This window comes from Nodularia sp. LEGE 04288 (genome assembly GCF_963896525.1).
Taxonomy (GTDB): Bacteria; Cyanobacteriota; Cyanobacteriia; order Cyanobacteriales; family Nostocaceae; genus Nodularia.
In genome coordinates this window covers 1-50,066 of the sequence record NZ_CAWQOY010000117.1, presented here as the reverse complement: position 1 = coordinate 50,066, position 50,066 = coordinate 1, and the positions used below count along the sequence as shown (strand labels likewise).

Here is a 50,066-nt window from a genome sequence, read left to right as displayed (position 1 = left end):
TCACCCGTCCGCCACTATCTCCGAAGAGACCGTTCGACTTGCATGTGTTAAGCATACCGCCAGCGTTCATCCTGAGCCAGGATCAAACTCTCCGTTTTGGTTTGTTTGTTTTAGCTCTTTCTTGACTGCTCTTTTTTAACTTCAGTCTAGTTATTTTATTGACTTGACGCGCAATATTTGCTGTATAATTGCTTTCAAACTATAATATTTTCAAGGTTCGGTGTTCCTTTGAACGTCGCTCTTTGGCGCTCGTCTGTCAGGCACTTATCTAATATAACGAGCGCTCCTATCTTTGTCAACTCTTTTTTCAATTTATTTTGAATTCATTTTTTCATAGGTCTGAAAGCCTTATGGGGTAGGGATTTTAGGATATAGTATTCTTGGAAATTAAAAAGATAGTAATTAAATCGTGAGCAAATTTGGTGTTTTGCCGCCTTGGGTAGTTCTAGATCCTTTACTGCGTGGCTGGTTGCTGGAAGATATTGGTCGGGGCGATCGCACTACAAATAGCCTATTATCGGAAGATGCCACGCCAGGAACAGCTAAATGGGTGGCTAAAGCACCAGGGATAATTGCTGGCTTACCTGTTGCAGCTAGGGTGTTTGAGCTTTTAAATGAGAAAGTTAGTTTTAAGGCTGTGGTGGCTGACGGTGCAAGATGTGAGCCGGGACAGGTAATTGCAGAAATTCATGGTTCCCTCGATGCGTTGCTGATGGGGGAACGGGTGGCGCTGAATTTGGCTATGGGTTTGAGTGGAATTTCTACGCTCACACATATATATGTAGAGCAAATAGCGGATTTACCTGCTCAGTTGGTGGATACGCGCAAGACTACGCCAGGGCTGAGACTGTTGGAAAAGTACGCGACGGCTGTAGGTGGGGCGATGAATCACCGGATGGGTTTGGATGATGCGGTGATGATTAAGGATAATCATATTGCTGCGGCTGGGGGTATTGCAGAAGCTATTACCCGGATTCGTTCTCGGATTCCTTTTCCTATGACTATTGAGGTGGAGACGGAAAGTTTGGAGCAGGTGAAAGTAGCTTTAGAGCATAAAGCGGATATTATTATGTTGGATAATATGCCTGTGGATATGATGCGTCAGGCTGTGGAGTTGATTCGTCAGCAGGATAGTAGGGTGAAGATTGAGGCTTCGGGAAATGTGACTTTGGAGACGATTCGCGCTGTGGCTGAGACCGGGGTTGACTATATATCTAGTAGTGCGCCGATTACTCAGTCAAAATGGTTGGATTTGAGTATGAGGATAGATTAAAAAGATATATGATGGTTATCGGTCTAATTCTCCTTGCAACGCCAAAAATATACTTGACATTTTTTTCTAAAATCTTTGAAGATATTTGAGTTCATAATAAATGGAACGCCTGTATCGCAACAAGCTCGCAGACGTGAAAAGCTCAGGGCTTGGAAAGCTACAGTTAGACAAGAAGTAGAAAAATATTGGCCTTTAGAAGAACAACCCGCTACTGGGCTAGTTATGCTGAAGGTGACATATTTTTATGATTCTATTGCTATGGATGTAGATAATATAGTTAAGCCTATTCAAGACGCAATCATTGGTCTAGTCTATGTTGATGATGACCAAATAACTGATGTCCTGGTAAGAAAGAGGAATTTATCAGGCAATTTTAGAATAGATAATATAACTCCCATACTGGCAGAAGGCTTGGCACGAGGCAATGAGTTCTTACATATTGTTGTCACAGATGCTCCCGATCAAGAGGTAATTGTCTGATGAATACTCAAACTGAACAACTGGAAAGGGAACGATTACTCGATTTAGCACAGGAGTATCGTCAAAAAGGTTATCAGGTGATACTTTCACCCAACTCTGAAGAAATCCCTGCTTTTTTAAGGGACTACGGATATCGTCCCGACATGATAGTACGTAGAGGTGACGATGCGGTTGTGGTTGAGGTAAAGTCACGTCGTTCTATTATGGGAGGGGGACAATATCTACAAAGATTAGCTCAGGTAATTGAAGAGCATCCTGGTTGGAGATTGGAATTAGTGATGACTAATCCAGAGGATGCATTATATTCTGCTAAAGCAGGAGATTCTTTTCCAGCAGATGAGATCAAGTCAAAATTGCAGGTAGCTAGAGAACTGACATCTCATCATCCAGAATCAGCTATCCTTTATACTTGGTCATTGGCTGAAGCAACTCTGAGACTTCTTGCTGAACACGAAGGACTTAGTTTACAGAAACTTGAACCACCTCTTCGTTTGTTGAAGCAATTAACAACCGAGGGAGTAATTTCTCAAACTGACTACCAATTACTCATGGATGCTTTACCGTTACGTCATGCGATCGCTCATGGTTTCAAAACTAGCGAAATTAACCCAAGTTCTGTACTTGAGCTTATTGAAGTCACAGAACAGTTATTAAATTCACTTAATACTACTGAAAATTTGCTCTAAAGCTATAGCCTCTCACAAACAGATAACATTTATATATGAACGCTACACAAGAACAACTAAAATTTAAACTTGAGCAGGCTTTGGTGGCTGCTTTTGGCGATGAGTACGCTGGAGTAGATCCGATTTTGGTGACTGCGAGTAATCCTAAATTTGGTGATTATCAGGCGAATGTGGCTTTATCACTGAGTAAAAGGTTGGGACAGCAACCAAGGGCGATCGCCTCTGCTATTGTTGAGAAATTAGATGTATCTGATTTTTGCGAAACACCAGAGATAGCTGGGCCTGGTTTTATCAATCTTAAGCTCAAAGTTGCATACTTAGAAGCACAACTCAACGCTATTCAGGCAGATTCTAGACTAGGAGTTCCCAAGACGGAAACGCCAAAACGAGAAATTGTGGATTTCTCTAGTCCGAATATTGCTAAGGAAATGCACGTGGGACATTTGCGTTCTACGATTATCGGTGATTCCATTGCGCGGATTTTAGAATTTCAGGGACATGATGTTTTACGGTTAAATCATGTCGGTGATTGGGGTACGCAGTTTGGGATGTTAATTACTCATCTTCGAGAAGTTTATCCCTCCCTTTTAAATAGTACGTACATTGATACTCCTCTAGGGAAATCTTTACTTGATCCTAACTCTATAAATCTAGGAGACTTAGTTCAGTTCTATAGAGAAGCTAAGAAAAAATTTGATGAGGATGCTGATTTTAGAGAAATATCCCGTAAAGCAGTAGTAGAACTACAATCTGGTGACTTGCTAGCAGAACACGCTTGGACTGTTCTTTGTGAAGCTTCTCGACAAGAATTTAAAAAAATTTATGACTTGCTAAATGTAAGTGTAAAAGAACGCGGAGAATCTTGGTATAATGCCCAACTTCCTTCAGTGGTGGAAGATTTGGCAAAATCTGGGTTACTGGTGGAGAATCAAGGGGCTAAGGTGGTTTTCCTGGAAGGTTTTACCAACCGGGAAGGTGAACCGATGCCTTTGATTGTGCAAAAATCTGATGGTGGTTATAACTACGCGACTACAGATTTAGCAGCTTTGCGTTACCGGATTCAGCAAGATCAAGCTAAACGCATAATTTATGTGACGGATTCTGGACAAAGTAATCATTTTGCTCAATTTTTCCAAGTCGCACGCAAGGCGGGATGGATTCCTGATGATGTGGAACTTGTTCACGTTCCCTTTGGTTTGGTATTAGGGGAAGATGGGAAAAAATTTAAAACTCGTTCTGGTGATACTGTCAGGTTACGGGATTTATTAAATGAAGCGGTGATTCGCGCCCGTGCAGATTTAGAAGGTAGATTAAAAGAGGAAGAACGAGAAGAGTCTGAAGAATTTATTAGTGAAGTTGCTGAGATAGTTGGTATCAGTGCCGTTAAATATGCTGATTTAAGCCAAAACCGTGCCAATGACTATATTTTTAGCTACGATAAAATGCTGGATCTTAAGGGTAATACTGCGCCCTATATGCTTTACGCTTATGCACGGATTCAGGGGATTAGCCGCAAGGGTGGAATTAATTTTGCTGAGTTGGGTGAGAATGTTAAAGTGCTTTTGCAGCATGAGACTGAGTTAGCGTTGGCTAAGTATTTACTGCAATTCGACGAAGTTATTCTTTGTGTAGAGGAAGAATTACGACCTAATCGCTTATGTGAATACTTGTATGAATTGAGTAAAAAGTTTAATCAGTTTTATGACCGTAATCAGGGGGTGCGGGTGCTTGAGGCTGAGGAACCTTTGCGGACTTCTCGTTTGGTTTTGTGTGATTTAACTGCTAAAACTTTGCGGTTGGGTTTGGATTTGCTGGGGATTCGGGTTTTGGAGAGGATGTAGGAGGGGAGAATTTTTAACGCAGAGGTACGCGGAGGATTTTTGGCTGTGTCTCAATGGTGGTGACGTTTCCTTTTATTATGGGTAGTAATACTAATCTCTATGTGCGATCGCTATGACTGATAAGGAAATTAAACAGTTAATGGAGAGTAATGCTAAAACGGCTCAGGCTATGTTAGATGAAATGGCTGATGCTCGTCAGGAACGACAAGAATTGCGGGAAGGTATGGTACAACTGCAAAATGCTGTGGCGCGGTTGAGTAATATACAGGAGTCGATCGCTAATTTATTGGTTTCTTTGGATGGCGATCGCCCCACTATTTTGAAGAAACTCTCGGCTATTGAGTATAAGTTGGATCAGTTATTGCCAGAAGAAGTCAAGGATGAGGCTGAATAAACTAGCCTCACTAACCTGCGTGAGGCTATCTGCTTAATTTTCAATCAAAACTGTGACGGATGCGACGGCTATCAACATTTCGTCATTTTTGTCGTTGAGTGAGGCGATCGCTTTTCCTTGTACTACCATTCCTCCAGATTCTACGGTTAAGGTTTTCCGCCCAAAGGGTAGTACAGCTAGTACTTCTTCTTCTCTGACTTGTTCGGGATAGGGAACTGCTACCTGAACTTCTACAATCATTTCATTTGGATCGTTCAAACCGGCGACTTCCCAAACACCAGGTAAGGCGTTGTGAGCGATCGCATTACGCACTGCTCTTGCGGCTGCTACGGTGGGTTCTTGTCCGTGCTGATCTATTCCCATACCCATCTCAATAATCAAGCGTTTACGCGCCACAGCTACCTCCTGAAGATATTTCACTTCTCACTGTATCGCTCAAAAGGGCTGCAAGTGCTAATTTAGTTTCATTACATTTGTTCTTCTTCTTCGTAGAACCAAATTTCTGCCAATAAACTTAAGCCAATGAGCCAAAGAAAACAGCAAACCGAAAACCAAAATATTCCCATCATTGCTTTCACCTCCAATTAGGCTGATGACTTCCATCCACTTATTAGCTAAATATTTACTAATCAAGAAAATGTTAGTCATGACACAAGGGTTATGATCATAAATGACTATATGATGAATAAATTATTACTCTAAATCTGCCAAATCGGTAATATATTTTATAAAGATTTATTTTGATAAGTTTGCTACTGGAATTTTGTAAATTGAATTATAGTAGCTTTTGAAATAATTCTCACTGCTGAGAGACTGATTTTATCTAATTGGCAGTGATTCCTATGACAAGAATATAAATCATACTTAATTTTTGGGCAAACCATCCACGGTAAAGGCTCTGCGCTAAAATGGAAGCATTGGGGTAAAAATCTCTGCGAATAGTTTCAAGAAATGAACAATTTTTACCCAATTCATTCACAATGTCTCAAGAGCATAACGAATCAATCCAAATTCAGCAGATAGCTAGTCTGAAACCAAAACATTTTGCTGATTTAATTAGAGCCGCCCAGTTAATTTTCGATCCGGCTGCGGGACTTACAGTTAGACAGGTAGAAGTTAACTGGCAAGATTTTGGTATTCCTAAAGATGTAGAACACAATCTCAAAGACTTGGGTTTGCACTATCAATATGCTTCTCCTCACATTCCTGGTGATGTTATTTGGAGTCAATTAACTCCTGAAACTAGAATCTGGTTTCTTAATAATAAAGATAACTTGTGGCGGTTTGAGGAGGCTTTCCCAGCGCTGGATGAAGACTAGCACCGCTACGCGGAAGTCAAAAGTCAAAAGTCAAAAGTTAAGAGACAGTTTAACTACTGTGGTGGCGTGATCGAGTTCAAATAGTGCATTAATTTGGATGGAATTAAACGCTGATAAACGCCGATAAACGCCGATAAATGTTTTTTATTGATGCACTATGTTAGCCTGATCACGCCAAGAATCAATTTAAACTCCGCAGTTCAATTCGCCAGCTTTTTGGCTAAAGCGGTGATTTTCGCGGTAGTCTACGGGACAATCTATGACAGCAGGTACATCTTGGGCGAGGGCTTCTTTAAGTATGGGGATTAAGTCAGTAGCAGATTCAACTCTGTAGCCTTTTAAACCCATGCTTTCGGCGAATTTGACAAAATCAGGATTACCAAAATGAACAAAGGATGAGTTACCTTTGCCAAATTGATTTTCTTGCTTCCACTCAATTAAGCCATAGCCACCATCATTAAATATTAAGGTGACAAAGGGAGTACCGACACGCAAGGCTGTTTCTAATTCTTGGCAATTCATCATAAAGCCACCGTCGCCAGTCACAGCTACAACTTTGCGGTTAGGAGAAACCAGTTTTGCTGCTAAAGCACCTGGAATCGCAATACCCATTGCGGCAAAACCATTGGAAATCAAGCAAGTATTGGGACTATGGCTGTGATAATGTCGGGCAATCCACATTTTATGTGCGCCAACATCAGAAATGACAATATCGTCTGGCCCCATTACCTGCCTTAAGTCATAAATTAATTTTTGCGGTTTAATAGGAAAACCATCATCATGAGCGTACTGTTCGTAATCAGCCCGAATATTTTCCCGCAAGCTGATGGCATAGGGATTGGGTTTACTCTGTCTATCTGCCAATTTTAAGATTTCATTCAGGGAATCGGAAATATCCCCTATTACTTCGACGTTAGGAATATAACTGCTATCAATTTCCGCAGAATTTGCGGCAATATGAATAATGGGAATATTGGCTTCAGGATTCCATTTTTTCGGGGAAAATTCGATTAAATCATAGCCAATAGCAATTACTAAATCTGTGTTATCAAAGCCACAGTTAATAAAATCCTTTTGTTGTAATCCCACTGACCATAAAGCTAAGGGATGAGTATAAGGAATGACACCTTTACCCATGAATGTATTAACAACGGGCATATTCATTTGGGTGGCAAATTGCGTAACCGCATCACTAGCTTGAGCGCGAATTGCTCCATTGCCGACTAAAATAATGGGGTTAACTGCTTGAGAAATGGCTGCCGCAGCTGCGCGAATACAAGCAAAGGAAGCATAGGATTTTTCGATATTATCCTTTCGCAATGGCTTACCTTCTACAGGCATAGCAGCAATATTTTCTGGTAAATCGATGTGGACTGCACCGGGTTTTTCAGTTTGCGATCGCTTGAAGGCTTTGCGGACTACTTCTGGTGTAATACTGGGGCGGACAATCTGTTTATTCCACTTGGTTACAGGGGCAAACATCGCCACCAAATCCAAATATTGATGGGATTCGATGTGCATTCTATCTGTTCCTACTTGACCTGTAATTGCTACTAAAGGCGCACCATCCAGGTTAGCATCTGCGACTCCAGTCATTAAGTTTGTCGCCCCAGGCCCCAGAGTAGAAAGACATACTCCAGCTTTTCCTGTCAAACGTCCGTAGACATCCGCCATGAATGCTGCACCCTGTTCATGACGAGTAGTAATAAATTGAATAGAAGAATGTTTTAGCGCTTCTAAAACGTGCAAGTTCTCTTCACCAGGAAGACCAAAAACATATTGCACTCCTTCATTCTCCAGACACTGCACCAACAATTCAGCTGTATTCATTTGATTTCCTCACTGGTTATAAATTAAGACGGGAGTGGGGGACTAGCCGCAGGGCGGAAGTCAAAAGTCAAAAAATTGACTGGGAATGGTTGCTTTATTTAGTCCCTGCTGTACCAGAGAAAAATAACTGCCAATACCCAATGACTAATAACTATGGACTAATCAGTTAACCCAGACTGTCTTAAGATTGACGAATTCATGTATACCTTGAATACTCAACTCTCTGCCGTATCCAGAACGCTTAATACCACCAAAGGGTAAGCGGGGGTCAGATTTAACCATGCTGTTGATAAATACGGCACCGGCTTCAATTTCCTGAATTAGGCGATCGCGTTCTTGGTCGTTAGTTGTCCAGGCACTTGCACCCAAGCCAAAAGGTGTAGCATTAGCTAATTGAATCGCTGCATCAATATCAGGTACACGGAATAATAATGCGACTGGGCCAAAAAATTCTTCCTGTGCGATCGCACTATCTAGGGGAATATCTGTAATAATCGTCGGCGGGTAAAAGTTACCGGGACGATCTGCTAAAGGTTGTCCACCAGTGAGGACTTTACCGCCACTTTTAACGGCTGCTTGCACTTGTTGGTGTAAATCTTCGAGAAGATCCGGGGTGGCGAGTGGACCTAAATCAGTATCTGGTTGCATGGGATCGCCCACTTTCAGCGCTTGAAATTTATCTAAAAGTAGCTTTTCAAATTCAGGTGCGATCGCTTCGGCAATAATAAACCGTTTCGCCGCTATACATGACTGCCCATTATTCAACATCCGGGCGGAAGTGGCTGTAGCAACTGCTGTCTCTAAATCAGCACTTTCTAAAACAATAAACGGGTCACTACCTCCCAATTCCAGAACAGTTTTTTTAATTTGTTTACCGGCGACGGCGGCGAGAGATGCACCCGCTGGTTCGCTTCCGGTCAAGGTAGCAGCTTTTACCCGGTGATCAGCCATAATATCGGCAACTTTGGCAGCACCGATTAACAGTGTTTGAAAAGCGCCTGGGGGAAAACCTGCCCGGTGGATAATATCTTCAATTGCCAAGGCGCACTGCGGCACGTTGGAAGCGTGTTTCAGTAAGCCGACATTGCCCGCCATCAGCGTTGGTGCGGCAAAACGAAAGACTTGCCAGAAGGGGAAATTCCACGGCATCACAGCGAGAATTACGCCCATAGGGTGATAGCGCACAAAACTATGGCTGGCATCGGTTTTGATTGGCACATCAGCCAGAAAACTCGGTGCGTGTTCGGCGTAATAGTTACAAACGAGGGCGCATTTTTCAACTTCTGCGATCGCTGCTTTATAAGTTTTACCCATTTCCAGGGTCATTATTTTAGCAAAGTCGGCTTTTTCTTGCTGTAAAATTATTGCAGCCTTTTCTAGCCATTGTGATCGCTCAGAAAAACTAGTCTGGCGGTACTGTTCAAAAGACTGACCAGCCAAATCTAGTTTAGACGCAATCTCTGCATCGTTGAGCGGCTCAAAAGTTGTGATCGTCTCCCCAGTGGCGGGATTGATGGTGGCGATAGCCATTGCCTGACCTCCCGTTAAAAAATAGCTTGAGGTAGCTTCCTAGTGTTACACACATTAATTGCGGAAGCTATACCCAAATTTTATTCTTTTGCTGAGGTTGAATTTTTGATCACTTAATAACTGCAACTATTTTTATATTTAATTATACTTACTTAATAAGTAAATTTTGTGAGATTAGATACACAATAAAACTCCGCCTGAATCTCTCTAGCTTCTCTGGAAAAAGAATAAAACCGGAAATGCCCTTTTTTCCAGAAATCATCTCTATCAAACCCTGAGAACTGGTGAGATTGGAGAAAATATTTTTTGACCAAAAGTCGCCCTAGAAGGGCGTTAGCGTAGCGTCTCGCAGAGAGGCTTGAATCCGATTCTTTTGGTCATAATTTAACTACTTAATTCGATCTCGTTTGTCAACAACGTCCACATCTGGGTCGGTAGTTGTTCTTTCTGTGTATCTGTCTGTAGTAGTAGCTACATTGGTAGCTGAACTAGGACTATCAGAAATTTCGTGTACTCTCCACTCACGAATACCCTGACTCATCAAAAGAGCAGCAGCACGGTTAATTTCGTCCTCTGGGCCGTCTAGGATCACCAAGTAGTCTCCTTGTGATACTCGTTCGCTATAAGCCTTAGCTTCTTCTTCGGGAATACCCAAACCAGTCAGCGCCCCCACAATACCACCTGCGGCTGCACCCAGACCAGCACCGGCTAAAGTAGTTGCGATCGCACCACCTGCAAGAAAAGGCCCTACTCCGGGAATAATTAAAGCTTCCAGACCTACAAGTAAGCCCCCAAGACCTCCTAACACAGTACCAGTTGTCGCACCAATACCAGCACCTTCTTGAGCCTCAGTTTCACCTCTATCTGTGACATCAGTTCCAGCAATTTGGTCACCCGCACCTGTATCTTTCGCCAAGACAGAAACCCTATCCATTGAGAAACCTGAGTCTCTGAGTTCATTCAGTGCTGCTTCAGCTTGTTGTCGATTCGGAAATGTCCCAATTGCCCGCTTATATCTTCGAGATGCCATTTTTTCTCCTTACAAAATTGCAACTGTGTCTCCACAAAAGTAATTTTTGTAGTCATACTTGCTCCAGTTTCTCTGATAGCATTGAAGTATTCATCAATCCCTAGATTTAGCTTGTTATCCATCACAAGAGGGTACTCGTATTTCACCCACAGTCGTGAGGAGGAGAGAGATATAGCCTTAGTGATGAGAAATCGTCTGATGCCAGATGTCATCCCGGATTTTTCTGTGTAGCCCCGAATGACCGTCGCTGGGTTGGTTTACCGAAAAATGGGGTTTAAAGCCTCGTTCTTCTAGAACGGCTTTTCTTTGATTTTCGGATCAACTCTCTGAGTAGATCGTTTTGAGTGCGATCTGTTTCTTCGCAATACGCCACAAGTATTTTGGATTCCTCATCAGAGCATCATATTGTTAATCTTTTTATGCCGTCATGTTGTAACATAATAACCGCGTAGTGTTTCCTTTAGGAGAAGGACACGAAGAAAGAAAGGAAGAAAAAATTAGAAGCAGCATCACGTTCAGATAATTCTGATTTTGTTTTTCCAGGTTTAAATTAATAGTATCAAGAACAGAAATAACCTAAATGTTTAATCGTTTGAAGATTGGAACCAAAATTGGCGCTGGTTTTGCTGTGAGTTTAGCAATTCTAGTTACTATAGGTCTGATCTCTTATCAAAGCACTAATGAACTCATTGTCACTTCTCGTAAGGAAAAGCATACCTACGATGTGTTAAATCAACTAGATGAACTTGGGTCTCAATTAATATTTGCGGAGACTGGACAACGGGGTTATCTGATTACGGGAGAAGAGCGCTATCTAGAACCTTATAACAATGCTGTGATATTTCTGGATAAAACCTTTGAAGAACTGGAGCAATTAGCATCAGATAATATTTTTCAACAGCGACGACTTGATAAATTGCGGCCACTAATCAATGAAAGAATGGCTGTAATGGAAAACGTGATTAATGTCCGAGAAAATCAAGGCTGGGAATCGGCTCAAGCCGCAATTCTCACAGATGAGGGTAAAAATTTAATGGATGAAATCCAAACTATTATTAAGGAGATGCAAAATGAAGAAAATCTATTGCTGCAACAGCACTCTGATAAAGCAGATATAGCTGCTCAAAGAACTATAAATAGTATTACATATAGTATACCTGTGGTTTCTCTGATTTTAGCTGTAATTGGATTCTTATTAACCCGGCATATATCAGCACCACTAACAGAACTTTCAGAGACGGCAGAAAATATAGCCGATGGCAATTTATCTGTCAGTTTACCAAATAGCGATCGCCGGGATGAAATTGGCATTCTTACACGAACTTTCAATCAGATGATTGCTAATTTGCAAAATATTACGCAGAAAAATGACGACCAGAATTGGTTCAATTCTAATTTAGCAGATTTTACCCAAATGCTTCAGGGGCAGAGCAATCTAGAAAATGTCTCTCGGATGGTTTTGTCAAATCTCGCACTATTAGTTGGCGCACAACAAGGCGTTTTTTATTTAATGGATGAGGCTGATAATCAGCCTATATTAAAGCTTTTGAGTAGCTATGCTTATCAAGAACGTAAGCATTTAGCAAACGAGTTCCGCTTGGGTGAAGGATTAGTGGGACAATGTGCCTTAGAAAAACAAAGAATCTTGTTAACTGAAGTACCTAAAGACTACATCCGCATTTACTCTGGTTTAGGCGCAGCACTACCATTAAATATTATTGTATTCCCTGTACTATTTGAATCGAATGTTACTGCTATAATTGAACTTGCTGCTTTGCAGCCATTTAGTAATCTACATTTAAGATTTTTAGAACAACTCAGTGAAATACTTGGGGTATTTTTGAATAATATTACTGCCAATACCCAAACTAAATATTTACTTGAAGCATCTCAAAGTTTAACAGAAGAATTACAAGTTCAGCAAGAAGAACTGAAGCAAAGTAATCAAAATTTAGAACAGCAAACACAGGAGTTAGAAGCTTCGCAATTGCTTCTGAAGCAGCAACAGGAAGAATTGAAGCAGTCTAATGAAGAATTACAGCAGCTAAATGAGGAACTTGAAGAAAAGGCAGAACTTTTAGAGGTACAAAACCAAGAAGTTGCTCATAAAAATCAAGAAGTTGAACGAGCGAGAAAGTCTTTACAAGAAAAAGCCGACGAGTTAGCTTTATCTTCTAAATATAAGTCCGAATTTCTGGCGAATATGTCCCATGAATTAAGAACACCACTAAATAGTTTATTAATTTTAGCGAAGTTGCTGACAGCTAATTCAGAGGGACATTTGACTGAAAAGCAAGTAGAGTATAGCCAGACAATCTACTCTGCGGGGAATGATTTGTTGGAATTAATTAATGATATTTTAGATTTAGCCAAAATTGAGTCGGGGAATTTTTCTGTAGACATTGAACAAATTAGCTTTATAGATTTGCAGACATCCATAAATAGAAGTTTCTCTGAATTTGCCCAGGAGAAAGGCATCAGTTTTGCAGTTGAATTGGAGGACAAGTTACCAAATACTATTTATAATGACCCGAAACGCTTACAACAAATATTAAAAAATCTGCTGGCTAATGCTTTTAAATTCACTGAAAAAGGCGGTGTAAAATTGCAAATTGGTATGAATGACGATGTTGGTAAAAGTGACATTTCCATGATTACTTTTGCCGTAAGTGATACAGGTATTGGCATTCCACTAGAAAAACAGAAAATTATTTTTGAAGCCTTTCAGCAAGCAGACGGTACAACCAGTCGGAAGTATGGGGGAACAGGTTTAGGCTTATCAATTAGTCGTGAATTAGCTCAACTTTTGGGGGGAAGAATTGAATTAGATAGCCGAGTAGGAGAAGGAAGTACTTTTACTCTCTACCTACCCCAAATTTACCCAGGTATTAGGGAAACAGTGATTCCGGAACAGACTATAAAGAAAGAAGTTTTATCTTCATTGAATCTAGCCACAACTCCATCAGCAAAACTGCTGACTACTCAACTTCATGAAATTCTAGATGATCGCGAGAATGTTCAACCAGGCGATCGCGTTTTGCTGATTGTCGAAGATGATGATAAGTTCGCCCGGATCTTCTTAGAAATGGCACGTCAACAGGGCTTTAAGGTGATTATAGCTTTACAAAGTAAAGCAGGTTTGGCTCTAGCACAACAGTTCAAACCCGATGCTATTACCTTAGATATCCATATGCCAGATATGGACGGTTGGACAATACTAGACCGTCTGAAGCGTGACCCAGAAACCAGACACATTCCTATACATATCCTTTCTGTAGATGAGAAAAAGCAACGGGGGTTACATTTAGGAGCAATTACTTACCTACAAAAGCCCATATCTCCAGAAAATTTAAATCAAGCATTAACTGAAATTAAAGACTTTATTGAGCGGAAGGTGAAAACGCTGTTAATCATAGAAGATGACCCGGTACAAGCGCAAAGTATTATGGATTTGATCGGTAATAGTGATGTCCAAAGTACAGCAGTGAATACGGGAACCGCAGCTTTAGAAATTTTGCAATCACAGCGATTTGATTGTATGGTGCTTGATTTAGGTTTGCCGGATATGAGTGGTTTGGAATTGATTGAAAAAATTAAGCAGCAATCCAGCCTTTTGAAATTGCCAATTATTGTTTACACAGGAAAAGAATTAACTCGACAAGAAGATACCCAACTGCGACGACTGGCAGAGACAATTATTATTAAAAATGTGCGATCGCCTGAGCGGTTACTAGATGAAACTGCTTTATTTCTGCATCGAATCCAGGCAGATTTACCCCAACCAAAACGCCAAATATTAGAAAAACTACGTCAAACAGATGCGGTTTTAGCTAATCGCAAAATTCTGATTGTGGATGATGATGTCCGAAATATCTTTGCGATTACCAGTTTTTTAGAAAGCTATAACATGGAAGTCTTATTTGCCGAAAATGGCAGAGATGGCATAGACATACTCCAAGCTAATCCTGATATTAGTGCTATTTTAATGGATATCATGATGCCTGAAATGGATGGTTATGAAACGACTATAGCGATTCGCCAGCAACAGCAATTCCGCTCATTACCAATTCTGGCTTTAACCGCTAAAGCTATGCCAGGCGATCGCCAAAAATGCATTGAATCAGGGGCTTCTGATTATATCACCAAACCTGTAGATACAGAGCAACTACTTTCTTTGCTGCGAGTTTGGCTATATCAATGATTGATCTTAATTTATGAATCTACCTAAACCTAGCTTAGAAGATATCGAAATCAAATTGCTATTAGAGGGAATATATCAATACTACGGTTATGACTACCGTAATTATGCTTTATCTTCGCTCAAACGCCGGATTCAAAACTTTATGCGCTTGGAGGGTTTAAGTAATATTTCGGCATTACAAGAGCGATTACTTCATGAACGCAGCTGTCTAGCTAGATTTTTGCTGAGTGTGACAGTGAATGTAACATCAATGTTTCGAGATCCCAGCTTTTATTTAGCTTTTAGAAATCATGTTATCCCATTGTTACGCACCTATCCTTTTATTCGCATCTGGCACGCTGGATGTTCAACTGGAGAAGAAGTTTATTCAATGGCGATTCTGTTACAAGAAGAGGAACTTTACCACCGTTGCCGTATATATGCCACCGACACTAACGAAAATGTCCTACAAAGCGCCAAAAATGGGATTTATCCCTTAAATAAGATGCAAGAATATACTCAACTTTACCTAAAAACAGGCGGGAAGCGCTCTTTTTCAGAATATTACACTGCGGCTTATGATCATGCTATATTTAGAGCATCTCTGAGAGATAATGTGATTTTTGCACAGCATAATCTGGCTAATGACAGTTCTTTTAATGAATTTAATGTCATACTTTGCCGAAACGTTTTAATATATTTTAATCAGATACTTCAAAAGCAAGTACATGAGCTATTTTATCACAGTCTTTGCACCTTTGGTATCTTAGGTTTAGGTCGGCAAGAATCCCTCAGATTTACTGACCATGAGCAGTACTATCATGAAATAGCTAAGGGTGAAAAGCTTTACCGGAGGCTAAACTAGTGCCTTTTGAATGTGTGGTTATTGGGACTTCGTTAGGAGGATTATCTGCACTGCAAATAGTTCTAGGAAATTTACCCGCGGACTTTCTCATCCCAATTGCTATTGTGCAACATCGGCACAAAAACTCAGGCAACACATTGCTGGGATTATTACAAAAAGACTCATTATTGCCAATCAAGGAGGTGGAGGATAAAGACAAAATTTTACCAGGACAGGTCTATCTGGCTCCACCAGACTATCATTTACTCATTGAAACAGGTTATTTTGCTCTTTCTACAGATGAGCCTGTTTCTTATGCTAGACCATCTATTGATGTGCTGTTTGAGTCGGCGGCTGATATATACGCAGAACAAGCAATTGGTGTTATATTGACAGGGGCAAATCACGATGGCACACAAGGTCTAAAAAAAATCAAAGCACGGGGAGGAATGGCTATTGTACAGGAACCTACAACGGCAGAAAGCGCAATTATGCCAGTAGCAGCAATATCTGCTGTGAAAGTAGATGGGATTTTGTCGCTTTCACAAATTGCCCAACTACTGCTTAAAGTTTGTCATTGACAAAAGTGCTGAGACGCGATTGATCACGTCTGTAGAAGCAAGTGCTAAGTGAAAAATCACATTTTATAGCGTATTTAAGTAAATAAACTCATGCAGCCGGATTCCAAAGTAAATATCCTTTTGGTGGACGATAAGCTGGAAAATTTACTGGCACTAGAGGCAATTTTGGAAGGATTAGGACAAAACCTAGTCAAAGCCACTTCTGGAGAAGAAGCTTTAAGGTGTCTGTTGCATCAGGATTTTGCCGTAATTTTACTAGATGTGCAAATGCCAGGGATTGATGGCTTTGACACTGCGACCCTAGTTCGTAGTCGCGGGCGATCGCGCCATACTCCGATTATCTTTCTCACAGCCTTTAGTACCAGCGATCAAATGCTGTTTAAAGGCTATGCTCTGGGAGCTGTGGATTATCTGCTTAAACCCATAGATACAGATATATTGCTCTCCAAAGTTACAGTATTTGTCGAACTTTTTCAGAAAACGCAAGCAGTTGAACGACAAGCAGGGGAACTCACAGCTATCAATGCGGAATTAAAGCAAAGTGAAGAACGGTTCCGTTCACTGAGTACCTGTTCACCGATTGGGATTTTTGAGACTGATACTGAAGGAGTCTGTAAATATAGTAATCCTTGCTATCAAGAAATTTGTGGCTATACTTTAGCCGAGAGTTTAGAAACCAGATGGCTGGAATGTGTACATCCCGAAGAACAAGAAGAAGCGATCGCTAGTTGGTCTGCCTATATTCGCGGAGGTAAGGAATATTCGGCAGAATTCCGCTTTAAAAGAACCGATGGTAGTCAACCTTGGGTTAAGGTTCGCTCTTCGCCCATGTTTTCTAGCCACGGTGAATTACTTGGTTATGTAGGGACTCTGGAAAATATTACTGAGCGTAAGCAAGCGGAAGAAGTTCGCGCTCAAGTGATTCGAGAACAGACGGCTAGGCAAGAAGCAGAGGCTACTAACCGGATGAAAGATGAGTTTTTGGCTGTGCTTTCCCATGAACTCCGCACACCTTTGACTTCCATGTTGGGTTGGTCAAAAATCCTCCGCGCTAAAAAACTTGACGAAAAAGCGACGGCGCGCGCTCTGGATGCTATTGAACGCAATGCGATCTCTCAAATGAAGCTGATTGAGGATATCTTAGATGTCTCGCGAATTATTCGTGGTGAGCTACGGTTGCATTTAACTGTGGTGAATCTGATTTCGATCATTGAAGCAGCTTTAGAGTCGGTGCAACCTCTGGCAGAAACCAAAAATATTGAATTAAATCCTATTCTGGATACTTCTCTCAACTCGGTTTGTGGAGATCCCGCCCGGTTGCAGCAAATTGTCTGGAATTTACTGACTAATGCGATTAAGTTCACTCCTGAAGGCGGTAAGGTAGAAGTCCTGGCTAATACTATAGAATCACAGGGGGAAGATCAGTTATTTCCCCGTGAAGAAGTTAGACTTTCGTCTAGTTCTGCTCCCCTGCGGTTTTCTAAATCTGCCTATGCCCAAATCCAAGTGATTGATTCAGGTATTGGCATTAGCCCAGAATTCTTACCTCAAGTTTTTGATCGTTTCCGACAGGCGGATAGTACCACAACGCGATCGCATGGTGGCTTGGGTTTAGGTCTGGCGATTGTGCGTCATCTCGTAGAATTACACGGCGGCATGATTTCCGCAGCCAGTTTGGGGACAAAACAGGGATCGACTTTTACTGTAAAAATACCCCTGATGCAAGAAAACAGTAATATTAAAGACGGTGAAGAAATATGGCCAGGAAATGCGACTAATTAACGACTGTGCGCCGTTGATTGTTGATAGATCAGAAACGGTTGTGCTGACTTTAACACCGCCTCCAGTAATCCTGGAAATATTGCCTCTAAATCCTCTTGCCTTAACCGATTGATGTGTTGTGTACCTTCTTTATGAGTTAACACAACTCCCGACTCTCGTAAAATTTTAAAGTGATTGGACATGGTTGACTTGGCGATCGCAAAATCAAACCCCGCACAACACTGTTCTCCCTGAGTCGCCAGCAACCGCACAATCTCTAGCCGCACTGGATCGCCCAAAGCATACAGCACTCCTGGTAAGGAAATATCTTTTCGGTCTGGATGATATAAAAATTTCATTGTTGCATTATCTCTTTAAATGCCGTATATTTTTTTTATTCGATAATATCGAACAACCGAATTAAATCAGGAGGCACTTATGTCATCCGTTACAAATGTCACAGAAGCCACATTTAAAAAAGAAGTTCTGGAAAGTGAAATTCCAGTCTTAGTGGACTTTTGGGCCCCTTGGTGTGGTCCTTGTCGGATGGTGACTCCAGTTGTCGATGAAGTTGCTGGCGAATATGCAGGACAAGTAAAAGTCGTAAAACTGAACACAGATCAAAACCCGACTGTTGCTAGCCATTACGGTATTCGGAGCATTCCCACACTCATGGTATTTAAGGGGGGACGACAAGTTGATATAGTCGTGGGTGCAGTACAAAAAACTACCTTAGCTCAAACTTTAGGGCAGTATATTAAACAATAATAGCCTACTGAGTGTACAGACGTGATAAATCGCGTCTGTACACAAAAGTGCTGCTGTGAACGGATCAGCTAGAAAACTAATATCATCATCATCAGGAGAATCTCATGCATCCTACCACTCAAATTAAACCTTTAGATGTACCTAACGCCATCATCCAGCGTCGTTCTATCAAGACTTTTAAAACAGACCCCATTGCCCCGGAATTGCTTCAACAACTGGTAGAATTAACCGTAGCTGCGCCCAGCAGTTTCAATATCCAGGACTGGCAAATTGTCCTAGTCCAAGATGAGGCGCAAAAGGCAGCATTAGCCGCAGCAGCTTGGAATCAACAGCAAATTATTCAAGCGCCGGTGACCTTTGTCTTTGCAGCCGATCCTAACGCCGGGGAGGGAGATTTGACCCCAGTTTATGAACAGGCGATCGCGACTGGAGCTTGGAATGAAGGCACGGTAAACTACTTTAAAAGTGCTATTCCCCAATTTCAAACAGGGTTGGGAGACAAACGCCGGGAATATGCGATCAAGAATGCGATTATTGCTGCTACCCATTTAGTATTAGCCGCGGAAAGTTTAGGGTTGTCCACCTGCTTGATGAATGGCTGGATTGAGGCGCAAGTTAAAGAAATTATCGGTGCTGATGATCCTGATTTAGCGATCGCTGTTTTAGTCCCTGTCGGTTATGCAGCAGAGCCACGCTTAAACCCTGGTCGTTTGCCATTATCTCATAACGTGTCTGTAGGTAAAATAGGAAATTCATATCAAGGTTAAATTCACCTAATTCGTAATTCATAAACCGATGATTGAACTTTACTACTGGACAACCCCCAACGGACATAAAATTACTATGTTCCTGGAAGAAACCGGGCTACCATACACAATTATTCCGGTGAATATTGGGGCCGGAGAACAATTTAAACCAGAATTTCTCCAGATTTCTCCTAATAATCGCATCCCCGCAATTGTTGACCATGAACCTGTTACCGAGGATGGACCGATTTCCGTATTTGAATCTGGGGCAATTTTGCTGTATTTAGCCGAAAAAACCGGGAAATTGATTCCTGAAAATCTGCGCGATCGCGTTGAAGTCCTCCAGTGGTTATTCTGGCAAATGGGGGGACTCGGACCAATGGCGGGACAAAACCATCACTTCAACAAATACGCACCCGAAAAAATTGATTACGCCATTAATCGGTATGTTAAAGAGACAGGACGCTTATATGCAGTGCTAAATAAGCGCCTAGCAGATAGAGAATTTGTGGCCGGCGATTATTCCATAGCTGATATCGCCGCCTATCCTTGGATTGTCCCCCATGAAAGCCAAAGCCAGAACCTAGAGGATTTTCCTCACTTGCAGCGGTGGTTTGAAACAATTCAGGCTCGTCCCGCTACTATTCGCGCTTACGAAAAAGCAGAAGCATTCCAACAGGAACTTGACTTGGAAAAATCACGAAATTTGTTATTTAACCAGTCGGCAAATACAGTCAAAATCTAGGAATTTTACGATTCTCTCCTTGCTTTTGCGTAGCGTCTCCCTTTGGGAGCTGATCGAATCGCCCCCTAACCCCCAATTATGGGGGAACAAGAATTTTCAAAGTCCTCCAAACTTGGGGAATTTAGGGGGCAAAACAGGCTCAAACGCAGACAGGAATGACTTTCGCGTAGCGTCTCCCTCTTCTCCCAAAGGGAGAGGCTAACGCCAACGGAGAAGGAGAGGGGTTGGGGGTGAGGTTCCCTACTTGATTACGAACTGAAACGAAACGTCAACTTTAGTAAAATCAGGTTTAAATCTCACCAAGTTAGTGATAACTTAAATAGTAGGACGCGAAATAAAAAACTAACCCCAAAGGGTAAATGACTATGTGTCCCCTGTCATCAACCCAAGCAAAGATCAGTAGATCAATCATAAGTGGCAAACAACCTGATTTTCTGGTCAGAGCCAAATCCTCAAGTGGAAAAAGTGTGATTGCTGATGTTGCTAGATGCTCTGTAAACCCTAGTTTTGAAGTTTCAAATAATTAACAAGTTTAACAATTGCAAAACAGTGAACCTATAAAAACCTGGTCAACCCGTACCAGGTTTTTTGGTTTTCTAGGAAGTTTTCAATTGAATATGACTTACGCAAAAACTCTGTGAAACCCTCTTTACTTCTCCCAAGGGGAGACGCTACGCGAACGTGTACTTCTCCCAAAGGGAGAGGCTAGCGCCAATGTGGTTCGTTTTTTCATAATTTTGCGTAAATCCTGTTGAAATTAAATCTTTTCTTCAGTGTATCGTCTTGGTGTATAAACTGAAATGCGTCCATCACTGCGCTGAATTGTTCGGGTTTGGCTGGAACCAACTAAAATAACTGTCCGCATATCGGCTGAATCTGGTGTTAAGTGATCAAGTTTTATTACCTTCACCATTTGTCCTGATCTGCCGAGATTTCTGGCTAATACGACTGGGGTATCTGGTGTTCTATATTGCAGTAAAATAGTTTTCGCTGCTGCTAGTTGCCAAGTGCGCTCTTTGGAGACAGGATTATAGAAGGCGATCGCAAAATCAGCTTGAGCCGCCCCAGCAATTCGTTGTTCGATAATTGACCAAGGTTTTAAAATATCAGACAGGGATATCGCGCAGAAGTCGTGTCCTAATGGCGCACCAATGACCGCCGCCGCCGCTTGCATAGCCGATATCCCCGGTGCAACATGAATATCTATACTTTCCCATTCCGGTTTGGGGTAGCGATCGCATACCTCAAATACAGCCGCAGCCATTGCATATATCCCAGGATCACCAGAAGAAACTACTGCTACATATCGCCCTTTTGCTGCCAAATCCAGCGCCATTGTAGCCCGTGCAATTTCTTCCCGGTTGTCGGACTCGTGCAGTTGTTTACCATCAGCCAGAGAACCAATTAAATTTATGTATGTTTTGTAACCCACTAAATCAGTTGCAGATTTGAGTATTTCTTTCACCTCTGGAGACATCCACTTGGAAGCACCTGGCCCAGTGCCAATAATTGCTAACCGTCCCTGTGCTTGACCGATGGTGCTGGGGTCGATTGGTGTGGCGGCTATGGCGATAGCTAGGTGGGAAGATGAGGAGGATAAGGGAGATGAGCCAGTGGTGGTGAGTGCTATGGCTTGGGACGGGCTATAACCTTGTAATGTAAAATTTTCTAGTTGATTTGAGGTAAAAAAGCGGGCAGGTACTTTAAAGGCGTTAGCAATGGCTTTTAAGCTGGGATTATTGGCTAGGGTGATTGGTGCAAATATTCCGGCTACTGATTCTGGGGCAAGTTCGGCATCTGCTAGCAGCTGTTCTACTAAGGCTACATCAACGGTATCACTAATGGCAATTACTATAGTTGCTGGGTGATAAACAAGGCGGTTGGCTGAGGGAGTTACTAATCGTTCTGTAACCTGGATTGTCAAATCACCATTGGGGTCTATAGGTAGTTGACTATTACTCAACCAAGGCGCTGAACCTTCAAGCTTAACTTGCGCCCCTGCTAATAAATCTGAAATAAATTTCTTCGCATCATCTGGGTTGGCTAAATGATATCCAGGTGGAGGAGATAATAACGCGGTGCGGAAACGGATATCACCTGTGGTAGTGATTGCAGGTTTAACATCAAGCGCCTCAGCAATACGTCGCGCCAAATCATTCACACCATTCAGTCCACCCAAAAGTGGAACTACCGCACTACCATCTTCAGCTACGGCTATTACTGGCGGTTCCTGTTTTTTATCGGAAAGCATTGGTGCTATTGTTCTGATCAGGATACCAGCAGCACAAATACCAATTAACGGTGTTCCTTCGGCGAATAACTCGCGCAGTGTTTCCCCAAAATTCGTGAAGCTAACATCAACGCCAGATGTGCGACCTGCCAAACCGTATAATGTTGCCTCTGGCAGGACATTGATGATTTTTCGGGCTACTGGTACACTGTTTTCACCCAGTACCACTATGGCAGGTGCAATCTTTGTGATCATTTGATTAGATATTTTACAAAAGTTGATGTCCTTTCAAATGAAACCACAGATGGACACAGATAAACACAGATAATTTTGCACTAACAGTCTAATATTTCTTCGATAACACTCTTTAAATCTTTTTCCCCAGGGCGTTTAGCAAATTGCTCATGACTATAAATCCAAACAAGTCTGATGGTAAAAGTAGTGACATTCACTAAATACATTAACCTGATTTGTCCGGAAGCTCCCTTAGCAAATCGTAGTTCCAATTTGTGAAATGTCCATCCTTCTGTTAATTGCATCTTTGAGGGTAAAGGTTCTTGACGGGAGTTATAAGGATACTGCTCTTCAGTCAAATTTTCTATAATTTCTACCATCAGTTCAACAAAACTAGAACCATGAAACTTTGCCAATTTTTTAAAAGAACGCTGGAAATTATCAGACTTTTCAATCGAGAAGGGAGTTAAGCCAGTCACGCACCTCTCCTTTATTAATGCGATTTGAAGATTCTGAATTACAAGCGTCTTCTAAAACCTGAGACATTACAGATTGAAAAGCAGGATGGTCCCGTTCTATTAAATCAAGTTTCTGATAACCCAAAGCCTTCATATCCTCCAGCAAAATCCGTTCCGTTGAACTTGCATTTGCAGGTAAACCCTTGCGTGCTTTTGTCCAAGGAAACTCCAAGTGAGTCATATTACTGAGTCGATAAGCACGGTAACCACCAAAATATCCCCAAATTTCCTCTAACAGCTTTTTTTCATCTTGAGGAATCTGTAACAACAATTTCTGACTAGGTATGGGTAACTGCTGCGCTTCAAATTCACTGTAAAACCTGTAAGCCGGAGGACAGACAGGCCCGTATCGCCATGCTTGAATGTCTTCGTCAAACAATGGCTGATCGTATATTGCTAAATACAAGCTTTGTGAATAGTAGAGAAGCTTTTGAACCTTCATGTTGGTCATTTCGGCTTCTATACCGTCTTCGTAAGCCCTCGCAATAAAGTAGCGAGCTGCGTCTAGACAATTTATCATCGTTCAGACCCGCAAATAAAACCAAGCATAATATCATAGCAAATTTTTAATTTGCCTATATACTTAATTATAGATTCAATAGTACAGAAATACTATTTACATAGCGTGTCGTAGACAAGAATTTTGTTTAACCTATAGTCGATTTTTGGTGGGGATGATAATCATTGAGAAATAGGGTACTTGATCGGGATCAACTTCATCTAGGGGTACTATTCTTTGTTGTGTGGTTGTTGCCCTCTCAATATATAATGCCCGTGATGCCAAGCCTAATTGATGTAAAACATCTCGCACTTTGGTGAAATGGCGACCTAGTTTCATAATCGCTGCTGCATCAGTTGCTAGTAAGTGCGTAATCAATTCTTCTGCTGGCATGGGGGCAGGTAAAACGGTCATAATATCGTTGTAATAAGTGAAGGGTACACCCAAGGCTACAGGACAAGCCATGAGTGAGGATATTCCCGGTACAACTTCCGTTTGATAGTGTTGAGATAAACGTGTGAAAACATACATGAAGGAACCGTAGAAAAACGGGTCACCCTCACACAATACTACTACATCCCTGCCTGCGGCTAGATGTTCGGCTATTGGTTCAACTTCTTTGTCATAAATTAAATTGGCCGTTTCTGGTTCTAAGGCGCGGGGAAGGTGAAACAGCACCTCGATTTGATCCCCGGTGAGATATTGGGAGACGATCGCGCGCGCTATACTTTCTTTATCGACTGCTGACTGATAAGCCACCACAGGGGCAGCCTGTAATAGTCGCAATGCTTTCAATGTCAATAGTTCGGGATCACCTGGCCCTACACCAATTCCATAGAGACGGCCTTTGGTTTGCATGATTATTCTTCCTCTTTTGCTAAGGCATTAACGGCTGCTGCGGCGATCGCACTGCCACCACGCCGACCATGTAAAGTTAAAAATGGTACACCTTTGCTATTTGCTGCTAGTGCGGCTTTTGACTCTGCTGCACCAACGAATCCCACTGGAAAACCTAAAATCAGCGCAGGTTTTAGCACTCCTTCTTCCAGCATTTCTAACAGCCGAAATAGTGCTGTCGGGGCATTCCCCACTGCTACCACTGCCCCTTCTAAGTGCAATCGCCACAATTCTACGGCAGCAGCTGATCTCGTATTACCCAAACGTTTAGCCAGCGCTGGTACTTCCACATCATAGAGGGTGCAAATAACTTGGTTGTTTGTCGGTAGTCTCTTCCTCGTAATCCCTTCGGCAACCATGCGGCAATCACACAAAATCGGCGCACCTGCTGCTAGTGCTGCGCGTCCCGCCTGCACCGCCGTTGATGAATAACCCAAGTCAGTAACGATATCAGTCATTCCACAGGCATGGATTAGGCGTACAGCTACTTTTGCTACATCTGGAGGCAGGACATCCAGCTTGGCTTCGGATCTGATGATTGCAAAGGATTTACTGTAAATTTCGTTAGCATCTCGGATGTAGTCAGACATGGGAAAATAGTGAATGGTGAATGGTGAATGGGAATGGCTATGCCACGCAAGCTAACAGAAATAACCCTAACTTACAGAGGAAAATAACGGGTGTAATTGGGCAATCTCATATCTATTAACAAATTCTCCAAAGGATTCATCAGGATTTCGGCATTGAATTTTATAAACTTGTAACATCTGCCCTAACAATACAGGTAGTTCGGCCACAGTGACATATTGATAGAGTTGACGACCAAATTTTTGGTTGCTGTCACCTATGGCTTCGCCACGCAAGCTATCACCAACATAAATGTGATAAGCTCCCATTGTTCCATTTTCTGATTCTAGGCTGACACCGAGCAAGGTAATATCACTATGACTATGCTGGGCGCAAGATTTTTCGCAGCCGCTAAAATGAATATGAACTGGGTGATTTAGACTAACATGAGTTTCCAGATACTTTGCTAATGCCAAAGCATCACCTTTAGTATCCGTGGCGGAAGCTGCACAACCTTTATTACCAGAACAGGCAACTAATGCACTATTGATATTACTTGCTGAGACATCTAATTTTAAAACAGCAATTTCACTTTTGACATCGGTAAGCGATCGCGCCGGAATATCTGTCAGGAGCAAATTTTGCCAAGGAGTTAGCCTCAGAGTCCCGTTACCAAATCTCTGGGCTAAATCAGCTAAACCCCTAATTTGCTGAGTCTCTAGCCTACCTAAAGGTAAAACCACGCCAATATAAAATAAGCCTGGCTGACGCTGGGGATGAATACCGATATGTTGATAGTTGGAGTTTGACCTGTTTTCGACACTGGTTTTGTCAAACTGTCCCTGGGATGTGAGTTGAAAACCTAGACGTTGTTCAACTTCTTGAAGATAACGTTCACAACCCAAATTATTTAATAACTCTCGTAAACGCAGCTTGCGCCGACTGTTTGGGTCAGTATAGTTGAGATAAACTTCAGCCAAAGCTGCCAAAACTGGCAAACATGACTCTGGTAATAAGACAATTCCCATATCAATGGGTGGTTTTCCTTTGACACCGACGCTGAGATGCAGACGAAAATAAACTCTACCGTCAATTAAGACAGCAGCAAACATGATATCGTTGAGGCGATCGCACACCGAGACTGTACCACCACCATCAAAGCAAACACTAAATTTTGCCGATAGTCCTGATAGGGTGGGATGTGCGGCGATATAATTTTCCCAGTCCTGCACAAAGGGACGAGTATCAATTAATTCTTGGGGATCAATACCAGCAGTGGGACTGGTCATAATATTCCGAATGTGGTCAACAGCGAAATTGCGAGAACCAATACCTATATTTTGTAAATCCTGGAGAACTGCTGCATTTATTCCCGAACGCAGTTCCCTGATTTGGAGGTTGGCGCGATTGGTAATATCGACATATCCACCCCCGTAATTCTCTGCTATATCTGCGATTGCATGACACTGTTTACTATCCAGAATTCCACCTGGTACTCTGATGCGTGATAATATCCCATCTTGAGCGGGTGTATCATAAAATAAGCCAGGACATAAGGCAAAACCGGACAGCAAAACATTAACTCCTTCCCTGTGCGACGCAGGCAATAGATAGTATGTGTGTCTTAAAAACACTGCTATAGTTGGCATTCTGACTTGGCAAATGTTCTGCTTTCGCTTTACCATTACAGCTGCGGCACAGTCCCGGAATTTCACCGGAGTTTCCCAACTCTTAGCTTCAGTAATTTAACATGATCAGGTATTCAGATCGCTGGATGCGATCTATTTTTTATATTCAGTTAAACTTAGCACTGGGTATATCTGGAGATTTTATTTACAACCCAATGAGTAGCCCTGTGACATTTCTTTGGGCTAATTACACAACATTTCAGTAATTTTATTGTACTAAATCAACTAAGGTGTCACATTGGAACCGGACTACACATGAAACTAAGCATCCACGATAATGCTCAGATGTGAATACCGATAGTGTGATGTTGGTCGAACCAGGTTCTAAGATGCGTTTCACTTTGCAAACTTGCATCTTATTCTTACAGTAGGCAATAATGCGATCGCCTGCTTTGACATCCAACGCTTTAATTTTCAATTAATACTCAACCTAATTATGAAATTTAATTAACTCAAGTAAATATATATTGCTATATTTTACCTGGATTAACAGTTGTAATGCTTGTTCATTATAACACACTTACTAATAGTTATGAAATGCTCAAATTTTGGCGCTGTTTGACAAAGCATCATTACAGGCTATTTTTCCAAAAAATGATGATTAACTGGGATTAATCGCCGAAAAAGCCGCAAAATTTAGTTAAATTATTACAGCTTCTATGACACGGAAATGGTTATCGATTGTGGGTATTGGTGAAGATGGCTTACAGGGGTTAAGTGCGATCGCACGTTCTCTGATAGAGCAAGCTGAAGTGATTGTCGGAGGCGATCGCCATTTAGCCATGTTACCCCCAAATGATCAACGCCAGAAAATAGCCTGGACATCTCCCATTAGCAGTTCCATCGCCGAAATTATCCGTCGTCGGGGTGAATCAGTCTGTGTGTTAGCCAGTGGCGACCCTTTTTGTTACGGTATCGGTGTCACCCTGACGCGACAAATTCCCCTAGAAGAAATTACGATTATTCCTGCGCCTTCCACCTTCAGCCTCGCCTGTGCCAAATTGGGATGGTCTTTTAGGGAAACAGAAACCTTGAGTTTGTGCGGTCGTCCAGCCTCTCTACTCCATAGTTACATCTATCCCAACGCTAAACTTTTGATTTTGAGTGAAGGCAAAGACACGCCTGCAACTGTTGCCGACATCTTGACAAATCGCGGTTATGGTGGTAGTAAAATTACAGTTTTAGAACATCTGGGCGGTATTCAGGAAAGAATTGTCGAAGGTATAGCCGCAGATTGGGATAAAAGAGAAATTGCACCGTTGAATGCGATCGCAGTTGAATGTATTGCTAATGCTGGGGTGGTACCTTTACCTAGATTACCAGGATTGCCAGATCATGCCTATCACCATGATGGACAGTTAACCAAGAGTGAAGTCAGGGCGGTGACTTTAGCAAAATTAGCTCCCATTCCCGGAGAATTACTGTGGGATGTCGGTGCGGGTTGTGGTTCAATTTCTATCGAATGGATGCGGACTGATTCTCGATGTCAGGCGATCGCCATTGAACAGAATTCTTCTAGACTGGGTTACATAGCCAACAACGCCGCAGCTTTAGGAACTCCCCACCTGAAAATTATTAGCGGTAAAGCACCATCAATTCTCCAAAATTTACCCACACCGGATGCGATATTTATCGGCGGTGGAGTCACAGCAGCAGGGCTGTTTGATATCTGTTGGAATGCACTGCGTCCGGGTGGGCGATTAGTAGCTAATGTTGTCACTGTAGAAGGTGAGCAAATTTTATTTAAATGGTATGAGCAGGTTGGTGGTAGTTTAACTCGTATCGCTATTCAAAGAGCAGAACCTATTGGTAAATTTTTAGGTTGGCGGGCGATGTCACCTGTTACTCAATGGATAGCAATAAAACCTGAAAACTTTTAATAATAGTGAAGTGTGCAGACAAATAAATTATTTATTTTTCGTCCCATATAATTCATGCTATCACACTGTTAATAATTTATCTGGGCTAATTCATTTCTAACATTCTCCAGCATCACTTGATATCGAGGATCTTGTAAACCATTTCCGAAATCCCCATTTAAATACTGCTGTAAAAGTTTCTCTGCCGCTTTGTAATCTGCCATTGCACTGGCTTTATTATTTAAATCACGGTACATATTACCTCTGAAAAAGTATTGATCAGCATTGGGACTACTATCACCAATTAATTGATTCAAATCGGAAATTGCTTTCTTTTTTTCCCCTAACTTTTCATAAGCCCTAGCCCGGTTCCAATAAGCTCCCCTACTAAAACCAAACCTACCTGTATTTTGCCTAATTACTTCGCTATGGTCCGCCACTGCGGCTTGATAATTTCCCAGGTTATAGTAAGCATTAGCACGATGATAGTATGCTTCTTCACCTTGAGGATTGAGAGTAATTGCCTGTGTAAAAGAAGAAACCGCAGATTGGGAGTCTTTTTCGCAGTCTTCTTGAAAGTGTCCCAGACCTATGAAGTCTTTGACTGTATTCAGATACGGTGGCTTAAAAGTTTGGCACTCACTAGCAGCATTAGAAGCTGGTATTTGTGCAACTAACGGGATCGAAAAACCTAGCAGCAAAATAGACGATGCATAAGCTAACACAGAAGGTTTAGAGAATGTAAATTTCATAATTTCAACCAGATTAATAACGCTAATTTAACACACAAAAATTTTTTCCCAAGTTACTAAAATAATGAAGTATGGGCAAAACCCACCCCATCCGGTTTTTTAGGCAAAACCTCACGCCTATCAAATATCCTCTATGATGCAAAAACTACATCTTCGTAAAGTTCTGCTATAGTCGCCTCAAAGTCTATACTATTTAATCGAAATGACTTTTCTTCTGCTGTGTAGGATTGCAAAACCCACAGCCCTTGACCATTACGGCGAAAACATTCAACTCGCTGACGTTTTGTGTTAATTAAGACGTATTCTTCTAGAGTTTCTAGCAGCTGATAATCGGCGAATTTATCCCCTCGGTCAAAGGCTTCGGTAGAATCAGATAAAACTTCCACAATTAAAGTAGAAAATCTTTTATAAGCTGGCGTTTCTTGGTCTCTTTGGTCGCAAGTTACCATGACATCGGGATAGTAAAACCGATTCAGTGATTCAATTCTGGCTTTCATATCCGCGATGTAAACACGACAACCTGAACCACGTACATGATTACGGAGGAGAGTAGCAAGGTTGAGCGCAATTGTCACATGGGAATCTAGCGCCCCCGCCATTGCGTAGATATAGCCATCAATATACTCATGTTTAATATCACTCTGCTCTTCCATCTCTAAGTATTCTTCAGGAGTGACGTAGATTTCCGGGGAAGCAACCATATTTAAAACCTCAAGGTATAGACTATATTCCTGGGGTTTCATCCCCAAGCCAGAAGTTAACAGCTTTCCTACTATCTAGCATATACATATAAAAACGGGAAATGTACCTCAAAGATCACAGTTGCTGTTCGCCTAGCGTCTTGGAGATAGGAGAGATAAATGAGGTCTTAACCTACTACCGTTGTGAAACTTGTTATGCATGAATTATGTGAGACTGTATTAAACAGTGAAGAAAAAATTACTCTGCGTCAGTTTATCCTGGAATTAAGTGCTACCGATAAACGTTATTTTTTAAGAAACGAGATTTTACATAATTTTGCCGACTTTTGTCACCAATACCAAAAGCCTACTTACTTTTATTATTCTTCTTCTATTGGCAGACTAATTCATAATACCCATGAAATGATTTTAGAAGCAGAAGGCACATGGTTTGTGGTTCGACCCAGGATTGGTAGTCAACAAGTGTGGCGACTGCAAACCGATTTCTCTGGATTTGAGTCAATGACACCCCAAGCGTGGTTAGATGTCAGCGATCGCCTCGTTAATCGCTATCAACCGCACATTCTCGAAATTGATTTTCAACCTTTTTCGGAAGAATCCACTAGAATCAGTGACCCCAGAAACATTGGTCAAGGTCTAGCCTTTCTGAATCGTTACTTGTGTAATCAACTGTCTAATGACACTCATTATTGGCTAGAGGTGATATTTCAAGCATTATATCGGCTGACTTATGATCAAAAACCGCTGCTAATTAGCGATCGCATTCCCTCCGGTCTTCACCTAGTCAAACAAATTAAGCAAGCCTTAAAATTTCTCAATCAGCAACCCCCAGAAGAACCTTACGCCAATTTTCGTCCTCACCTCCAAGAACTCGGTTTGGAACCAGGGTGGGGTAATACGGCTGGGCGCATATCCGAAACCCTAGAACTGTTAGAACAACTCATTGATAACCCCCAACCCGCTATCTTAGAAGCCTTTGTCGCCCGTGTCCCCGCCATTTTCCGCGTCGCCCTCGTTTCCATACACGGTTGGGTTGGTCAACAGGATGTTTTAGGTAGAGATGAAACACTAGGTCAAGTAATATATGTCCTCGAACAAGCCCGCAGTTTAGAAAATAAACTCCAAGCAGAAATCAAACTTGCGGGACTTGACTTATTAGGGATTCAACCTCATGTAATTATCCTCACCAGACTCATTCCTAACTGCAAAGGCACAGAATGTAATTTGCGGTTAGAAAAAATCCACGATACTGAAAATGCTTGGATATTACGCGTTCCCTTTGGCGAATTTAATTCTGATATTACCAACAATTGGATTTCTAAATATGAGATTTGGCCTTATTTAGAAACATTTGCCCAAGATGCCGAGAAAGAACTATTAACTCAATTCCAAGGTTGTCCAAATCTGATTGTGGGCAACTATAGCGACGGTAACTTAGTCGCCTCTCTCATTTCCCGCAGCCTAAAAGTTACCCAGTGCAATATTGCCCATTCTTTAGAAAAACCTAAGCACTTATTTAGTAATTTATATTGGCAAAATCTAGAAGAAATTTATCACTTTTCTGCACAATTTACCGCCGATTTAATTAGCATGAATGCGGCTGATTTTATCATCACTTCATCCTACCAAGAAATTGTCGGCACACCAGACACAATCGGTCAATATGAGTCATACAAATGTTTTACCATGCCGGATCTATATCATGTGATTAATGGGATTGATTTGTTCAGTCCTAAATTCAACATGGTTCCGCCAGGAGTCAGTGAAAACATCTTTTTCCCTTATCACCAAAAAGACAGGCGAGATCCCGAATTTACTACCCAAGTACAGGATTTACTTTTTACTCGTGAACATTCCCAAATCCTCGGTCACTTAGATAACCCTAACAAGCGCCCAATCCTTACTGTTGCCCCCATCACCTCAGTAAAAAATCTCGCGGGATTGGCGGAATGTTTTGCTAAAAATCGGGCATTACAAGAACGTTGTAACCTGATTATTATTACGAGTAAACTGTATCCAAATGAAGCCACCAATTCAAAAGAAGTAGAGGAAATTCAAAAACTCCATGACATAATCAATCAGTATGAACTCCACGGAAATATCCGCTGTATAGGGATGCGTCTTCCTAGCCCTGATCTCGGAGAAGCATACCGAGTAATTGCCGATTCTCAAGGAATTTATGTCCACTTTGCCCGCTTTGAATCCTTTGGTCGCAGCATTCTAGAAGCGATGGTTTCTGGTTTACCAACTTTCGTCACTAAATTTGGTGGTGCTGTGGAAATTATTGAAGAGCGAGAAGATACTTTTCATATTAATCCTACAGATTTCAAGGAAACAGCAAATCAAATTTTGAGCTTCATTGATGAATGTGAGACTCAACCCCATTACTGGCAGAAAGTTTCCGATTCCATGAGTCAGCGTATTCTTAATAAATATAATTGGCAGTTAAACACCAGTCAAACACTATTGTTGGCGAAAATATTTAGCTTTTGGAACTTTGCCGCTCCGGAGAATAACGCCGCTAAACATCGCTATTTAGAAACCTTATTTCACCTAATTTTTAAACCCAGAGCGGAAAAGATTTTAGAAGAACATATGCAACGTTCTCTCGTCATGCAAAATTGAAAATTCTGCATTGCTAATTGTGAATTTAGCAAAGGTATTCACGATGAATAAAAAAACTCCTAATAACCATTTTATCTATACAGATTGGATATTAATTGAAACTCATTTTGACCCAGAACAATTGCATTCTAGAGAAACCATCTTTACAATTGGCAACGGATACCTGGGAACACGGGGCAGTTTTGAGGAAGGTTATATTCGTGCATTACCAGCTACTTTCATCCATGGTGTCTATGATGATGTTCCTGTAGTTTATACAGAACTCGCCAATTGTCCCGACTGGCTACCATTGGTATTGAGTATCAATGGCGACAAATTTCGTTTGGATCAGGGGGAGATATTAAGGTATGATCGACAACTAGATTTACGTCAGGGTATTTTTTCCCGTTCTTTGCGTTGGCGCAGTCCCAGCGGGAAAACTGTAGATATTCACTTTGAACGCTTTGCCAGTTTAGCTGACCAGCACGTATTGGGGCAGCGCTGTCAAGTAACGCCTGTAGATTTTGATGGAATGATTGAAATTCAGGCGAGTATTAACGGCTACCCAGAGAATCAGGGTTTTAATCATTGGGAAGCAATCGACCAGGGTAAAACTGAACAAGGAATTTGGTTACACAGCCGGACTCGCGGTTCCCGGATCGATATTGGCATGGCGGCAAGGATGGTAATATCGGGAACTGAGGCAGCTTTAGAAGTGCATACTGCCCCTGGCTACCCTACCTTAACTGCAACCTTCCTGGCTACATCACAGCAGACGGTGACAGTAGAGAAGACTGTGACAGTTTTTACCTCACGGGATGTTTCCCAACCAGTGCCAGCAGCTCAAGAAAAACTCGCGCAATTGCCAGACTATATAACTTTGCTGCAAGCCAACGCCCAAGCATGGAATGAGGTTTGGCACTATAGCGATATCGTGATTGAGGGAGATAGTAAAGCTGCTTTTGCTGTGCGTTACAATCTATTTCAACTGCTGATTTCTGCGCCCAAGCATGATGAAAAAGTCAGCATTCCCGCTAAAACTTTGTCAGGGTTTGGCTATCGTGGTCATATTTTTTGGGATACAGAAATTTTTATTCTGCCCTTTTTTACTTTCACCCAACCTGCTTTAGCCCGAAATTTATTAAGTTATCGTTACCACACTTTAAATGGTGCGCGACGCAAGGCATCCCATTATGGTTATAAAGGGGCGATGTATGCTTGGGAAAGTGCGGTTACAGGGGATGAAGTTACACCACGTTGGTCACTTCCTAGCGATTTTTACGGTGAAGATATCAGAATTTGGTGTCGTGACCACGAAATACACATTAGTTCAGATATTTCTTATGCTGTTTGGTATTACTGGCAAGCCACCGGCGATGATGAATGGATGCAAAAGTGCGGTGCTGAGATTATTTTAGATACAGCTGTCTTTTGGAATAGTCGAGTTGAGTTTAATTCTGAACAAGACCGCTATGAAATTCGGGGGGTAATTGGAGCGGATGAATATCACGAGTTTGTCCATAATAATACCTTTACTAATCGGATAGTGCAGTGGCATTTAGAAAAAGCTTTGATAGTCAATGATTGGCTGCATCAAAATTTCCCAGAACGAGCTAAGGAATTAGAGGATAAATTACAACTCACGGCTGAGATAAAAACCCAGTGGGAAGATATCGTGGCTAAACTTTGGATTCCTTACGATGCTGAAACGGGATTAATTGAACAGTTTGAGGGATTTTTCCAGTTGGAAGATATTAACTGGAATGACTATGAACCACGCACCCAGTCGATGCAAGGGATTTTGGGTATTGAAAAAACCAATAAATTGCAGGTACTCAAGCAGCCAGATGTATTGATGCTGTTGTACTTAATGCGGGAATTAGGAGATTTTCCTTACAATCAAAAATCATTACAAGCAAATTGGGACTACTACGCACCCCGCACTGATATTACTTATGGTTCATCACTTGGCCCAGCAATTCATGCCATTTTAGCTTCAGATTTAGGCAAGTCGGCTGAGGCTTACGAACGGTTTATGCAAGCAGCAATGGTGGATCTCGAAGATATCCGTGGTAACGCTGCCGATGGTATTCACGGGGCGAATGCGGGGGGAATTTGGCAAGCTGTGGTGTTTGGTTTTGGTGGGATTAAACTGAGAGACAGTCGCCCTCTGGCCAACCCTCATTTACCCAGGGGTTGGACACGCCTGAAGTTTAAACTGCACTGGCGCGGTAAATGGCATGAGTTTGATTTACGTCCCCAAATCACTCAGGAGGAAAGTAACAAAGGATTTATTTTATTTGCTCCTTCATCTCCCCACACTTCTAAAATCCAAGGGGTGATATTTGATTTAGACGGCGTGTTAACTGATACAGCAGAATACCACTATCAAGCTTGGCAGAAATTAGCAGATGAGGAGGATATCGAATTTAATCGGCAAGCTAATGAGGCGTTGCGGGGTATATCTCGTCGGGCTTCTCTGATGCGGATTATTAAGAATAAAAAATATTCAGAGGCAGAAATTCAGGAAATGTTGGAGCGTAAAAACGGCTACTATGTGGATCTAATTGAAAATATTACACCAAAAGATGTGTTGCCAGGTGCGATCGCTTTATTGGATGAATTGCGACAACAGGGGATAAAAATCGCCATTGGTTCAGCCAGCAAAAATGCCCAGGTGGTTGTAGAGCGTTTGGGAATTGCTGATCATGTAGATGCGATCGCAGATGGTTATAGTGTACAACAACCGAAGCCAGCCCCCGACCTGTTTTTGTATGCAGCCGAGCAATTAGGCGTTCCACCAGATCAATGTGTGGTGATTGAAGATGCGGCGGCGGGTGTAGAAGCTGCTTTAGCGGCTGGGATGTGGGCTGTAGGTTTAGGCCCCTCAGAACGCGTCGGTGCGGCTCATGTTGTTCTGCCTAGTTTAGCAGGTGTGAAGTGGGCAGAGTTGCAAGACAAATTGAGGGAAGCTGTGGCACAGAAATATTGACTTTCTACAAATTTTATTTGGATTAACGAACCGCCAAGGTGCCAAGTTCGCCAAGGGAAGAGGGTAAGTTTTTTAAGGGAGATAATTTTATGTCTAAATCTGGAAGAACACGGGAAATACTGCAATCAATGAGAAATATTCCTCAGCAAGTAATGAACTATATCTCAGAAGCAGTCAGCAGAATCTTCAGCCCCAGAGACGACAACTATCCAGCCACAGGAGTTCAACCCTTTGAAGGCGATCCCCCTGACAAAAAAAACGACTAAAACCTCCGCGTACCTTTGCGTACCTCTGCGTTTAAACCAAAGCCTTCAGCAAAGCCTGAAGTTTCAGTTGCACCTCAGCAAACTCTTTCTCAGGATCAGAACCAGCCACAATCCCAGCACCAGCATACAACCTCGCGCGATCGCCATCAATTAAAGCCGAACGAATCCCCACAATAAACTCACAGTTACCGCTAGCATCTATCCAACCCAGAGGCGCAGCATATAAACCCCGCTCAAAACTTTCATAACGACGAATTTCTGCACAAGCAAAATCTCTCGTTGCACCCGCCACGGCTGGAGTAGGATGCAATTGGGAAACAATCTTTAACGGGTGGACATTAGCGCTAACTTTGGCTGTAATTGGTGTCCATAAATGCTGGATATTAGATAATTGTCTCAGGCGCGGCGCTAATACTTCGGGTAACAAACCTAACTGGGTGAGGCGTTGAGTAATGAAATCAATTACTAGAGAATGTTCATGTCTTTCTTTGATACTATTTAATAACCGATTGGCATTAGCGGCATCTTCAGCAGGTGTTTTACCTCTGGGTGCAGAACCAGCTAAAGCATCGGAAATTAACTCTTGATTATGAATACTAATTAATCTTTCTGGACTCGCACCAATGAAGTTTTGTCCCTTACCATTGCTAGTAGAAAAAATATAACAATTAGGATGTATTTGCCGTAGATTGTTTAATGATTTGAATAAATTAAAAATATGGCTGGATTTTACATCTAAGGCATTTGCTAGGACAATTTTAATTAAATGGCTAGACCGAATTTTTTCTACGGCTGATCCCACAGATCGTTTAAAATCTTGAGGATTAGTGACAGATTGTTTACTAAACTTATTGGGTAACTGTTCTAAATTTGGAGCAGCATATTCTAAAGACTGAATTTGAGCAATTTTATGCTGCAAATCCTGCAATATACTTTCTACATTGGTGCTGGGTTTGATAATTATATTGTTGACTAATATGCAATGTTGATTTTTAACTGATATTTGCCAACGGGGAAGAAAAACTGTAGCCGATGGAAAAGGGTAATCTATTTGAGAATTATAATCAAAAAAGCCGAAATAACAAAAAAAGTGAGGTCCCGCAAATGTTGGCTGATTGTTACCAAAATTTATAATATTTTTTAGACAAAATTTGATAAAATGTTCAGCTTGATGAAAACGCTCTTTGCCATCAATTTCTAATTTTGTCACAGTATCAATGGCCGCGATCGCTTCTCCTTTAGCTTGATTCTCAAAGTAAAAATTTATTTCATTTGCTTGCGTAAGTTTATCTAATACAACTAAGGGATCTACCCAGTCAATATTCAGCGAAATACTCACAATTTGCCGACAATTATGCTTGAGGCAATTTTCCTGAACGTTTAACAGAAAATGGTATAGGTCTTTGTTTTTGACAAAGAAGTTGCTGCGACATGGTAAAACTGTCATGGATCTAGCAATAGTAAACTTTTTTTAAGTTAACTTCCTAAAGTGTAATTAAACGTGGTCGTATTTCTACAGGTAACATATTCAGTTGCCACTTCACCAGAGTATGGTTTGCTGTATTTATGGTGTTCCCAGACGCTGAACAGCTATCCTTAGTTTTGGGTTGTATCCAAAAAGTGAGTGTTACTAACGAGAGGTTAACCAGCCACAGCAAATTCCCTAAGTTTGGCACTTAACCAGTATTTAGTAAACCCCAGAGTTCCAGCGCTACAAAATCACTGTTGAATGGCGCGGGGCGGTGCTGGTGTCTCTCGAAACTGTAAAATTTTATGTATAAGTAAGGTTACTGTAATCTCATGAATCACGACTGATGACGACAAAACAGATTGTAAATCCTCAAATTAAATTATGGATGGCGGCAATTAAACCGCCAATGTATAGCGTTGCGATCATGCCGATTTGGGTAGGAACAGCAGTGGCTTTTGCGGAAACCAATAGTTTTAATGTAGTAGTATTTTCTACTTTTATCGCTGCGGCAATTTTAATTTTAGCTTGGGAAAATATCAGTAATGATGTCTTTGATTCAGAAACGGGTATTGACGAAAACAAACATCATTCTTTAGTAAATTTAACTGGAAATAAGCTATTAATATTTTGGTTAGGAAACTTGTGTTTGGTTTCTGGGTTGTTGGGAATAATCGCGATCGCTATTTGGCAAAAAGACCCCACTGTCATCGGCTTAATTCTGCTGTGCTGCGCTTTGGGCTACACATACCAAGGGCCTCCCTTTCGCTTAGGATACCAGGGTTTGGGCGAAATTATTTGTTTTTTTGCTTTTGGCCCTTTGGCGATCGCCGCCGCATACTATAGCCAAACGGCAAGTTGGTCAATAAATAGTTTAGCAGCGTCAGTGATTGTGGGCATTGCTACCAGCTTAGTTTTATTTTGCTCACACTTTCACCAAGTTAAGGATGACATAGCCGCAGGTAAGCGATCGCCTGTTGTGCGTCTGGGTACGGCAAAAGCTGCAAAACTTCTCTCTTGGTTTACGGGCGGTATTTATCCTCTGATTTTACTATTTGTGTTATTGGGGATGTTCCCTGTTTGGACTTTGCTGAGTTGGTTGAGTTTACCTTATGCGTTCCAGTTATGTCGCCATGTTCAGCAAAATCATCATCTGCCGGAAAAGGTGAGTAATTGTAAGTTTATTGCGGTTAATTTACATTTTTGCTGTTGTTCGCTGTTGGGTTTGGGGTTTATGTTGGGGGGTTGATAAGAAATTTTTATCACGCAGAGGCGCAGAGGCGCGGAGAGGGAGAGGTGAGAGGTTATCAATTTGATTTTCGTTGTTATCGGCGGCGCTTTTTACAGCCATTGGTTACTAATCATGGGTTGTGGCATACCCGTGAGGGGATAATCGTTTGTCTGGGTAACTGTGGTTACGGGGAAATTGCCCCTATTAGTTGGTTTGGTTCGGAAACTCTAGAACAGGCTTTAAATTTTTGTCGCCAATTACCCGCAGAAGTTACAGAGGAAATGATTTTCTCTATCCCGGATAGTTTACCAGCTTGTCAATTTGGTTTTGAGTCAGCTTTGGGAGGAATGGGGAGTGGGGAAGACAAGAAATATACCCAATTTCTGACTTATAGTGGTTTACTACCTTCTGGAGAGGCGGCTTTAAGTGAATGGGAAAGGCTGTGGAAGGAGGGATATCGCACGTTTAAATGGAAAATTGGGGTAAATGCAATTTCTCAGGAGTTGGAAATTTTTGACTTACTAACGCGTACTTTACCACCTGCGGCTAAATTGCGCTTAGATGCTAATGGTGGACTGAGTTATGAGGAAGCTAAACGGTGGCTGGGGATTTGTGACGATATTTCGGCAAATATTGAGTTTCTTGAACAACCATTGCCTGTGGAACAGTTTTCGGAGATGTTGGAATTGAGTGCTGGTTTTAGAACTGCGATCGCCTTAGATGAATCTGTAGCCACACTCAAGCAACTTGAGGAATGCTGGCAACAAGGTTGGCGAGGAATTTTTGTGATTAAACCAGGTATAGCCGGTTCACCGTCTCGTCTGCGGCAATTCTGCCAACAACATCAAATTGATGCAGTATTTTCGTCAGTCTTTGAAACAGAAATTGGCAGACAAGCAGCACTCCAACTAGCAGCAGAATTATCTCTGACAAATAGGGCTGTTGGTTTTGGGATAAATCATTTTTTAGAACCAGCAGAAAAACCGGAATTTAAATGTCCATAGAATTACCTATATTTTATCTAAACCAACTGGCTGAAAAAGATTTTATCATTGGTGACAATAATCATCAATTTCAGCAAATAGCCTCAGAATTATATTTAGAACTACAGCATAAATTAACTTCTGGAAATACTCCAAAAATCATCTTAGCAGAACGTGAACCAGTGCGATTTTTTGCAGGTTTTATTGCCGCTTGTGCTGCTGGTTGTCCAGTTTTTTTGTGTAACCCCGACTGGGGAAAACAAGAATGGCAACAAGTTTTAGAATTAGTACAACCTGATATAATTTGGGGACTAGAAATAAAAATATCTCCTCATCGCATCTCGAACCAATCCCCATACATCATGATTCCCACAGGTGGTTCATCGGGAAAGATTAAATTTGCTATTCATACATGGGAGACTTTGATCGCATCTGTGCAAGGATTTACCGAATATTTTCAGCTAACACAAGTCAATTCCTTTTGTGTCTTACCTCTATACCATGTTAGTGGTTTAATGCAATTTATGCGATCCTTCACCACTGGAGGTAAATTAGCTATCGCACCATTTAAGACTTTAGCATCAAGTCCAGAATACCAGATTGCACCCGCAGATTTCTTTATATCTTTAGTACCCACACAATTACAACGCTTACTAGAAAACCCCCAACTAACACAATGGCTATCCCAATTCACCACTGTACTTTTAGGAGGTGCGCCAGCGTGGGAGGAACTCTTAGAAAAAGCGAAATTTCACCGCATCCGTTTAGCACCAACCTATGGGATGACAGAAACAGCATCTCAAATTGCCACCCTCAAACCAGATGACTTTCTCAATGGTAAAATTAACAGTGGTCAAATTCTCCCTCATGCACAGGTAAAAATTCGCAATCAACAAGGTGAAATTTTAAATCCCTATCAAACCGGAAATATTACCATTCAGGCGCAATCATTAGCCCTGGGCTACTATCCGCAAACTTGGGAAAATCAGCATTATTTACAAGTAGACGACATAGGATATTTAGATTCACAAGGATATTTAAGTATTATCGGACGTAGCAGCGACAAAATTATCACAGGCGGAGAAAACATTTACCCAGTAGAAATTGAAGCCGCAATCAGATCAACTCAAATGGTAACTGATGTTTGTATCATCGGCTTACCAGATAAACACTGGGGAGAAGCAGTTACAGCCATTTATATCCCCAAACATCCCCAGATTTCTAGCTTAAAACTGCAAGCAGAACTTCAGAAAAAACTGAGTAAATTCAAAATTCCCAAACACTGGATTTCCGTACCCACCTTACCGCGAAATCCCCAAGGAAAAATCAACCGTCAAGAACTGCAAAAAATAGCCGCAGAACATCTACAAAATCTCTCTTAATTTTCTTCTCTCCGCGGCCTCTGCGTCGTGGCGGTTCGTTTCCAACCACTGAATTATCTCAGCAGACAAATCCTGCTTAGTTCTACTAATTGCATCAATACAAACGTGTCTAGTAACAGCCTTAGCAACCAGCACATTTTCAACCATTATTTCATAAATAACTTCAAACTTATTCACACCTAGCTTGTGAGGAATTAAACTAATTTCTAACTTATTCCCGCAGAACATCGGTCGAAAAAAATCCACACTAGCATTAACAATCGGAAAAGCTATAGGTGGATTAGTAAAAAATGCCTTGAGATTAATATTCGATGCTTCTAGAGATGCTTCATAAGCTTCATGACAAATAGACAAAGCATTAGCAAAATAAACTACTCCAGCAGCATCTGTATCTTGAAGGCGAATAGTCCGGTTATAAGTAAAAGGCATTATTTAATAATTCGTAATTCGTAATTTGTAATTCGTAATTAGAAAAACCAGCTTGATCATAATACGCCACAAATCAACACAAATAAATATTAGCTTACGAATTATTTCAAAGGTTGGTATATATCCTCAGAACTGGGGTTGAGGTAAGGACGTTGCAAATCAATCAAATGCTGGGCAAAATGTTGGTCAATCACCCTCATGCGTTCCTCCATTGCATTTTTCCCTTTTTCCCAAGCTTCCAATAAAGCATTCGCGACAATTTGACAACGGTTCATTCCAAAACTTTCCTGTGCGGCGAATTTTTGGGTTGGTTCTTCAGCTAAACTCAGTCCTGGGGCTAAAAACTTGGTAAACAAAGGTATTTCCGGTTGGAAATGAGATTGATATTCTGTATAAACAGCCTGAAGAATTTTGCGAATGGCTGGATAATCCTGGCGTTCAAAATAAAGTATCCCTGAGTCATAGCGTCCGTATGCAGCAGGATTATAGAGAACCTGAAAAGTAAAAGGAATATTAGCTGCATTCAGTTGCTGGGTCAATCCATCCATGCAAGCGATCGCACCCGATGAAGTAAAGTTAAAATAGATTCTGCCTATACCCAAATCCGCATCTGGGTTACCTTGCTTTTCCTGTCCCACGTTGCTGACTGCTAAATAACAGCCCTTTTGCAGTCGATTTTTAGGCATCCAAATCGCTACTGATTCCCCCACCTGGGCAGATTTTTTACTCGGTTTGAGATGACAGTCTGGTTCTACATATACTGTCAAACCGCCTTTAGTTACTGCCATACTACCATCCGGTTCCAGACGCAATACCTGCCAACTGGGGTCAAAATAACCTTTACCGTGATTGCTGGTTTGTAGTTGTTCGTAAAATTCCCAATCTACATCCACAATAGAATTAGCTTCTAAAGCTTGGTGTCGCAAGCAATTAGCAGTTTGAATATTAACAGCCAAAGTGCTTTGTAAGGAACCATTGTAATAGATACCGTACAGGAAATTTCGCAGTAATAAATTTAGATATTTATGCTGTAAAGCCGCAGGATTTTGTTGAAATCTATCTGCTATTTTCGCTGGTAAAGCAAACGGTTGATAATTGGGATGGTAAATTGAAAAGTTGGACTTAATCTCGATATTACTCGCAATATCAAGCAGAGAAGTTAGCAATGGATTGGTAGAAGAATTTAGCATTAATTAGTCCCGGATAAATCAAATAAAACTTTAATTAACAACCCCGTAGGCGAGTTTTTTCGTAATAAAGAGGAACCAATTGCTGCTGTGGTTCAGGTTGGGGGAATTTATGAATTTTTGCCAAAGATTTGACAATTTTCGCCTCAGAAACCCCGAAAATACTCAATACCGATTGTTCTGGTATGGTAAGGAGATTTTTCGCAATCTGAAGCATACAAATGTCAGTATTGCCAAAATATTTACGATGCTTAATAGTTGCTTGAATTTGATTAATCAGCGCCAGTCCTGTAAACTTGATGACTCGCACAATAAAATCACTCTGATACTCCAAAATCATGGGAAAAGCATTCAGATAAGCCCGAATTAACGCCAGTAATGAAGGTTGCAGTACCTCTAAGGGTGTCATGGCTAAATGCAGCGATTCTTCTAACTCAATGGTATGATCTACCACCAAACTGGAAAGCCAAATCCCTAAATAGCTGGCGATGAGAGTACCCAAATCAAAGGCTGGATCTCCCCAACCACAAGCTTCCCAATCAATCAATTTAATTAAACAATTATCTAGCTGATCCCAACGAGAATGAATTAAGATGTTATTTAAGTTAAGGTCATTGTGAGTCAAGCAGCAAGGTTGCCATTCATAAGCCAAATCTGCGATCGCTGATTCTAAACTCTCATAACGTTGATAGAGAAGGTAGAATTTTAACGCCTCAGTCGGAACTGTACCAAATATTTCTGGGCTAATAGAATCTACCCCTTGCGCCGGATTGTAAAAGCTATAGCGAAACTGTCCTTCAGGCGCAGTCGCCATAAAGTTACGATATTCTCGATGTTGAAAAGTCGCCCGATGTAGTCCCGCTACTGTCGTACCAATGGCGCTAGCAATTTCAGGCGGGAAAATATCATTGTGGCGATAAAATTCACCGAGTTCGGAATATTCACTTAAATAATTACGGATAAGTATCGAATTTTCTTCGTCAAAATGTAGTATTAATGGTGCGATAGCTGAAATGTTTCCTAGAACCGGAAACTGTTGCAGCAATTGGAAAAACAGCCATTCATTAAAAAACTCCTGGGGAGTTCCATCATTTTCAACATGAAGTTTTTGTTTAACCAGCAGTTTTTGATTACCTGCTAAAGTCACTAGTAAATTTAAATTCTGCGGACTACTTTTTAGCAAGTCATCTTTATTTGATGCTCCATCTTCTGAGCAACATAGACCTGCTTCTTGCAGATACTGGATAACGTTGTGAGAAGACAGTGATAATAACATATGCTATGTCCTACTTCGTAAAATTGCTGATAAAATTACCATTAATTGAGATGAATTAGCTTTAGCAGTTTCGGTAGACAGCAACAATTGCTTCCATATATTAATATCTCATTTGTCAGATTAAAACCTGCCATTATGGCAAGATAAGTTGAATTTTTACTTTAGATTACGCTGCTAATCACTATAAAATATTTAAATTTAACTACCGATAAACAACAAATAAACACCTACCTAGAGATGGATATTATCGGATTTAAGCATTGATTCTTCACTGAGGTTTTTTACTTTTATTGATATGATGCTGCCAAATAAAGTAGTCATCACAACAATTCATCTCATTTTCAGTGCGGTTGACCATTCACTAATTAGTATTCTCAATAGGTAGAGTAGAATCACTGAGATCCTCAACACCGGGAAAATTATATACAGTCTTATTTTTATTTATCATCACCAACTCAAAAAAACCGGATGTTTTCCGCCGTTAGTCATTATTTTGTGACCAAATATTAATCATCTATATTGCCGAACCGCTGTAATGTTACATTTGCCACCAAAACAAGTACTGGGAGAGAGAGAAAGAAGTGAAATGAGGGAGGCAATACTGAAACGCAACAGCTTAGTTCTTTATCTCGTGACAAATCTAACGTTATATAGTATAAATGTATTGTAAAAAATAATTTACTTTGAGTGGAATATCTACTTAAAAACTGGATGAGGATAATGATTATCTACCGATAAGCAATTGATTCACCATGAAGGTCAATGCCAACATCCCCAAAATTACCATCAATCCCGCCGGCATAAACTTACGTGTTTTAGCTAATCTCAATGCAAAGAAAATTACTAAACTTACGGTAACCAAAACTGCTAAAATCAAAGCCCAGGCTTGACCTTGAATTTGAAAGTAAGCAGCTAAAATTAGTAAAAAACCACTAATAATACCACTAAAAAGCGAAACTTGACTATTAGCCTTAATGTAGCCGATGATGCCACCAATAATCGCTAAAATGCCATAAGTAAGTGCAGCAATTATACTTGAATTCATTGTTAAAACCTCTGGAGATTCTGATTTTGCTGCCAGAGTCGGCAGACATTCGACCATAGCCCTTTAGCTCAACTACCCAGTTAATTGATGGATAATCCAGCAATGCCAAAAGCCAGTAGTTCATCCTATAGCCATAGCCAGGTACAATTCCTCCAATGTCAAGCAGCATCACTTTTACTCTACCAATCTGTCATGCAAAGCGAAGCGGGGATCGCATTCCTTGACCTGTTGCAAGCTATACGCTACACTGATGCCGATGCACGGAGTTGTCTTAAAGCCTATGGTAGTTATTTTTATGCCTTAACTGCTAGATATCAAAATTGGGAGGACTACCTCATTACTCAAATTCTGATCTCTGATAATCCTTTTAGTAGGCTAGCTCAACAGCAAGATTTTGAGGATTTACCCCGTGCTTTAATAGCCGCAGTTGAGCATGATTTACAGGCGTTGCAAAATCTTTATGAATGTAGCAGTGCTTCTTTGAGCGAGTGGGTACAAACTGTCGCCCATTTACCCATTTCACCTGTTGTCTGGTACAAAAAACCAAATATCAGCATAGAGACAAAGTTAATCGTGTTCCTACAAAAGTTAGATAATTGGGGTGATGCTGTAGAAGAGTTAGCAGCTTATTATCGTCAGTTCGGCACGGGCTTATTTGCAGAATATCACGCTTTGCGCTGGCAAGAAAGTAAGTTTGTGGGCATTAGGCATTCTGATCCCATCCAGCTGAATACTCTGGTGGGTTACGAGTCTCAGCAAGAAACTTTAATCAAAAATACAGAATTTTTATTATCAGGAGAGGTAGCACTGCACATACTACTTTACGGTAGTCGGGGGTCGGGAAAATCTTCCTTGGTAAAAGCTTTGTTAAATGAGTATGGACAGCAGAATCTCCGCTTGCTGGAAGTCGCTAAATCTGACTTGCAGGATTTACCAAAAATTGTCGAACAGTTGCGGGGAGTACCACAGAAATTTATTATCTTTGTCGATGACCTTTCCTTTGAAGAAGATGATGATGCTTTTAAAGCACTGAAGGTAGTTTTAGAAGGAAATTTAACTGCACGTCCCCAAAATGTAGTTGTCTATGCTACCTCCAATCGCCGCCACTTGATTCGGGAGTATTTCGTAGATCGACCAACGCCCAAGGATAACAACGAAATCCATGCCTGGGATACAATGCAGGAAAAGCTATCATTTAGCGATCGCTTTGGTCTCACTCTCACCTTTGAACCAGCCGATCAGAAAACTTATGTAAAAATTGTCCACCATCTAGCAGCCCAAGCCAAAATTAATATTACTCCAGAAGATTTAGAATATCAAGCATTACAATGGGCAACTCGCCACAATGGTCGTTCTGGACGTACAGCCAGGCAGTTTATTGATTTTTTAAAAGCAGATTTAGCACTATCTCATTCCCATACACATCCATCTCATCCCTCAGAGAATAAAACATCAAAAAAACAACAACTTAAAATCGATGATCAACCTGTCCTCTAGGCTTTTTTACTATTTGACTCTTGCCTGGGGATACTAGTTATAAAATTAATTAGTTTGTGATGATTTTTTATTCCCCCACAAATTGTACAAATACTTAAAATTAAAGCTTTCTCAATCATAGTAATCAGTCGTAATGGCATTAACAACTACCTATTCTGATAACTCAACGACGCTAAAAAAAACCAATATGCAATCAGCAATGATCAGCAATCGATATATTCTAGGCATAGTTGCCTTTAGTGTGAGTTTTGGCATTAGTCTCGTCCCAAACTGGGATTTGAATCAAGCCTTGATCACAGGTATAATTACTATACTTGCTACCTATGCGGCAGCATTATTTATAGATAAGCGTCGTAGCAATTATGAAATGCTGGTTTTAAGTTCCCACCGCAAGCGAATCAAAGAAATGGAGGGACTTAAACTCCGCCTTGTCAAAGAAATTAACCAAATAGAAGAGCATCGAAACTTATTATATGCAGAGTCTAAAAAACTAGAAAATCAAATATTAGATTGCCGAAATCAAAGAGATAGTATACATCGAGATTTAGGCATATTTGCTGGACAAAAAAAGCAATTAGAAACCGAAAGTATTAACTTAATTGCTGAAATCAAAATTCTCGAACAAAATCAAGCAGAACTGCATCATGCTTTTTCTCAACTCACAACCGAAAAACGTCGCCTGGATTTGAACTGTAATACATCTCGTGCTGAAATTATGCAGTTGCAAAATCAAATTGGCGGACTCCAGCAAGACAAACAAGAACTTGAGACTAATGTCAGTCTGCTAGGTAGACTAAAACCCCAACTAGAGGAAAAAATGTATGAACTGCGAATTGAAATCCAAGAACTAGAAACCGAAACTAACCAGCAGAAGCAATTGTTAGTATCTACAAAAACTGAAAGGGAAAATTTAGCCGAAAATCTCAATTACTTACAAACTAAAATCGCAGAAAAGCAATCAGAATTACAGCAAATCGAAGCACAATCCTTTTTATTGCAATCCGAACGAGACTTATTGCAGAGTCAAGTTTGGGAATTACTCCAACAAACAGAAACATTAAATCAAGAAGTCTTACCTGAAGATTTCCATGAAAATGCAAATGATTTGTTTTCTTTTACAGAATTAATTGATTCCTCCGATTCAATAGATACAACAGTAATTTTACCTAAAGAATGGAATAATTTTTTAGAAATCCTCCCCAATCATGAAATCCAGGTGTTAAAAGCCATAGTAGAACAAGATAACCCCAAGGTAATTATTAAACAAATTGCCGAAGCCAATATTACTATGCCAAATCTATTAATTGATTCTATAAATGAACACGCCAATGATACTATTGGAGAATTAATCATTGAACCTAGTTTGGAAATTCCTGAAGTGTATCAAGAGCATATATTAAATGCCAGAAAAATGCTGGCTATGTATGAAAACCTCATAGCTAGACAAGCTTCATCAAATTAAAGTAGGTTGGGTTTCTTTCCAAGCCACGTACTACGAGTCGGGAAACCCGCCCAACGCAGTGGCTCCCCAATCTACCAAAATACATTTTATTAGAAGTATTAATGCAAAATTAATATTCAGTGTATCTCCTATACCTCTGCGTTGAAAATGCAATTAAATAAACTATATGGCTAAACTCAAAATTTCTAAAAAAATTTCTACTGCTTTAATCAACTCTCTCGGCGCAGGAGTAGTACCGAGAACAGGAGTTGAGCATATTGCAGTGGGGCGAGAAAAAGAACTTCAAAGCCTATTTCAAAATCTCGATGACATCGCAGAAGGTGTATCAGCATTTCGGTTTATCATTGGTAACTATGGCTCAGGTAAAAGCTTCATCCTCCAACTAATTCGCAACCGCGCTATGGAGCAAGGTTTTGTGGTAGCTGATGCTGATTTATCTTCCTCACGCCGGTTAGCAGGAACCCACAATGAAGGTTTAGCAACTTATCGCGAATTAATGAGCCACTTGGCGACAAAAACTCGTCCTGATGGTGGTGCTTTAGTTTCCATTTTGGAAGGATGGATTAATAAAATTCAACAAGAAGTTGTCAAAGAAACAAATTTGCGTCCTAATGACGATGGTTTTGATGACAAAGTTGAAGCTAAAATCAGAGAAGTAGTGCTGTATATTGAAGATTTAGTACATGGTTTTGATTTTGGTAGTGTAATTATTGCTTATTGGCGTGGCTATCGGTTAGATGATGATGATTTAAAAAATGCAGCTATGCGTTGGTTGCGGGGAGAATTCAATACTAAAACTGAATCGAAAGCAGCGTTAGGAGTTCGGGTAATTATTGATGATGATAGTTGGTATGACTACATCAAACTATTTGCTAAGTTTGTGGCGGAGATTGGGTATAAAGGACTGTTAGTTTTAGTTGATGAAGCTGTAAATCTATACCAAATATCAACTACAGTCACCCGTGAAAGGAATTATAACAGACTGCTAACCATGTTTAATGACACCATGCAATGCAAAGCCGAACATCTGGGCATTTTTATTGGTGGGACAACCAGGTTTTTAGAAGACCCCAATCGGGGACTTTTTGCAGACCAAGCTTGGCGCAGACGCACAAAAGAAAGCCGTTTTGCTACACAGTCAGGTGTTCAGGAAAATTCAGGGACAGTCATCCGCCTTAACCCATTGAGTGAAGGAGAAATTCTCACACTTTTGCAACGCTTAACTGAGATTCATGCACTCAATTTTGGTTATGAGCAAGTTTTGAAGAATCCTGAGTTAAAGGATTTTGTCCAAGAAATTGTCTCTCGTTTGGGTGCGGAAGCTTTACTTACACCAGGGGAAATTGTCCGGGATTTTATTAGTTTGTTAAATATCCTGCATCAAAATCCAGGAATGGCTTTTAGTGAACTAATTCATGGTTCTAAATTTCAGCCCACTGTTATGGGGAAAGATGCTGATGAGGATGATAATGCAGCAGAGTTTAGTTTGTGAATATTGTTATACCAATTATTTGTGAGGCTGCATATTATTTCGACCCCACCCCTAACCCCTTCCCGCAAGCGAGGAGGGGAACTGGATTTCTAGTTAAATTCTATTTATACATCTTTATATTAAATTGGTATTATTTCCTAACGTATCAATATTAAAACCCGAATAAGTTATTAAAAGTTAAACAAAGGTAATTAATGCAATTCACTTCTTAATCAAAGGCTTAAGCATCTATTTGAGACGCTACGCGTTAGCGGAACTTACGCCTACGGCATACTACGTATTAGCGGAGCTTTAGCGTTAGCGATACACTACAAACCTGTAATTATTTACGCTAAGATAGGAACCTGAAATCAATGAATCAAGCAGTAACCGCTATTCTCTATTTCAAACATTGGAGATTTTTAGAATGAAATGGACGCTTGAAGAAGCCAAAAAACAGCTATCCTCAATAATTAATGCGACAAGTCTTGAACCTCAGCTAATCTACACTCAAGAAGAATTAGTGGCTGCAATTGTAGACCCTGAGCTTTTTCAAGAATTTTTAAACTGGCGACAAAACGCTGGGAAAATATCTCTAGATCAAGTATTTAAACAAGTTCGGCAGTTATGCACTGAGGAAAATTATAGCTTAGAGATACCACCACGCAGCGATCGCGATAATCCTTTTACTGATATAGCAATCGCCAAGGTAATTTAAGCATAGAATGTAACAATACCTTTTTCTATGGAGGGAGGCGATCGCTATATGCCCAAGTCGTACAGTTACGACCTTCGTCAAAAGGTCATCCAAGCTATCGAA

At 41.0% G+C, this 50,066-nt stretch carries 43 protein-coding genes, 1 rRNA gene and 1 riboswitch; of the genes, 24 read left to right on the top strand and 20 right to left on the bottom strand.

The features are described from left to right. Positions 1–98, bottom strand: a 16S ribosomal RNA gene (locus tag AACX33_RS14755); the annotation flags it as partial. A 311-nt stretch (positions 99–409) separates the two neighbouring features. On the opposite strand from AACX33_RS14755, the gene nadC reads away from it, so the two are divergent. The 5 genes from nadC (at position 410) to AACX33_RS14730 (ending at position 4,674) form a co-directional block, all read left to right on the top strand. Beyond that, entirely contained in the window at positions 410–1,273 is an 864-nt protein-coding gene (nadC, locus tag AACX33_RS14750) for a carboxylating nicotinate-nucleotide diphosphorylase (RefSeq protein WP_194003547.1), read from the top strand. Positions 1,274–1,348: 75 nt separating this feature from the next. After that, on the top strand, positions 1,349–1,753 hold the full coding sequence (locus tag AACX33_RS14745) for a RusA family crossover junction endodeoxyribonuclease (RefSeq protein ID WP_194003549.1): 405 nt from the start codon (positions 1,349–1,351) through the stop codon (positions 1,751–1,753). After that, on the top strand, positions 1,753–2,439 hold the full coding sequence (locus AACX33_RS14740; protein ID WP_194003551.1) for a hypothetical protein: 687 nt from the start codon (positions 1,753–1,755) through the stop codon (positions 2,437–2,439). Before AACX33_RS14745 ends, AACX33_RS14740 begins: the two co-directional genes overlap by 1 nt. Positions 2,440–2,474: 35 nt before the next feature. Beyond that, a complete protein-coding gene (gene argS, locus AACX33_RS14735) occupies positions 2,475–4,280 on the top strand; it encodes an arginine--tRNA ligase (protein ID WP_194003553.1) in 1,806 nt (601 codons plus the stop codon). A 112-nt stretch (positions 4,281–4,392) separates the two neighbouring features. Next, positions 4,393–4,674, top strand: coding sequence for a hypothetical protein (locus AACX33_RS14730; protein ID WP_194003555.1), 282 nt, complete (start codon positions 4,393–4,395; stop codon positions 4,672–4,674). A 33-nt stretch (positions 4,675–4,707) separates the two neighbouring features. On the opposite strand, the gene AACX33_RS14725 is transcribed toward AACX33_RS14730, so the two are convergent. Then, complete coding sequence (locus AACX33_RS14725; RefSeq protein WP_194003628.1) at positions 4,708–5,070, bottom strand: Lin0512 family protein; 363 nt, start codon at positions 5,068–5,070, stop codon at positions 4,708–4,710. Positions 5,071–5,654: 584 nt separating this feature from the next. On the opposite strand from AACX33_RS14725, the gene AACX33_RS14720 reads away from it, so the two are divergent. Further along, positions 5,655–5,993 carry a hypothetical protein gene (locus tag AACX33_RS14720; protein WP_194003557.1) on the top strand — a complete coding sequence of 113 codons (339 nt, stop codon included), beginning with the start codon at positions 5,655–5,657 and terminating at the stop codon, positions 5,991–5,993. A gap of 186 nt (positions 5,994–6,179) precedes the next feature. On the opposite strand, the gene AACX33_RS14715 is transcribed toward AACX33_RS14720, so the two are convergent. From AACX33_RS14715 to AACX33_RS14705, 3 genes are all read right to left on the bottom strand, one after another. Further along, positions 6,180–7,823: an acetolactate synthase large subunit gene (locus AACX33_RS14715; protein ID WP_194003559.1), complete on the bottom strand. Its 1,644-nt coding sequence runs from the start codon at positions 7,821–7,823 to the stop codon at positions 6,180–6,182. Between the two features lie 162 nt (positions 7,824–7,985). Continuing rightward, the gene (locus AACX33_RS14710; RefSeq protein ID WP_194003561.1) at positions 7,986–9,353 is read right to left on the bottom strand and encodes an NAD-dependent succinate-semialdehyde dehydrogenase; all 1,368 of its coding nucleotides are present in this window, start codon (positions 9,351–9,353) and stop codon (positions 7,986–7,988) included. A 388-nt stretch (positions 9,354–9,741) separates the two neighbouring features. After that, positions 9,742–10,383 carry a general stress protein gene (locus AACX33_RS14705; RefSeq protein WP_194003563.1) on the bottom strand — a complete coding sequence of 214 codons (642 nt, stop codon included), beginning with the start codon at positions 10,381–10,383 and terminating at the stop codon, positions 9,742–9,744. Between the two features lie 580 nt (positions 10,384–10,963). On the opposite strand from AACX33_RS14705, the gene AACX33_RS14700 reads away from it, so the two are divergent. The 4 genes from AACX33_RS14700 (at position 10,964) to AACX33_RS14685 (ending at position 17,770) form a co-directional block, all read left to right on the top strand. Beyond that, entirely contained in the window at positions 10,964–14,584 is a 3,621-nt protein-coding gene (locus AACX33_RS14700; RefSeq protein ID WP_194003565.1) for a response regulator, read from the top strand. Positions 14,585–14,597: 13 nt separating this feature from the next. Next, positions 14,598–15,428 (top strand): CheR family methyltransferase, encoded by an 831-nt coding sequence (locus tag AACX33_RS14695; RefSeq protein ID WP_194003567.1) that lies wholly within the window; start codon positions 14,598–14,600, stop codon positions 15,426–15,428. Continuing rightward, complete coding sequence (locus AACX33_RS14690) at positions 15,428–15,988, top strand: chemotaxis protein CheB (RefSeq protein ID WP_194003569.1); 561 nt, start codon at positions 15,428–15,430, stop codon at positions 15,986–15,988. Before AACX33_RS14695 ends, AACX33_RS14690 begins: the two co-directional genes overlap by 1 nt. 90 nt (positions 15,989–16,078) lie before the next feature. Continuing rightward, positions 16,079–17,770, top strand: coding sequence for a sensor histidine kinase (locus AACX33_RS14685; RefSeq protein WP_194003571.1), 1,692 nt, complete (start codon positions 16,079–16,081; stop codon positions 17,768–17,770). Here the strand turns inward: AACX33_RS14685 and AACX33_RS14680 are convergent. Continuing rightward, positions 17,767–18,108 carry an ArsR/SmtB family transcription factor gene (locus AACX33_RS14680; RefSeq protein ID WP_194003573.1) on the bottom strand — a complete coding sequence of 114 codons (342 nt, stop codon included), beginning with the start codon at positions 18,106–18,108 and terminating at the stop codon, positions 17,767–17,769. The two genes, AACX33_RS14685 and AACX33_RS14680, sit on opposite strands and share 4 nt — an antisense overlap. Positions 18,109–18,187: 79 nt before the next feature. Between AACX33_RS14680 and trxA the strand changes: the two genes are divergently transcribed. The 3 genes from trxA to AACX33_RS14665 all read left to right on the top strand — a co-directional run bounded on the left by trxA (position 18,188) and on the right by AACX33_RS14665 (position 20,008). After that, a complete protein-coding gene (gene trxA, locus AACX33_RS14675) occupies positions 18,188–18,517 on the top strand; it encodes a thioredoxin (RefSeq protein ID WP_194003575.1) in 330 nt (109 codons plus the stop codon). A 104-nt stretch (positions 18,518–18,621) separates the two neighbouring features. Then, the gene (locus tag AACX33_RS14670) at positions 18,622–19,284 is read left to right on the top strand and encodes a nitroreductase family protein (protein ID WP_194003577.1); all 663 of its coding nucleotides are present in this window, start codon (positions 18,622–18,624) and stop codon (positions 19,282–19,284) included. Positions 19,285–19,312: 28 nt separating this feature from the next. Continuing rightward, positions 19,313–20,008: a glutathione binding-like protein gene (locus tag AACX33_RS14665; RefSeq protein ID WP_194003579.1), complete on the top strand. Its 696-nt coding sequence runs from the start codon at positions 19,313–19,315 to the stop codon at positions 20,006–20,008. A 757-nt stretch (positions 20,009–20,765) separates the two neighbouring features. Here the strand turns inward: AACX33_RS14665 and cobJ are convergent. The 7 genes from cobJ to AACX33_RS14630 all read right to left on the bottom strand — a co-directional run bounded on the left by cobJ (position 20,766) and on the right by AACX33_RS14630 (position 27,059). After that, complete coding sequence (gene cobJ, locus AACX33_RS14660) at positions 20,766–22,493, bottom strand: precorrin-3B C(17)-methyltransferase (RefSeq protein WP_194003581.1); 1,728 nt, start codon at positions 22,491–22,493, stop codon at positions 20,766–20,768. A gap of 80 nt (positions 22,494–22,573) precedes the next feature. Further along, positions 22,574–22,951, bottom strand: a complete 378-nt coding sequence (locus AACX33_RS14655) for a hypothetical protein (protein WP_194003583.1) — start codon at positions 22,949–22,951, stop codon at positions 22,574–22,576. Then, a complete protein-coding gene (locus AACX33_RS14650) occupies positions 22,923–23,510 on the bottom strand; it encodes a Panacea domain-containing protein (RefSeq protein ID WP_194003585.1) in 588 nt (195 codons plus the stop codon). The genes AACX33_RS14655 and AACX33_RS14650 overlap by 29 nt, the downstream gene beginning before the upstream one ends. A gap of 132 nt (positions 23,511–23,642) precedes the next feature. Further along, the gene (locus AACX33_RS14645) at positions 23,643–24,347 is read right to left on the bottom strand and encodes a precorrin-2 C(20)-methyltransferase (RefSeq protein WP_194003587.1); all 705 of its coding nucleotides are present in this window, start codon (positions 24,345–24,347) and stop codon (positions 23,643–23,645) included. A 2-nt stretch (positions 24,348–24,349) separates the two neighbouring features. Beyond that, positions 24,350–24,976 carry a precorrin-8X methylmutase gene (locus AACX33_RS14640; RefSeq protein ID WP_227789090.1) on the bottom strand — a complete coding sequence of 209 codons (627 nt, stop codon included), beginning with the start codon at positions 24,974–24,976 and terminating at the stop codon, positions 24,350–24,352. A 66-nt stretch (positions 24,977–25,042) separates the two neighbouring features. After that, the gene (gene cobG, locus AACX33_RS14635) at positions 25,043–26,602 is read right to left on the bottom strand and encodes a precorrin-3B synthase (RefSeq protein WP_275973770.1); all 1,560 of its coding nucleotides are present in this window, start codon (positions 26,600–26,602) and stop codon (positions 25,043–25,045) included. After that, positions 26,589–26,689, bottom strand: a riboswitch (adenosylcobalamin-variant (AdoCbl-variant) riboswitch). (Overlaps the previous gene by 14 nt.) A gap of 160 nt (positions 26,690–26,849) precedes the next feature. Further along, complete coding sequence (locus AACX33_RS14630) at positions 26,850–27,059, bottom strand: hypothetical protein (RefSeq protein ID WP_194003589.1); 210 nt, start codon at positions 27,057–27,059, stop codon at positions 26,850–26,852. 241 nt (positions 27,060–27,300) lie between these two features. On the opposite strand from AACX33_RS14630, the gene cbiE reads away from it, so the two are divergent. Next, a complete protein-coding gene (gene cbiE, locus AACX33_RS14625) occupies positions 27,301–28,521 on the top strand; it encodes a precorrin-6y C5,15-methyltransferase (decarboxylating) subunit CbiE (protein WP_194003591.1) in 1,221 nt (406 codons plus the stop codon). A 68-nt stretch (positions 28,522–28,589) separates the two neighbouring features. On the opposite strand, the gene AACX33_RS14620 is transcribed toward cbiE, so the two are convergent. Beyond that, positions 28,590–29,252: a tetratricopeptide repeat protein gene (locus AACX33_RS14620; RefSeq protein WP_194003593.1), complete on the bottom strand. Its 663-nt coding sequence runs from the start codon at positions 29,250–29,252 to the stop codon at positions 28,590–28,592. A gap of 131 nt (positions 29,253–29,383) precedes the next feature. Further along, on the bottom strand, positions 29,384–29,953 hold the full coding sequence (locus tag AACX33_RS14615) for a Uma2 family endonuclease (protein ID WP_194003595.1): 570 nt from the start codon (positions 29,951–29,953) through the stop codon (positions 29,384–29,386). Between the two features lie 195 nt (positions 29,954–30,148). Here AACX33_RS14615 and AACX33_RS14610 point away from each other — a divergent pair, with 195 nt between their 5' ends. The 3 genes from AACX33_RS14610 (at position 30,149) to AACX33_RS14600 (ending at position 35,815) form a co-directional block, all read left to right on the top strand. Further along, positions 30,149–32,578, top strand: a complete 2,430-nt coding sequence (locus AACX33_RS14610) for a sucrose synthase (RefSeq protein ID WP_194003597.1) — start codon at positions 30,149–30,151, stop codon at positions 32,576–32,578. Positions 32,579–32,621: 43 nt separating this feature from the next. After that, positions 32,622–35,549 carry a beta-phosphoglucomutase gene (gene pgmB, locus AACX33_RS14605; RefSeq protein WP_194003599.1) on the top strand — a complete coding sequence of 976 codons (2,928 nt, stop codon included), beginning with the start codon at positions 32,622–32,624 and terminating at the stop codon, positions 35,547–35,549. 89 nt (positions 35,550–35,638) lie between these two features. Beyond that, positions 35,639–35,815 (top strand): hypothetical protein, encoded by a 177-nt coding sequence (locus AACX33_RS14600; RefSeq protein ID WP_194003601.1) that lies wholly within the window; start codon positions 35,639–35,641, stop codon positions 35,813–35,815. Between the two features lie 31 nt (positions 35,816–35,846). On the opposite strand, the gene AACX33_RS14595 is transcribed toward AACX33_RS14600, so the two are convergent. Continuing rightward, positions 35,847–37,262 carry an isochorismate synthase gene (locus tag AACX33_RS14595; RefSeq protein WP_194003604.1) on the bottom strand — a complete coding sequence of 472 codons (1,416 nt, stop codon included), beginning with the start codon at positions 37,260–37,262 and terminating at the stop codon, positions 35,847–35,849. Between the two features lie 367 nt (positions 37,263–37,629). Between AACX33_RS14595 and menA the strand changes: the two genes are divergently transcribed. The 3 genes from menA to AACX33_RS14580 are packed head-to-tail and all read left to right on the top strand — an operon-like array spanning position 37,630 to position 40,879. Next, positions 37,630–38,532, top strand: a complete 903-nt coding sequence (gene menA, locus AACX33_RS14590; RefSeq protein WP_194003606.1) for a 2-carboxy-1,4-naphthoquinone phytyltransferase — start codon at positions 37,630–37,632, stop codon at positions 38,530–38,532. A gap of 47 nt (positions 38,533–38,579) precedes the next feature. After that, positions 38,580–39,518, top strand: coding sequence for an o-succinylbenzoate synthase (locus tag AACX33_RS14585; RefSeq protein ID WP_194003608.1), 939 nt, complete (start codon positions 38,580–38,582; stop codon positions 39,516–39,518). After that, entirely contained in the window at positions 39,509–40,879 is a 1,371-nt protein-coding gene (locus AACX33_RS14580; protein ID WP_194003610.1) for a 2-succinylbenzoate--CoA ligase, read from the top strand. The genes AACX33_RS14585 and AACX33_RS14580 overlap by 10 nt, the downstream gene beginning before the upstream one ends. Here the strand turns inward: AACX33_RS14580 and AACX33_RS14575 are convergent. From AACX33_RS14575 to AACX33_RS14560, 4 genes are all read right to left on the bottom strand, one after another. After that, positions 40,862–41,308 carry an acyl-CoA thioesterase gene (locus tag AACX33_RS14575; protein WP_194003612.1) on the bottom strand — a complete coding sequence of 149 codons (447 nt, stop codon included), beginning with the start codon at positions 41,306–41,308 and terminating at the stop codon, positions 40,862–40,864. The two genes, AACX33_RS14580 and AACX33_RS14575, sit on opposite strands and share 18 nt — an antisense overlap. A 101-nt stretch (positions 41,309–41,409) precedes the next feature. Next, on the bottom strand, positions 41,410–42,498 hold the full coding sequence (locus tag AACX33_RS14570) for a T3SS effector HopA1 family protein (protein WP_194003614.1): 1,089 nt from the start codon (positions 42,496–42,498) through the stop codon (positions 41,410–41,412). 34 nt (positions 42,499–42,532) lie between these two features. Then, positions 42,533–43,771 carry an aminoglycoside phosphotransferase family protein gene (locus tag AACX33_RS14565; RefSeq protein WP_194003616.1) on the bottom strand — a complete coding sequence of 413 codons (1,239 nt, stop codon included), beginning with the start codon at positions 43,769–43,771 and terminating at the stop codon, positions 42,533–42,535. A 724-nt stretch (positions 43,772–44,495) separates the two neighbouring features. Then, positions 44,496–44,816 carry a TMEM14 family protein gene (locus AACX33_RS14560; protein ID WP_194003618.1) on the bottom strand — a complete coding sequence of 107 codons (321 nt, stop codon included), beginning with the start codon at positions 44,814–44,816 and terminating at the stop codon, positions 44,496–44,498. A gap of 87 nt (positions 44,817–44,903) precedes the next feature. Between AACX33_RS14560 and AACX33_RS14555 the strand changes: the two genes are divergently transcribed. From AACX33_RS14555 to AACX33_RS14540, 4 genes are all read left to right on the top strand, one after another. Next, the gene (locus AACX33_RS14555) at positions 44,904–46,313 is read left to right on the top strand and encodes an ATP-binding protein (RefSeq protein WP_194003620.1); all 1,410 of its coding nucleotides are present in this window, start codon (positions 44,904–44,906) and stop codon (positions 46,311–46,313) included. Between the two features lie 187 nt (positions 46,314–46,500). Next, entirely contained in the window at positions 46,501–47,775 is a 1,275-nt protein-coding gene (locus AACX33_RS14550) for a tellurite resistance TerB C-terminal domain-containing protein (protein ID WP_194003622.1), read from the top strand. A 166-nt stretch (positions 47,776–47,941) separates the two neighbouring features. Continuing rightward, on the top strand, positions 47,942–49,267 hold the full coding sequence (locus AACX33_RS14545) for an ATP-binding protein (protein WP_194003624.1): 1,326 nt from the start codon (positions 47,942–47,944) through the stop codon (positions 49,265–49,267). A 406-nt stretch (positions 49,268–49,673) separates the two neighbouring features. Then, complete coding sequence (locus AACX33_RS14540) at positions 49,674–49,964, top strand: prevent-host-death protein (RefSeq protein ID WP_194003626.1); 291 nt, start codon at positions 49,674–49,676, stop codon at positions 49,962–49,964. Positions 49,965–50,066: the final 102 nt, after the last annotated feature.

What these genes read in the sequence shown, in the direction of transcription:
- AACX33_RS14650 (WP_194003585.1), bottom strand. Translation starts at nt 23,510, where the DNA reads ATGATAAATTGTCTAGACGCAGCTCGCTACTTTATTGCGAGGGCTTAC.
- AACX33_RS14575 (WP_194003612.1), bottom strand. Translation starts at nt 41,308, where the DNA reads ATGCCTTTTACTTATAACCGGACTATTCGCCTTCAAGATACAGATGCT.
- AACX33_RS14685 (WP_194003571.1), top strand. Translation starts at nt 16,079, where the DNA reads ATGCAGCCGGATTCCAAAGTAAATATCCTTTTGGTGGACGATAAGCTG.
- AACX33_RS14710 (WP_194003561.1), bottom strand. Translation starts at nt 9,353, where the DNA reads ATGGCTATCGCCACCATCAATCCCGCCACTGGGGAGACGATCACAACT.
- AACX33_RS14720 (WP_194003557.1), top strand. Translation starts at nt 5,655, where the DNA reads ATGTCTCAAGAGCATAACGAATCAATCCAAATTCAGCAGATAGCTAGT.
- AACX33_RS14610 (WP_194003597.1), top strand. Translation starts at nt 30,149, where the DNA reads ATGCATGAATTATGTGAGACTGTATTAAACAGTGAAGAAAAAATTACT.
- AACX33_RS14700 (WP_194003565.1), top strand. Translation starts at nt 10,964, where the DNA reads ATGTTTAATCGTTTGAAGATTGGAACCAAAATTGGCGCTGGTTTTGCT.
- AACX33_RS14560 (WP_194003618.1), bottom strand. Translation starts at nt 44,816, where the DNA reads ATGAATTCAAGTATAATTGCTGCACTTACTTATGGCATTTTAGCGATT.
- AACX33_RS14670 (WP_194003577.1), top strand. Translation starts at nt 18,622, where the DNA reads ATGCATCCTACCACTCAAATTAAACCTTTAGATGTACCTAACGCCATC.
- AACX33_RS14565 (WP_194003616.1), bottom strand. Translation starts at nt 43,771, where the DNA reads ATGTTATTATCACTGTCTTCTCACAACGTTATCCAGTATCTGCAAGAA.
- AACX33_RS14640 (WP_227789090.1), bottom strand. Translation starts at nt 24,976, where the DNA reads ATGTCTGACTACATCCGAGATGCTAACGAAATTTACAGTAAATCCTTT.
- AACX33_RS14555 (WP_194003620.1), top strand. Translation starts at nt 44,904, where the DNA reads ATGGATAATCCAGCAATGCCAAAAGCCAGTAGTTCATCCTATAGCCAT.
- AACX33_RS14595 (WP_194003604.1), bottom strand. Translation starts at nt 37,262, where the DNA reads ATGACAGTTTTACCATGTCGCAGCAACTTCTTTGTCAAAAACAAAGAC.
- AACX33_RS14545 (WP_194003624.1), top strand. Translation starts at nt 47,942, where the DNA reads ATGGCTAAACTCAAAATTTCTAAAAAAATTTCTACTGCTTTAATCAAC.
- AACX33_RS14715 (WP_194003559.1), bottom strand. Translation starts at nt 7,823, where the DNA reads ATGAATACAGCTGAATTGTTGGTGCAGTGTCTGGAGAATGAAGGAGTG.
- menA (WP_194003606.1), top strand. Translation starts at nt 37,630, where the DNA reads ATGACGACAAAACAGATTGTAAATCCTCAAATTAAATTATGGATGGCG.
- AACX33_RS14615 (WP_194003595.1), bottom strand. Translation starts at nt 29,953, where the DNA reads ATGGTTGCTTCCCCGGAAATCTACGTCACTCCTGAAGAATACTTAGAG.
- AACX33_RS14600 (WP_194003601.1), top strand. Translation starts at nt 35,639, where the DNA reads ATGTCTAAATCTGGAAGAACACGGGAAATACTGCAATCAATGAGAAAT.
- argS (WP_194003553.1), top strand. Translation starts at nt 2,475, where the DNA reads ATGAACGCTACACAAGAACAACTAAAATTTAAACTTGAGCAGGCTTTG.
- AACX33_RS14570 (WP_194003614.1), bottom strand. Translation starts at nt 42,498, where the DNA reads ATGCTAAATTCTTCTACCAATCCATTGCTAACTTCTCTGCTTGATATT.
- cbiE (WP_194003591.1), top strand. Translation starts at nt 27,301, where the DNA reads ATGACACGGAAATGGTTATCGATTGTGGGTATTGGTGAAGATGGCTTA.
- AACX33_RS14730 (WP_194003555.1), top strand. Translation starts at nt 4,393, where the DNA reads ATGACTGATAAGGAAATTAAACAGTTAATGGAGAGTAATGCTAAAACG.
- trxA (WP_194003575.1), top strand. Translation starts at nt 18,188, where the DNA reads ATGTCATCCGTTACAAATGTCACAGAAGCCACATTTAAAAAAGAAGTT.
- AACX33_RS14620 (WP_194003593.1), bottom strand. Translation starts at nt 29,252, where the DNA reads ATGAAATTTACATTCTCTAAACCTTCTGTGTTAGCTTATGCATCGTCT.
- AACX33_RS14540 (WP_194003626.1), top strand. Translation starts at nt 49,674, where the DNA reads ATGAAATGGACGCTTGAAGAAGCCAAAAAACAGCTATCCTCAATAATT.
- AACX33_RS14580 (WP_194003610.1), top strand. Translation starts at nt 39,509, where the DNA reads ATGTCCATAGAATTACCTATATTTTATCTAAACCAACTGGCTGAAAAA.
- cobJ (WP_194003581.1), bottom strand. Translation starts at nt 22,493, where the DNA reads ATGATCACAAAGATTGCACCTGCCATAGTGGTACTGGGTGAAAACAGT.
- AACX33_RS14550 (WP_194003622.1), top strand. Translation starts at nt 46,501, where the DNA reads ATGCAATCAGCAATGATCAGCAATCGATATATTCTAGGCATAGTTGCC.
- AACX33_RS14705 (WP_194003563.1), bottom strand. Translation starts at nt 10,383, where the DNA reads ATGGCATCTCGAAGATATAAGCGGGCAATTGGGACATTTCCGAATCGA.
- cobG (WP_275973770.1), bottom strand. Translation starts at nt 26,602, where the DNA reads ATGCCAACTATAGCAGTGTTTTTAAGACACACATACTATCTATTGCCT.
- AACX33_RS14665 (WP_194003579.1), top strand. Translation starts at nt 19,313, where the DNA reads ATGATTGAACTTTACTACTGGACAACCCCCAACGGACATAAAATTACT.
- AACX33_RS14680 (WP_194003573.1), bottom strand. Translation starts at nt 18,108, where the DNA reads ATGAAATTTTTATATCATCCAGACCGAAAAGATATTTCCTTACCAGGA.
- AACX33_RS14645 (WP_194003587.1), bottom strand. Translation starts at nt 24,347, where the DNA reads ATGCAAACCAAAGGCCGTCTCTATGGAATTGGTGTAGGGCCAGGTGAT.
- AACX33_RS14695 (WP_194003567.1), top strand. Translation starts at nt 14,598, where the DNA reads ATGAATCTACCTAAACCTAGCTTAGAAGATATCGAAATCAAATTGCTA.
- pgmB (WP_194003599.1), top strand. Translation starts at nt 32,622, where the DNA reads ATGAATAAAAAAACTCCTAATAACCATTTTATCTATACAGATTGGATA.
- AACX33_RS14740 (WP_194003551.1), top strand. Translation starts at nt 1,753, where the DNA reads ATGAATACTCAAACTGAACAACTGGAAAGGGAACGATTACTCGATTTA.